This window comes from Mycobacterium sp. NGS50 (assembly GCF_059812545.1).
Genome location: NZ_JCALCW010000031.1, coordinates 1 through 54,457, shown reverse-complemented (window position 1 = coordinate 54,457; position 54,457 = coordinate 1). Strand labels below are relative to the sequence as shown.

62 protein-coding genes (2 of these 62 running past the window's edge) are annotated in these 54,457 nt (G+C 67.6%); 18 read left to right on the top strand and 44 right to left on the bottom strand.

Annotated elements, in window-relative coordinates:
* Nucleotides 1-11, bottom strand: partial view of an Rv1363c family protein gene (locus tag AC5Y36_RS19920; RefSeq protein ID WP_500042676.1) — the 5' portion only. It extends 649 nt beyond the left edge of the window; 11 of the gene's 660 nt are visible here — the first part of the coding sequence; the start codon lies at nt 9-11; its stop codon lies off the left edge, out of view.
* On the bottom strand, nt 1-1,603 hold the 5' portion of the coding sequence (locus tag AC5Y36_RS19915; protein WP_500042675.1) for an MCE family protein. Its footprint begins 20 nt before the window's first position; 1,603 of the gene's 1,623 nt are visible here — the first part of the coding sequence; the start codon lies at nt 1,601-1,603; the stop codon falls past the left edge of the window. The genes AC5Y36_RS19920 and AC5Y36_RS19915 overlap by 31 nt, the downstream gene beginning before the upstream one ends.
* Before the next feature lie 3 nt (nt 1,604-1,606).
* A complete protein-coding gene (locus AC5Y36_RS19910) occupies nt 1,607-2,764 on the bottom strand; it encodes an MCE family protein (RefSeq protein ID WP_500042674.1) in 1,158 nt (385 codons plus the stop codon).
* Nucleotides 2,761-4,362, bottom strand: coding sequence for a virulence factor Mce family protein (locus AC5Y36_RS19905; RefSeq protein WP_500042673.1), 1,602 nt, complete (start codon nt 4,360-4,362; stop codon nt 2,761-2,763). Before AC5Y36_RS19905 ends, AC5Y36_RS19910 begins: the two co-directional genes overlap by 4 nt.
* A gap of 3 nt (nt 4,363-4,365) precedes the next feature.
* Nucleotides 4,366-5,910 carry a virulence factor Mce family protein gene (locus AC5Y36_RS19900; RefSeq protein ID WP_500042672.1) on the bottom strand — a complete coding sequence of 515 codons (1,545 nt, stop codon included), beginning with the start codon at nt 5,908-5,910 and terminating at the stop codon, nt 4,366-4,368.
* Entirely contained in the window at nt 5,907-6,947 is a 1,041-nt protein-coding gene (locus tag AC5Y36_RS19895; protein WP_500042671.1) for a virulence factor Mce family protein, read from the bottom strand. The genes AC5Y36_RS19900 and AC5Y36_RS19895 overlap by 4 nt, the downstream gene beginning before the upstream one ends.
* A complete protein-coding gene (locus tag AC5Y36_RS19890; RefSeq protein WP_500042670.1) occupies nt 6,944-8,245 on the bottom strand; it encodes an MCE family protein in 1,302 nt (433 codons plus the stop codon). The genes AC5Y36_RS19895 and AC5Y36_RS19890 overlap by 4 nt, the downstream gene beginning before the upstream one ends.
* Before the next feature lie 4 nt (nt 8,246-8,249).
* On the bottom strand, nt 8,250-9,119 hold the full coding sequence (locus AC5Y36_RS19885) for an ABC transporter permease (RefSeq protein WP_500042669.1): 870 nt from the start codon (nt 9,117-9,119) through the stop codon (nt 8,250-8,252).
* A 1-nt stretch (nt 9,120) separates the two neighbouring features.
* Nucleotides 9,121-9,858 (bottom strand): MlaE family ABC transporter permease, encoded by a 738-nt coding sequence (locus AC5Y36_RS19880; protein ID WP_500042695.1) that lies wholly within the window; start codon nt 9,856-9,858, stop codon nt 9,121-9,123.
* Nucleotides 9,859-10,193: 335 nt separating this feature from the next.
* Nucleotides 10,194-11,801, bottom strand: a complete 1,608-nt coding sequence (gene fadD5, locus AC5Y36_RS19875) for a fatty-acid--CoA ligase FadD5 (protein WP_500042668.1) — start codon at nt 11,799-11,801, stop codon at nt 10,194-10,196.
* Between the two features lie 81 nt (nt 11,802-11,882).
* Here fadD5 and AC5Y36_RS19870 point away from each other — a divergent pair, with 81 nt between their 5' ends.
* A complete protein-coding gene (locus AC5Y36_RS19870; RefSeq protein WP_500042667.1) occupies nt 11,883-12,572 on the top strand; it encodes a GntR family transcriptional regulator in 690 nt (229 codons plus the stop codon).
* A 78-nt stretch (nt 12,573-12,650) separates the two neighbouring features.
* Here AC5Y36_RS19870 and AC5Y36_RS19865 read toward each other — a convergent pair whose 3' ends face one another.
* Complete coding sequence (locus AC5Y36_RS19865) at nt 12,651-13,088, bottom strand: SRPBCC family protein (protein WP_500042666.1); 438 nt, start codon at nt 13,086-13,088, stop codon at nt 12,651-12,653.
* A gap of 23 nt (nt 13,089-13,111) precedes the next feature.
* Nucleotides 13,112-13,555 (bottom strand): acyl-CoA thioesterase, encoded by a 444-nt coding sequence (locus tag AC5Y36_RS19860; RefSeq protein ID WP_500042665.1) that lies wholly within the window; start codon nt 13,553-13,555, stop codon nt 13,112-13,114.
* 14 nt (nt 13,556-13,569) lie between these two features.
* On the opposite strand from AC5Y36_RS19860, the gene AC5Y36_RS19855 reads away from it, so the two are divergent.
* A complete protein-coding gene (locus AC5Y36_RS19855) occupies nt 13,570-14,670 on the top strand; it encodes an alcohol dehydrogenase catalytic domain-containing protein (protein WP_500042664.1) in 1,101 nt (366 codons plus the stop codon).
* A gap of 63 nt (nt 14,671-14,733) precedes the next feature.
* Here AC5Y36_RS19855 and AC5Y36_RS19850 read toward each other — a convergent pair whose 3' ends face one another.
* From AC5Y36_RS19850 to AC5Y36_RS19815, 8 genes are all read right to left on the bottom strand, one after another.
* Nucleotides 14,734-15,648, bottom strand: a complete 915-nt coding sequence (locus AC5Y36_RS19850; RefSeq protein WP_500042663.1) for an alpha/beta hydrolase — start codon at nt 15,646-15,648, stop codon at nt 14,734-14,736.
* Nucleotides 15,645-16,364, bottom strand: a complete 720-nt coding sequence (locus tag AC5Y36_RS19845; protein WP_500042694.1) for an SDR family NAD(P)-dependent oxidoreductase — start codon at nt 16,362-16,364, stop codon at nt 15,645-15,647. Before AC5Y36_RS19845 ends, AC5Y36_RS19850 begins: the two co-directional genes overlap by 4 nt.
* A complete protein-coding gene (locus tag AC5Y36_RS19840) occupies nt 16,361-17,113 on the bottom strand; it encodes an HpcH/HpaI aldolase family protein (RefSeq protein WP_500042662.1) in 753 nt (250 codons plus the stop codon). Before AC5Y36_RS19840 ends, AC5Y36_RS19845 begins: the two co-directional genes overlap by 4 nt.
* Nucleotides 17,110-18,078 (bottom strand): zinc-binding dehydrogenase, encoded by a 969-nt coding sequence (locus tag AC5Y36_RS19835; protein ID WP_500042661.1) that lies wholly within the window; start codon nt 18,076-18,078, stop codon nt 17,110-17,112. Before AC5Y36_RS19835 ends, AC5Y36_RS19840 begins: the two co-directional genes overlap by 4 nt.
* Before the next feature lie 2 nt (nt 18,079-18,080).
* A complete protein-coding gene (locus AC5Y36_RS19830; protein ID WP_500042660.1) occupies nt 18,081-19,295 on the bottom strand; it encodes a cytochrome P450 in 1,215 nt (404 codons plus the stop codon).
* Nucleotides 19,292-19,996, bottom strand: a complete 705-nt coding sequence (locus AC5Y36_RS19825; protein WP_500042659.1) for an NIPSNAP family protein — start codon at nt 19,994-19,996, stop codon at nt 19,292-19,294. Before AC5Y36_RS19825 ends, AC5Y36_RS19830 begins: the two co-directional genes overlap by 4 nt.
* Nucleotides 19,997-20,004: 8 nt before the next feature.
* A complete protein-coding gene (locus AC5Y36_RS19820; RefSeq protein ID WP_500042658.1) occupies nt 20,005-20,544 on the bottom strand; it encodes a hypothetical protein in 540 nt (179 codons plus the stop codon).
* A 64-nt stretch (nt 20,545-20,608) separates the two neighbouring features.
* Entirely contained in the window at nt 20,609-21,778 is a 1,170-nt protein-coding gene (locus AC5Y36_RS19815) for a CaiB/BaiF CoA transferase family protein (RefSeq protein ID WP_500042657.1), read from the bottom strand.
* 118 nt (nt 21,779-21,896) lie between these two features.
* On the opposite strand from AC5Y36_RS19815, the gene AC5Y36_RS19810 reads away from it, so the two are divergent.
* Nucleotides 21,897-22,460 (top strand): TetR/AcrR family transcriptional regulator, encoded by a 564-nt coding sequence (locus AC5Y36_RS19810; RefSeq protein WP_500042656.1) that lies wholly within the window; start codon nt 21,897-21,899, stop codon nt 22,458-22,460.
* 139 nt (nt 22,461-22,599) lie between these two features.
* Here AC5Y36_RS19810 and AC5Y36_RS19805 read toward each other — a convergent pair whose 3' ends face one another.
* Nucleotides 22,600-23,739 carry an acyl-CoA dehydrogenase family protein gene (locus AC5Y36_RS19805; RefSeq protein WP_500042655.1) on the bottom strand — a complete coding sequence of 380 codons (1,140 nt, stop codon included), beginning with the start codon at nt 23,737-23,739 and terminating at the stop codon, nt 22,600-22,602.
* A 62-nt stretch (nt 23,740-23,801) separates the two neighbouring features.
* Between AC5Y36_RS19805 and AC5Y36_RS19800 the strand changes: the two genes are divergently transcribed.
* Nucleotides 23,802-24,482: a DUF427 domain-containing protein gene (locus AC5Y36_RS19800; RefSeq protein WP_500042654.1), complete on the top strand. Its 681-nt coding sequence runs from the start codon at nt 23,802-23,804 to the stop codon at nt 24,480-24,482.
* A gap of 67 nt (nt 24,483-24,549) precedes the next feature.
* Here AC5Y36_RS19800 and AC5Y36_RS19795 read toward each other — a convergent pair whose 3' ends face one another.
* Together AC5Y36_RS19795 and AC5Y36_RS19790 are read right to left on the bottom strand one after the other, a co-directional pair.
* Nucleotides 24,550-25,431, bottom strand: a complete 882-nt coding sequence (locus tag AC5Y36_RS19795) for an acyl-CoA thioesterase (protein ID WP_500042653.1) — start codon at nt 25,429-25,431, stop codon at nt 24,550-24,552.
* Between the two features lie 39 nt (nt 25,432-25,470).
* Nucleotides 25,471-26,385 carry an LLM class F420-dependent oxidoreductase gene (locus AC5Y36_RS19790; protein WP_500042652.1) on the bottom strand — a complete coding sequence of 305 codons (915 nt, stop codon included), beginning with the start codon at nt 26,383-26,385 and terminating at the stop codon, nt 25,471-25,473.
* A gap of 91 nt (nt 26,386-26,476) precedes the next feature.
* On the opposite strand from AC5Y36_RS19790, the gene AC5Y36_RS19785 reads away from it, so the two are divergent.
* Together AC5Y36_RS19785 and AC5Y36_RS19780 are read left to right on the top strand one after the other, a co-directional pair.
* On the top strand, nt 26,477-27,310 hold the full coding sequence (locus AC5Y36_RS19785) for an SMP-30/gluconolactonase/LRE family protein (protein ID WP_500042651.1): 834 nt from the start codon (nt 26,477-26,479) through the stop codon (nt 27,308-27,310).
* Complete coding sequence (locus AC5Y36_RS19780; protein WP_500042650.1) at nt 27,307-28,113, top strand: thioesterase family protein; 807 nt, start codon at nt 27,307-27,309, stop codon at nt 28,111-28,113. Before AC5Y36_RS19785 ends, AC5Y36_RS19780 begins: the two co-directional genes overlap by 4 nt.
* An 85-nt stretch (nt 28,114-28,198) precedes the next feature.
* On the opposite strand, the gene AC5Y36_RS19775 is transcribed toward AC5Y36_RS19780, so the two are convergent.
* The 3 genes from AC5Y36_RS19775 to AC5Y36_RS19765 are packed head-to-tail and all read right to left on the bottom strand — an operon-like array spanning nt 28,199 to nt 31,761.
* Nucleotides 28,199-28,786 carry an SDR family NAD(P)-dependent oxidoreductase gene (locus tag AC5Y36_RS19775; RefSeq protein ID WP_500042649.1) on the bottom strand — a complete coding sequence of 196 codons (588 nt, stop codon included), beginning with the start codon at nt 28,784-28,786 and terminating at the stop codon, nt 28,199-28,201.
* A 38-nt stretch (nt 28,787-28,824) separates the two neighbouring features.
* Nucleotides 28,825-30,621, bottom strand: a complete 1,797-nt coding sequence (locus AC5Y36_RS19770; RefSeq protein ID WP_500042648.1) for an acyl-CoA dehydrogenase — start codon at nt 30,619-30,621, stop codon at nt 28,825-28,827.
* Between the two features lie 6 nt (nt 30,622-30,627).
* Entirely contained in the window at nt 30,628-31,761 is a 1,134-nt protein-coding gene (locus AC5Y36_RS19765; protein WP_500042647.1) for a cellulase family glycosylhydrolase, read from the bottom strand.
* A gap of 106 nt (nt 31,762-31,867) precedes the next feature.
* Here AC5Y36_RS19765 and AC5Y36_RS19760 point away from each other — a divergent pair, with 106 nt between their 5' ends.
* Nucleotides 31,868-32,689 carry a class I SAM-dependent methyltransferase gene (locus AC5Y36_RS19760; RefSeq protein WP_500042646.1) on the top strand — a complete coding sequence of 274 codons (822 nt, stop codon included), beginning with the start codon at nt 31,868-31,870 and terminating at the stop codon, nt 32,687-32,689.
* On the opposite strand, the gene AC5Y36_RS19755 is transcribed toward AC5Y36_RS19760, so the two are convergent.
* Nucleotides 32,652-33,320, bottom strand: coding sequence for a TetR/AcrR family transcriptional regulator (locus AC5Y36_RS19755; protein ID WP_500042645.1), 669 nt, complete (start codon nt 33,318-33,320; stop codon nt 32,652-32,654). The genes AC5Y36_RS19760 and AC5Y36_RS19755 overlap by 38 nt on opposite strands.
* A 141-nt stretch (nt 33,321-33,461) precedes the next feature.
* Between AC5Y36_RS19755 and AC5Y36_RS19750 the strand changes: the two genes are divergently transcribed.
* On the top strand, nt 33,462-33,584 hold the full coding sequence (locus tag AC5Y36_RS19750; RefSeq protein WP_500042644.1) for a hypothetical protein: 123 nt from the start codon (nt 33,462-33,464) through the stop codon (nt 33,582-33,584).
* A gap of 51 nt (nt 33,585-33,635) precedes the next feature.
* Here AC5Y36_RS19750 and AC5Y36_RS19745 read toward each other — a convergent pair whose 3' ends face one another.
* A complete protein-coding gene (locus tag AC5Y36_RS19745) occupies nt 33,636-34,253 on the bottom strand; it encodes a TetR/AcrR family transcriptional regulator (RefSeq protein WP_500042643.1) in 618 nt (205 codons plus the stop codon).
* Between the two features lie 91 nt (nt 34,254-34,344).
* Here AC5Y36_RS19745 and AC5Y36_RS19740 point away from each other — a divergent pair, with 91 nt between their 5' ends.
* A complete protein-coding gene (locus tag AC5Y36_RS19740; protein WP_500042642.1) occupies nt 34,345-35,232 on the top strand; it encodes an alpha/beta fold hydrolase in 888 nt (295 codons plus the stop codon).
* Between the two features lie 7 nt (nt 35,233-35,239).
* On the opposite strand, the gene AC5Y36_RS19735 is transcribed toward AC5Y36_RS19740, so the two are convergent.
* Complete coding sequence (locus AC5Y36_RS19735; RefSeq protein ID WP_500042641.1) at nt 35,240-35,701, bottom strand: DUF1348 family protein; 462 nt, start codon at nt 35,699-35,701, stop codon at nt 35,240-35,242.
* Between the two features lie 250 nt (nt 35,702-35,951).
* Here AC5Y36_RS19735 and AC5Y36_RS19730 point away from each other — a divergent pair, with 250 nt between their 5' ends.
* A complete protein-coding gene (locus tag AC5Y36_RS19730; RefSeq protein ID WP_500042693.1) occupies nt 35,952-37,163 on the top strand; it encodes an acyl-CoA dehydrogenase family protein in 1,212 nt (403 codons plus the stop codon).
* A 2-nt stretch (nt 37,164-37,165) separates the two neighbouring features.
* On the top strand, nt 37,166-37,984 hold the full coding sequence (locus tag AC5Y36_RS19725) for a tyrosine-protein phosphatase (protein WP_500042640.1): 819 nt from the start codon (nt 37,166-37,168) through the stop codon (nt 37,982-37,984).
* Between the two features lie 48 nt (nt 37,985-38,032).
* On the opposite strand, the gene AC5Y36_RS19720 is transcribed toward AC5Y36_RS19725, so the two are convergent.
* Complete coding sequence (locus AC5Y36_RS19720) at nt 38,033-38,401, bottom strand: DUF4189 domain-containing protein (RefSeq protein ID WP_500042639.1); 369 nt, start codon at nt 38,399-38,401, stop codon at nt 38,033-38,035.
* 29 nt (nt 38,402-38,430) lie between these two features.
* Complete coding sequence (locus AC5Y36_RS19715) at nt 38,431-39,144, bottom strand: LppX_LprAFG lipoprotein (protein WP_500042638.1); 714 nt, start codon at nt 39,142-39,144, stop codon at nt 38,431-38,433.
* 358 nt (nt 39,145-39,502) lie between these two features.
* Between AC5Y36_RS19715 and AC5Y36_RS19710 the strand changes: the two genes are divergently transcribed.
* Complete coding sequence (locus AC5Y36_RS19710; RefSeq protein WP_500042637.1) at nt 39,503-39,694, top strand: hypothetical protein; 192 nt, start codon at nt 39,503-39,505, stop codon at nt 39,692-39,694.
* Nucleotides 39,695-39,780: 86 nt separating this feature from the next.
* Here AC5Y36_RS19710 and AC5Y36_RS19705 read toward each other — a convergent pair whose 3' ends face one another.
* From AC5Y36_RS19705 to AC5Y36_RS19680, 6 genes are all read right to left on the bottom strand, one after another.
* The gene (locus tag AC5Y36_RS19705) at nt 39,781-40,644 is read right to left on the bottom strand and encodes an SDR family oxidoreductase (RefSeq protein ID WP_500042636.1); all 864 of its coding nucleotides are present in this window, start codon (nt 40,642-40,644) and stop codon (nt 39,781-39,783) included.
* 39 nt (nt 40,645-40,683) lie between these two features.
* Nucleotides 40,684-42,060 carry an aldehyde dehydrogenase family protein gene (locus AC5Y36_RS19700; RefSeq protein ID WP_500042635.1) on the bottom strand — a complete coding sequence of 459 codons (1,377 nt, stop codon included), beginning with the start codon at nt 42,058-42,060 and terminating at the stop codon, nt 40,684-40,686.
* Nucleotides 42,061-42,133: 73 nt separating this feature from the next.
* A complete protein-coding gene (locus AC5Y36_RS19695; RefSeq protein ID WP_500042634.1) occupies nt 42,134-43,069 on the bottom strand; it encodes a class I SAM-dependent methyltransferase in 936 nt (311 codons plus the stop codon).
* A gap of 18 nt (nt 43,070-43,087) precedes the next feature.
* Nucleotides 43,088-44,026: an SAM-dependent methyltransferase gene (locus AC5Y36_RS19690; RefSeq protein ID WP_500042633.1), complete on the bottom strand. Its 939-nt coding sequence runs from the start codon at nt 44,024-44,026 to the stop codon at nt 43,088-43,090.
* Nucleotides 44,027-44,081: 55 nt separating this feature from the next.
* Nucleotides 44,082-44,726, bottom strand: a complete 645-nt coding sequence (locus AC5Y36_RS19685) for a TetR/AcrR family transcriptional regulator (protein ID WP_500042632.1) — start codon at nt 44,724-44,726, stop codon at nt 44,082-44,084.
* Between the two features lie 64 nt (nt 44,727-44,790).
* Nucleotides 44,791-45,048 (bottom strand): ferredoxin, encoded by a 258-nt coding sequence (locus tag AC5Y36_RS19680; RefSeq protein ID WP_500042631.1) that lies wholly within the window; start codon nt 45,046-45,048, stop codon nt 44,791-44,793.
* 30 nt (nt 45,049-45,078) lie between these two features.
* Here AC5Y36_RS19680 and AC5Y36_RS19675 point away from each other — a divergent pair, with 30 nt between their 5' ends.
* Nucleotides 45,079-45,642 carry a TetR/AcrR family transcriptional regulator gene (locus AC5Y36_RS19675; protein WP_500042630.1) on the top strand — a complete coding sequence of 188 codons (564 nt, stop codon included), beginning with the start codon at nt 45,079-45,081 and terminating at the stop codon, nt 45,640-45,642.
* On the opposite strand, the gene AC5Y36_RS19670 is transcribed toward AC5Y36_RS19675, so the two are convergent.
* Nucleotides 45,595-46,602: a pirin family protein gene (locus AC5Y36_RS19670; protein WP_500042629.1), complete on the bottom strand. Its 1,008-nt coding sequence runs from the start codon at nt 46,600-46,602 to the stop codon at nt 45,595-45,597. The genes AC5Y36_RS19675 and AC5Y36_RS19670 overlap by 48 nt on opposite strands.
* A gap of 86 nt (nt 46,603-46,688) precedes the next feature.
* The gene (locus AC5Y36_RS19665; protein ID WP_500042628.1) at nt 46,689-47,624 is read right to left on the bottom strand and encodes a DNA-3-methyladenine glycosylase family protein; all 936 of its coding nucleotides are present in this window, start codon (nt 47,622-47,624) and stop codon (nt 46,689-46,691) included.
* 54 nt (nt 47,625-47,678) lie between these two features.
* On the opposite strand from AC5Y36_RS19665, the gene AC5Y36_RS19660 reads away from it, so the two are divergent.
* Complete coding sequence (locus AC5Y36_RS19660) at nt 47,679-48,086, top strand: nuclear transport factor 2 family protein (RefSeq protein WP_500042627.1); 408 nt, start codon at nt 47,679-47,681, stop codon at nt 48,084-48,086.
* On the opposite strand, the gene AC5Y36_RS19655 is transcribed toward AC5Y36_RS19660, so the two are convergent.
* Nucleotides 48,067-48,447: a DUF427 domain-containing protein gene (locus AC5Y36_RS19655; protein ID WP_500042626.1), complete on the bottom strand. Its 381-nt coding sequence runs from the start codon at nt 48,445-48,447 to the stop codon at nt 48,067-48,069. The genes AC5Y36_RS19660 and AC5Y36_RS19655 overlap by 20 nt on opposite strands.
* A 270-nt stretch (nt 48,448-48,717) precedes the next feature.
* Here AC5Y36_RS19655 and AC5Y36_RS19650 point away from each other — a divergent pair, with 270 nt between their 5' ends.
* Nucleotides 48,718-49,401 (top strand): hypothetical protein, encoded by a 684-nt coding sequence (locus tag AC5Y36_RS19650; RefSeq protein WP_500042625.1) that lies wholly within the window; start codon nt 48,718-48,720, stop codon nt 49,399-49,401.
* A gap of 7 nt (nt 49,402-49,408) precedes the next feature.
* Here the strand turns inward: AC5Y36_RS19650 and AC5Y36_RS19645 are convergent, their stop codons facing one another.
* Both AC5Y36_RS19645 and AC5Y36_RS19640 read right to left on the bottom strand, forming a co-directional pair.
* Entirely contained in the window at nt 49,409-50,410 is a 1,002-nt protein-coding gene (locus tag AC5Y36_RS19645; protein WP_500042624.1) for an NAD-dependent epimerase/dehydratase family protein, read from the bottom strand.
* Entirely contained in the window at nt 50,407-50,907 is a 501-nt protein-coding gene (locus AC5Y36_RS19640; protein WP_500042623.1) for a nuclear transport factor 2 family protein, read from the bottom strand. The genes AC5Y36_RS19645 and AC5Y36_RS19640 overlap by 4 nt, the downstream gene beginning before the upstream one ends.
* A gap of 91 nt (nt 50,908-50,998) precedes the next feature.
* On the opposite strand from AC5Y36_RS19640, the gene msrA reads away from it, so the two are divergent.
* Nucleotides 50,999-51,502 (top strand): peptide-methionine (S)-S-oxide reductase MsrA, encoded by a 504-nt coding sequence (gene msrA / locus AC5Y36_RS19635; RefSeq protein WP_500042622.1) that lies wholly within the window; start codon nt 50,999-51,001, stop codon nt 51,500-51,502.
* A gap of 84 nt (nt 51,503-51,586) precedes the next feature.
* On the opposite strand, the gene AC5Y36_RS19630 is transcribed toward msrA, so the two are convergent.
* Together AC5Y36_RS19630 and AC5Y36_RS19625 are read right to left on the bottom strand one after the other, a co-directional pair.
* The gene (locus tag AC5Y36_RS19630) at nt 51,587-52,045 is read right to left on the bottom strand and encodes a PaaI family thioesterase (protein WP_500042621.1); all 459 of its coding nucleotides are present in this window, start codon (nt 52,043-52,045) and stop codon (nt 51,587-51,589) included.
* Nucleotides 52,046-52,055: 10 nt separating this feature from the next.
* A complete protein-coding gene (locus AC5Y36_RS19625) occupies nt 52,056-53,390 on the bottom strand; it encodes a cytochrome P450 (RefSeq protein ID WP_500042620.1) in 1,335 nt (444 codons plus the stop codon).
* Between the two features lie 184 nt (nt 53,391-53,574).
* On the opposite strand from AC5Y36_RS19625, the gene AC5Y36_RS19620 reads away from it, so the two are divergent.
* Nucleotides 53,575-54,180: a TetR/AcrR family transcriptional regulator gene (locus AC5Y36_RS19620; protein ID WP_500042619.1), complete on the top strand. Its 606-nt coding sequence runs from the start codon at nt 53,575-53,577 to the stop codon at nt 54,178-54,180.
* Nucleotides 54,181-54,203: 23 nt separating this feature from the next.
* Entirely contained in the window at nt 54,204-54,416 is a 213-nt protein-coding gene (locus tag AC5Y36_RS19615; protein ID WP_500042618.1) for a TOBE domain-containing protein, read from the top strand.
* Nucleotides 54,417-54,457 lie beyond the last annotated feature (41 nt).

Below are 54,457 nucleotides of genomic sequence, written 5' to 3'. Positions count from 1 at the left end.
TCTCCTTCCATCCGTCGTCTCCTGTGTTGCTCGAATTGTCGACGTTGTACTTGACCCCGTCCGGCCCCGTCAACTGGCCACTGGATGGGCTGTACACCGCCGTCGGTGCCGCACCAGGAGTGTAGACACACGGGTTGGGCTGCTGCCCGTTGCACTGCACCGAGCCCGAACCGGGCCGGGTCAGCGGGTCGTTGACCGGGGGCGCCGCACCGTTGGGTCCCGCGCCGCCGGGCGTGTTCAGCGCGGCCGGCGGGGGCAGCTTGTCGGCGGGCGCCGGGTTCACGCCATTCTCGATCGACGGTGCCGGGATCACCCGACCCGGGTCGACCGGCTGATCACACCGCGCCCCGGGAGCCGGGCAGTTGCGGATCTGGTTCGGGTCGCCGTACCAAGGGTTGGTACCCAGCGGGACGTACGGCTCGCTGCTGCGGCATTCCTTCGGCGTCGCCGCGGTCTTGCCGGGCACGTCGGCACAGGGGATGTTGCGCGCCCCGCGCACCACGTTGGCCGGGGTGTCTTTAGGGATCTTGCAGTACAGCCCCGACGGCACCGGTTGCGGGCTGATGTCGGCCGGCGGTCGCCACTCCGAGGCGGGCAGGAACCCGGTCATACAGGGCGCCGGCTGGTTGATGGACAGTCCCAGCGGCAGCAGCGCGCGGTGATCACTCTCGAACGGCACCGTCGCCGTCTGCGCGGCCGCCGCCTCCTGCGGCAACGCCACCAGAATGCCCTCGATGTAGCCCTTGTAGCGCTTGAACATGTCCAACAGGATCGACAGGTTGGCCAGCGTCTGGGGCAGCGAGTCGCGCATGCCGCCCAGCACCGCATTGACCTGGTCGGCCGACGCGGCCGCCTGCGGCAGGATGCGTTGCAACGCCTGATCTTGCGCGGCGCTCTGCGACGCCAACTTGTTCAGGTTCGCCGCCCAACGCTCGATCGCGCTCCCGGAGTTGGCCTGGCTGTCCAACAGCGGCCCGGAGTTGGCGATGATGTCGTTGATATCGGTGATGTTGGTGTTGGCGTCGCCGACGATCGCCTGGGTTGAGTCCACCAGGCGCTGCAGCGCCGGCCCCAACCCACCGACCGCCTGCGCCGTCTCATCCAGCAGGGTGGAGATCTTGTCCGCGGGCAGCGCCGCCAGCCCGCGGTTCGCGGTGTCCAGGGTCGGCCCGATCGGCGACGGCACCGTATTCCGCTCCGCCCCGTCGGCCTGATAGAGCGGAATGGTCTGCCCGGACGAGAAGTTCTGCGCCGGATTGCTCTTGGACACCAGGTCCAGGTATTGCTCACCGACCGCCGACACCGAGTGCACGTTCGCCGACGCATCGGCCGGAATCTTGTACTTGGTGTCGATGCTCATCGTGGCCCGCGCGCCGGTCACGGTGGGCTGGACGTCGGTGACCTTGCCGATGGTGATGCCGCGGTAGGTCACGTTGGAGGTGGGGTACAGGCCGCCCGACGAGGGCAGGTCCGCGTACAGCGTGTACTGGCCGATACCGACCACGCGATGGATGCGCAGGTAGTAGCCGCCCAGCGCGGTCATCGTGATCGCCGAGATCACCACGAACAGCACCAGCTGACGCTTGATCAACGGGGTTAGCACCGCTCACTCACCCCTTTCCACCAGCGGACCGCCCGGCGCATCGAGCGGGTTCGGCGTGAACCGAACATCCGGGATCATCGTGGCCGGATCGCGTCCCCATGACTGCTCGAGCGCACGCAGCGCCCCGGAGAAGCCGGTGCCGGTCAGGATTCCGTTGTCGATCGCGCTCAACGTGGTGTCCAGCAGCAGCGAGACGTTGATGTAGTCGCCGCGGATCGCGTACGGAATGCCGTTGAGTTCGAACGGTGTGGTCACCATCAGGTCGATCGCCCCGTTGAAGTACGGCGCGCCGCGGCCGAGCTGCTTGAGCGGACGCTGCAGGTACTCCAGGTTGCGATGCACATCGCCCTTGGCCTGCGACAGCGTGTCGTTGGCGACCGCGCTGAACTGGCCGACCGCGTCGATCGCGTTGGTCAGCAGTTCACGCTTCTCGGCGAAATGCTTGATCAGCGGCGGGAATTCGGTGAGCACCCGGTTCAGCGTGTCGTTGCTGTTGGCCGCGTACACCAGCAGCCGGTTGGTGGAGTCGATGGCGTGGGTGATGTCGTCGCGCTGCTCGTTGAGCCGCACCACGAACGTGTCCAACTTGCCCAGGAAGTCGTGGATCTGGTCCTTGCGCCCGCCCACGATGTTGGTGACCTCGTCGGCCAGCACTTCCAGGTTGGGCACCCCGCCGCCGCGCAGGATCAGTGCCACGCTGGCCAGCGTCCGCTCGATGGTGGGGAACGCCGACGAATTCGCGAGCGTGATGGTGTCGCCGTTCTTCAGCATCTCCGACGACGGATGCTCCGGTGCCCCCAGCTCCACGTGCTGGGAGCCCAGCAGGCTGGTCTGGCCGATCTTCGCGGTGGCGTTCTTCGGCAGTTTGACACTCTTGTCGATGCCCAGCGTCAACGTGGCGACCCAGTTCTTCATCTGGATCTTGCGGACCGTGCCGACCAGGACGTCGGCCACCAGCACTCGGCTGTTGCCGTTGAGTGCCAAGGTGTCCGGCATCTGCACGTAGATCTCGTATGAGCCGGGTCCGCTGCCCGCGCCGCCGGGTAGCGGCACATTGGCGATGCCGCGCCACGGCCCGCCGCACGACGTCAGCATCACGACGCCGACCGTCAGCGCCAGTCCCTGCAGGAGGCGACGACGCATGGCACGCAACGCGATCACTGGCCCGGTCCTTCCGCTGCGGGTGCCTCCGCGGCGAGCGGCGACTGCCCGGCCCCGGTGCCCGGGATGACCAGGTTCGGCGGCGGCGGTCCGGGAACGATCCCGGGGGCTACCGCCGGCGGCGGAACCGGTGGATACGGCGGCGGCGGCTCCGGACCGTTGTAGTGGTAGGCGTTCGGCGGCCCCGGCGGGGTCTCCCCGTCCGGTGGCGGCACGATGTTGGGTCCACCCATCAGCTCCGCCAGCGACTCCGGGGTCAGCATGGCCGCGGTAAGGCCACCCACCTGGGTGCCCTGCATGCCGGGTGCCACGATCCAGCCTTCGGAGTTGTGGTTGCCGTGCGAGGTCGGTACGTCCTTGGCCCAGATGCCGGGCACCGTGGTGTCCTTCCACCCGGGCGGCGGCCGCAGCCGCTCCTCGGTGTAGGCGACCTGCTTGGGCAGCACCGCTGCCGGGCTGAACGCGTTGAACCCGAACGGCAGATAGTTGAACTTGATCGCGTCCATGATCGGTCCCAGGTACTGCGCGCACAGTTCGGCGGATTCCTGGTAGCCCAGTCGGCTACCGGCCTGGATAGCGCTGCAGATGAACGACATCGGGTTGGCGAACATGTTCATCGCCGGCACCTGCACGACACCACCGTTGGCCGGGTGGTAGATCCCGTTGAGGTTGGACTGCAGCGCCGGCAGCACGTGCAAGACAGTCTCGACGCCGTCCAGGGCGTCGGGCTGAACCAGCGCGGTGGTCACCTCTTCGAGGTTGCTGACGTCGTGGGTCAGCACCGAACCGTTCTTGTCCAGGAAATTGCGCAGCGTCGGCAACAGCTGGTCGACCTGGCGGATGGCCTGCGCCAACTCCTGGTCGGTGTTGGACAGGTTGCCGGTCAGTTGAGCCAGATCACTGTTGAGCGCAACCAGCTGGCGGTCACTGCCATGCAACGCGTTGACGAACAGCGCGAGGCTGCGGACCACCGCGAACATGTCGCCGCGTCCCTCACCCAGCGCCGTCAACGAGGTCGCCAGGCTGTTCAGCGTGGTGTTGATCTGGGCGCCCTTGCCGGACAGGCCGTCGGCGAACGACTCGATGGCATCGCCGATCGGGCCCTTGGGCTGCTCTTTGGTCGGACCGAGATCGTGGATGACCTTGGTGAGGTCCTTACGCAGTTCGTCCCATTCCACCGGCACCTGGGTGCGCTCGAGCGGGATCACCGCGTTGTCTTCCAGCACCGCCCCGCCCTGATACGGCGGCTCCAGGGCAATGTTGCGCGACGCCACCAGGGTGGGGTTGATGATCACCGCATGCGCGTCCTTGGGGACCTTGTACTTGCTCTCGTAGTGGAAGGTCACCTTCATCTTGTCGCCGGCCGGCTCGATCTTGTCGATCGCTCCCACCGGCACACCCATGATCTCCACCCGGTCGCCCGGGTACAGCGCGTTGGCCTGCTCGAACATCGCGACCACCGTGTTGGTGGTCAGCTTGCGGTAGACCTGCCAGCCGATGATGCCGGCGGCCAGCGCCGCCACCACGGCCAGCGCCCCGACAACCGCCGCCGCTCGGGTCAGCCGCGGTAGCCGCAGGTTGTCAAAGATCGTGCTCACGGCCTAGCCTCCCTGTCCCTGGCAGAACAGGACATTCAGACACAAATCGCCACCGGAGACGTGTGGTCCCGGCCCCGCCGGTGCGGGCGGCCCCGGCGGCAGCGGCGGAGGCGGTGGTGCGGCAGCCGGGTTACCCGGACCGGGGCCGGTGCGGGCCCCCGGCGGAGCATCCGCGGGGATGGGCACCGCGACGCCCGGAACGGTGGGCGGCAGCTCACCGGGCAGGGCGGAGCTGTCGACACCCGGCCCCGGTGTCGCGTCCGGGTTGGGCGGCAGCGACAGCACGTCGGGCAGCCCGTATCCGCCCGACGGCGGCGCACCGAACGGAAGCTGCTCGGTCAGCGCGCAGGGCAGCGGAATACCCGGTGTCGGTAGGGCACCCGCCGCGGGCGTGTAGGAGCACGGCGATCCCGGTGCCACGGCCGGTCCCGGATGATCCGGGGTGCCTTCCAGTATCGGCGGGGCCGCCGGCGGCCCACCGTTGGCGTGTCGGGTGCCGTTGGGGTCCGGGAACCGGAACTCGGGCAGCCCGGCGCTGCGCCAGAATTCCTCCGGGTCGATGCCGCGCTTCTTGAACGCCGCATCCACCCAGGGCTGCAGAATCTGGTACGGCAGCAGGTTGACGATCATCACCTTGAAGTACGGACCCGAGGCGACGGCTTCGTTGAGCGCACCGACGAATTTCGCTCCGCGGATGAACGATTCGGCGATGTCGCCCTTGCGCTCGGCCAGCATGTCGCTCAATGTGCGCAACTGTTCGAGCACGTGGTTGAGGTTGGGATTGTCGTTGATGACGTTCTCGACCTGCGCGGCCACCGCCGACACGTTGGACAGCAGGTTGTCGATCGCCCGTCCGCGCTCATTGAACGCGGCCAACAGTGTCTGCGCGTTGACCAGCAGGGCGTTGATCTGTCCGCTGCGGTCCCCGAGCACGCTGGCCACCTGGTTGGCCTGGGCGAGCAGGTGCTTGATCTGATCGTCGCGTTTGCCGATGGTGTCGGAGAACTTGGCGACCCCGTCCAACGCCGCGCTCAGGTGCGGGTAGGTCTGGTTGACGGTCTCGGACAACACATTCAGCGATTGCTTGACGGTGTTGACATCCCATCCACCGGCGTCTTTGGCGAGATCGGCGAACTGGTCGTAGATCTGGTACGGGGTGGTGCTCTGGCCGCGCGGAATGGTTGCGCCCGCGCGCAGTCGCTGGGCGCCGCGCGGCTCGATCTCCAGTACCTTGCGGCCCAGAATGGTGTCCGTGCGGATCTTCAGCCGGCTCTCGGTGCCGATCGTGGTGTTGCCGACCGAGAACTTCGCCAGCACGTGGTCGCCGTCGATGGTGAAGCCCTCCACCTTGCCGACGTCCATGCCCGCGATCCGCACCTTGTCGCCCTCGTGCAGCCCGCCGGTGTTGGCGAACTCCCCGTAGTAGCTCGGCCGCGCGAACAGCATCGGCACGGTGGTGAGGCTTTGGCCGACGCCGACGGCCAGCAGGACGACGATGATGCCCATCAACCCGATTCGGCGCCGGTTGGGCGGTTCCAGTGTTCTCATTTCGGCGTGCACCTACCGGTCGGCTGCTGGGTGAGCAGGACGGTGCGCACCGGACCACCGGGCTGCAGACCGTTCAGCTTCAGCGAGATGTCGCACAGGTAGAAGTTGAAGAAGTCGCCGTAGAGTCCGCCGGAACGCCCGATCGCGCGCATGTCCTCCGGGAACTTGTGGATCTTGCGGTCCAGGTCGTCGCGTTGCTCGACCAGCGGCTGGTTGAAGATTTCCGTGCGGTCGATGGTGTCGTGCAGCAACTGCCGGTTTTCCGACAGCAGCGTCGCCAACGTCCCGGCCGCGTCGCTGATGTGCGCGGTGCCGGCGGCCAGCGGGTCGGCCTTGTTCTTCAGCCCGGTGATCAGCACCTCGAAGTTGTGCACGGTCTGGTCGAACTCCGCGCGATGCCGCACGGTGGTGTCCAGAACCGTGTTGAGGTTGCGGACCACCTCACCGATCGCCTGGTCGCGTTCGGCGAGGTGGGCGGTGAGCTGCGCGGTCTGGTCGAGGATGTCGTTGATGGTGCCGCCCTGCCCCTGGAAGACGGTGATGATCGACGAGGCGATGACGTTGACCTTGTCCGGGTCCAGTGCCTTGAGCACCGGCTTGAACCCGCCGATCAGCGCGTCGAGGTCCAGCGCGGGCTGGGTGTGCGAGGCCGGGATGGCGCCCCCGGGCGGCAGCACCTTGTCGGCACCCTCGCCCTCGCCGCGCTTGAGTTCGACGTAGCGGTTGCCGATCAGGTCGGTGTAGCGGATCTGCGCGGTGGTGGACTGGTAGAGCGGCAACGTGCGGTCGACGTCGAATTCGACCCGCACCCGGTTCCCGCCGTCGACCAGCGACAGCTTCTTGACCTTGCCGACCTCCACCCCGGAGGCCCGAACGAACTGTCCCTGCCGTAATCCGCTGACGCTGGTGAACTCCGCGGAGTAGCTGTTGGTCCGGTCGAAACGCATCTGACCGAAGACCACCACGATGAGCGCGGTGAACAGCAGCAGCACCAACGTGAGGATGCCGAGTCGAACGGCGGTACCGGTGATTTTCATGGGTTGATCGTGTTCTCCCCGACCTGACGGCCCCAGACGTACTCGATTGCCCAGGGCGAACCGACCTCGAGGTGGTTGTAGGGCGCGATGCTGGCGCCGTCATCGACGACCAGGGTGGGCGCGGGCCACAGATCCCGGGTGATCGGCTGCCAGCAGCCGGGTGCGCCGCCCGGTCCGCCGTGCGCGTTCACCCGGCCCAGGTTGTCGGGGTAGACGTAGGGGTTCTGCGCCCCGCCGACCAGACCGAACAGCGCACCGACCTGGGAGGCGATCAGCGGGATCACCATCGGGTTCAGCAGCAGGCCCGCCCCCGACAGCAAGGACGTCTGGGTCCGCAGCGAGTAGTGGTCGGCGCCACCGAACGCGGCGAAGACCTTGGGCGCCACGTCGTGGAAGTTGCGCAGCGTGCAGAAGAACTCCGGGCTGTACTCGTCGAGCAGTTTGGTGGTGGTCACCAGGTCCGACGCGCCGCGCACCAGGTACGGCCCGCCGCGGTTGAAGATGTCGGCGCCGGTGTTGCCGAATCCGACCGCCGACAGCAGCGCCGCGTCTAGGTCGTTTTCGTGCTGGTGCAGGGTCCGGGCCGTGGTGACGGCATTCTTCAACGCGTCCCACAGATCCGGGGAGGCCTCGGAGTACACGTCGCCCAGCGCCGACAGCTGCTGGACGTCGTGGCGGAACTGCCCCATCCGGGGGTTGACGTTGTCCAGGATGTTGTTGGCGTTGACCAGCGACGCGCCGAACTTGTCGCCCAGCCCGGTGAGTGCCTCTGCCGCCGCACTCAGCGTCAGGTTCAGCTTGACCGGATCGACCTTCTCGGAGATCTGGGTGATGGTCTGGAACAGCGTGTTGAACTCGGTGGTGACCGACCTGGCGTCGATCACGTCCGTAGACGCGATTCGCTTGGCGCTGGGCGCGGTGTCGGTCGGCGCCGTCAGAGCGACGTACTTGTTGCCGAACACGGTGGTGGCCTCGATGTTGGCCACCACATTCGCCGGAATCAGTTTGATGTACTTGGGCTGCACATTGAGCTTGAACTCAGCCTCCGGCTGGCCGTCGCGCCGCACCTCTTCGATGCTGGCGACCCGGCCGATCTCGACCCCGTTGTAGGTGACCGGCGCTCCCGGGTCCATCACCAGGCCGGCCCGGCCGGACCGCATCGTCAACTGCTTCTCCGAGGTGAAGCCGCCGCGGAACTGCACGTAGACCACGCCGACCAGGACCACCAGCAGCACCATCGACACCACCGCCGCGGTCTTGTACGGCGGCGCTGAGATCTTGTTCATCTTCGCTGTCATGGCGTCACATCGTCAGGTTGAAGTTGGGGTTGGTGCCGTACAGCGCCAACTCGGCGAGCAGAACCACGACCTGCACCGAGACCAGGGAGAACCGCATGGATCGGCCGACCGCCTCACCGACGCCGACCGGCCCGCCGCTGGCGTTGAAGCCGTAGTAGCAGTGCGTCACCATCACCACCACCGCGATGACGATGATCTCGGCGAACGACCAGAACACGTCGTCGGGCCGCAGGAAGGTCCGGAAGTAGTGGTCGTAGGTGCCCGACGCCTGCCCGTACAGCAGCGTGGTGACCAGCTGCGGGGACATGAACGACATCAGCATCGCGGTCGCATACAGCGGGACGATCACCACCAGCCCGGCGATCACCCGCGTCGAGGTCAGGTACGCGATCGACTTGATGCCCATCACTTCCAGCGCGTCGATCTCCTCGGAGATGCGCATGGCGCCCAGCTCCGCGGTGGCGCCGGCACCGACGGTCGCGGCCAGCGCGATGCCGGTCACGACCGGGGCGGCCAGGCGCACGTTGATCAGCGCGGCGAAGAATCCGGTGAAGACGTCGACCCCGATGTAGCCCAGTGACGCGAAGCCCTGAATGGCGACCAGCGACGCGCCGGACAGGGTGACGAACGCGACGATCGCGACGGTGCCGCCGACGACGGCCATCGCGCCGGCGCCCATCCCGATCTCGGCGACCAGCCGCAACGTTTCCTTGCGGTAGCGGCGCAGCGCCCACCCGGTCTGGCCGATGCTGACGACCGCGAACCAGGCCAGCTTCCCGATCCGCTCGAGCGCCCGGCCCACCATTCCGGGGTAGGCCTCGACGAAGGCGACCGCCCGCGGGAAGCGGGCGCGGACAACGGCACTCGTCGACATATCAGCGTCCCGTCCCGAACCGCACACCGATGGTGGTCAGCACCACGTTGACCGCGTACAGCGCGACGACGCACAGCACCACGGTCTCGTTGACGGCGGTGCCCAGGCCTTTGGATCCGCCGCGCACCGTCAGTCCGCGGTAGCAGCCCACCAGTCCGGCGATCAGGCCGAAGGCCGCGGCCTTGACGGTCGCGATGATGACCTCGGGGAGCCCGGTGATCAGGGTCAGCGAGCTGAGGTAGGCGCCACCGGACACGTTCTGCAGGTAGACACCGAAGATGAATCCGCCGACCAGCCCCACGATGATCACCAGCGCGTTGAGCAGGGTGGCAACCAGGGTTGCGGCCAGCACCCGCGGCACCACCAGGCGGTGGATCGGGTCGATGCCGAGCACTTCCATCGCGTCGATCTCTTCGCGGATGGTGCGCGCACCCAGGTCTGCGCAGATGGCGGTCGAGCCGGCGCCGGCGACCACCAGCACGGTGGTCAGCGGGCCCAGCTGGGTGACCGCGCCGATGGCCGCACCGGCCCCGGAGATGTCGGAGGCGCCGATCTGCCCCAACAGGATGTTGAGCGTGAAGATCAGCAGCACCGTCAGCGGGATCGACACCGCGATGGTCGGCATGATCGCCACCCGCATCACGAACCAGCACATCAAGATGAACTCGCGCCACTGGAATGGCGGACGGAACAGTGCCTTGCCGATCAGCACGCACATCCGGAAAAAACCGCCGACCATGGTCAGCGGCGGCCCCAGCTTGTCGCGGACGGCGTCAGCCAGGCTCGTTCCCGCCGGCGCCGTCACCGCTGTCCCCCAAGGACAACCCCCGCGGTGACGCCGGAGATCGTTCGGTGGTGTCGCACGCCTCCTCCTTGCCCATCCCCAGGTGTGTGACCGCCGTCTCGTTACTCGCGAGTTCGTAAGTGAGACCACAGGACTGTACCCGATGGTTTAGCGCGTGCGGGGAGCATCCACAAGATTGCAACCTTTATCCAGGTCAGCCCCAACTTATCTGTCTTTTTTCCAATCACTCCAGGTCAACTGTTATGTCAACTTGTAAATCTATTTGACACTCAACCGATTTCCGGAGCCGTCGACGACCCGGCAGCCCCATAACGAACGCGCAGTTCGGTCTTGAGCACCTTGCCCGCCGGGTTACGAGGGAGCGCGTCGACGATTTCCAGCCCCTTGGGGTGCTTGTAGCGGGCGAGGCGTTCGGTGAGGAACTCGTCGAGTCCGTCCAGGGTCAGCCCCTGATCGGTGACCGCGGCGACCGCGATCGGCACCTCACCCCATTTCTGGTGCGCTCTGCCGATCACCGCTACTTCCACGATTCCGGGATGGCTGGCGAGCACGTTCTCCACTTCGGCGCAGTAGATGTTCTCCCCGCCGGAGATGATCATGTCCTTCTTGCGGTCGACCACCCAGATGTAGCCGTCCTCATCCACCCGGACCAGGTCCCCGGAGTGAAACCAGCCCCCGGCGAACGCTTCCGCGGTGGCCTGCGGGTTGTTCCAGTAGCCGCTCATCAACGTCGGTGCGCGGTAGACGATCTCCCCCACCTCACCGACCGGCACGTCGTTCATGTCCTCATCGACAACGCGGGCGGCCACCGTCGGGATCACCTTGCCGACCGAACCGCGCTTCCTGATCGCGTCCTCGCCGAGCAGCATGCAGGTCACCGGGGACATCTCGGTCTGACCGAACGCCGCCAGGATCTGGGTGCCGGGGAACGTCTCCGACATCTGCCGCAGCAGGGTGTCCGATGCCGGGGCGGCACCCCACGACATGGTCCGCAGCCGGATGTCGCGCGGGTTGGCCTGCTGGGCGGCGCACACCGCCTGCCACTGGGCGGGCACCAGGAAGATGCCGGTGACCTTTTCGGCGGCCAGCACGTCGAGTAACTGGCCGGGGTCGAAGGCGCCCAGCGGATGGATGACGGTCGGAATACCCAGCAACAGCCCCGGGAACAGGTTGCCGACCCCGGCGATGTGGAAAAACGGCACCCCGATGAACGCGACGTCTCCGCTGCCCGTTCCGGCGGTGTAGATCGCCGTCATCGTCTGTCCGGTCAGGTTGGTGTGGGTGAGCACCGCACCCTTGGGGCGTCCGGTGGTACCCGAGGTGTACATGATCAGCGCCGGCGAATCATTGGGGACGTCGACCGGTTCGACCGGGTCGCCGGGTTCGGCGAGCAGGTCCTCATAGCCCAGCACACCGTCTTCGGTGGCCCCGCCGGCCACGACGATCTGGCTCAGCGGCGGGGCGATCTCGCGCACGGCGGCGGCCACCGGCGCCAGCACCGGCTCGGTGATCAGCAACCGCGCCTCACAATCGTCGACCAGGAAGCCGATCTCCGGCGGGGTCAGCCGGAAGTTCACCGGTACCGCGATGGCTCCGATCATGTTGGCGGCCAGCACCGATTCGACGAACTCGGTGCGGTTGAGCATCAGGATCATCACCCGGTCGCCGAAGCCCACCCCGCGGCGACCGAGCGCACCGGCCAGCGCCTCCACCCGGCGGTGCAGCTCCGCCCAGGTCACGGTGTTGCCCATGAACCTCAGGGCCGGCAGGTCCGGCTGCATCAGGGCGTGCCGCTCGAGTTGGTTGACCCAGTTCTGTCGTCGCGCCCGGTAGGGCTGCTCGGTGGCGGTGTGCGGGGCAATGGCGTCTGCGGTCAACGTGCGCCCTTTCCTAACTAGCTGAAGCCGTTACAGCAGAAGTTGATATTTGATCAAATTTGGTGTTGCCTGGGTCACGTTATGGTGCTGGCAGCCCGAATACAAGCCCAGCCGGCCGGCGTGCGCCGCGCCCAGCTGTCCGACGAGGTCGCCGGTCATCTGCGCGCCGCGATCATGTCGGGCACGCTGCGCCCGGGGACGTTCATCCGGCTCGATGAAACCGCCGCGCAACTGTCCGTCAGCGCTACCCCGGTGCGCGAAGCGCTGCTGAAGCTTCGCGGCGAGGGCATGGTGCGGCTGGAGCCGAACCGCGGCCACGTGGTGCTGCCGCTCACCCGCCAAGACATCGACGACATTTTCTGGCTGCAGTGCACCATCGCCCGAGAGTTGGCGACCGATGCCGCCGAGCGCATCGCCGACACCCAGATCGAGGAACTCGAGGGCATCACCGACGCGCTGGCGGCCGCCGTCGGCTCCACCGACACCGAGGCGATCGCGCGGATCGAGTTCGCCTTCCACCGGGTGTTCAACCTGGCCAGCGGCCGGATCAAGTTGGCGTGGTTCCTGTTGCACGCCGCCCGCTACATGCCGGCCCTGGTCTATGCCGGCGACCCGGACTGGGGTGCGGCCGCGGTGCACAATCACCGCGAGTTGATCGCGGCGCTGCGCCGCCGCGACACCGCCGCGGTGGTCGAACACACCTGCTGGCAGTTCAGCGACGGTGCCCGTCGGCTGACCGCGAAGTTGGAGCGCAGCGGCATCTGGCGTTAGCCCACCTTCCCGCCGAGCAGACACAAATGTGCCCATTTCCTGGGGAAATAGGGCACATTTGTGTCTGCTCGCGCGGGGTTACCGGGCCAGCTCCTCGGCGCGCTCCTTGAGCTTGCCCGCCAGATGGTCCAGCGCGTCGTTGACCATCTTCTTGACCATCGGCTTGGGGACCGGCATGTGGGTGTCGACGTCCATGTCGACGGTCAGCAGCGAGGTGGGCCCCATCTCCACGACCGAGAACAACTGCTCCTGCTTGCTGAACAGGTCACCCTGCTGCATGACGGTCTGGATCTGGGTGGGCGACGGGTAGTAGACCGCCTGGATGTAGCTGCCGTCGAAGCCGGACACCGACGCGTCCAGCCGCAGCTGGCTGGGCCGGCCGTCGTCGTAGCGGGCCAGCACCCACAGGCCTTTGATCTCCTCGTTCCACTGCGGGTACGCCTCGAAGTCGGCGACGATGGCCATGATCGAGGCCGCGTCGGCAGCGACCTCGACGGTCTTGCTCACGATCGGCATGGGCGAAGCATATCGACACTGGTTCAGACGCACGCGCCAGCAAGCAGCTCCCGGATGGCGTCGGGAATCGGGACCGGCCGCCGGCTTTCCCGGTCGACGTAGACGTGCACCCAGTGCCCGACCGCCGCGACCGGTTGGTCGCCGTCGCCGACCCGGAACACCGCGAGCCGGTAGGTCACGCTGCTGCGCCCCAACCGGGTAACGGCCAGCCCGACCGCCAGCGGATCGGGGAACGCCAGTTCGGCGAAGTAGCGGCAGCCCGATTCGGCGACGACACCCAACTCGGGGATGGCCAACGGGTCGACGCCGGTGCGGGTGTTGATCCAGCCGTTGATCGCGGTGTCGAAAAGCTGGTAGTACACGGCGTTGTTGAGATGGCCGAACATGTCATTGTCGGCCCAGCGGGTCCCGACCGGCCAGTGCACCGGAAAGTCGCGGCTGGTCAGCTTCTCCGGCGTGTCGGTCATGGTTGTATTCCAGCATGCGCATACGCGGAGCCGTGCTGGAGCGGATCGGATCACCCCGGCCCTACGCCGATTCCCGACCGCTGCAGGTGACCGACCTGGAGTTGGCGCCCCCCGGACCCGGCGAGGTGCTGGTCGGTATCGAGGCCGCCGGCGTGTGCCATTCGGATCTGTCGGTGGTCGACGGCAACCGGGTGCGGCCGGTGCCGATGCTGCTGGGTCATGAGGCCGCCGGGATCATCGAGCAGGTCGGCGACGGGGCCGGGTTGGCGCCCGGCCAGCGGGTGGTGATGGCGTTCCTGCCGCGGTGCGGTCAGTGCGCCGGATGCGCCACCGAGGGTTTGACGCCGTGTGAACCGGGCAGCCTCGCCAACGGCGCCGGGACCCTGCTGGGCGGCGGCATCCGGCTGTCGCGGGCCGGCGAGCCGGTCTATCACCATCTCGGCGTATCCGGCTTCGCCACCCACACCGTGGTCAATGCGGCCAGCGCGGTGCCGGTTGCTGACGATGTCCCGCCCGCGGTCGCGGCGCTGCTGGGCTGCGCGGTGCTGACCGGCGGCGGGGCGGTGCTCAACGTCGGCCGGCCGCAGCCGGGGCAGACGGTTGTGGTGGTGGGCCTGGGTGGAGTCGGGATGGCGGCGGCGCTGACCGCACTTGCCCACGACGACGTGCGAGTGATCGCGATCGACCGGATTCCCGAGAAGCTCGCGGCCGCAACCGGTCTCGGTGTGCATGAGGCCTACACGCCAGAGCAGGCGATCGAGGGCGGGATCAAGGCACCGGTGGTCATCGAGGCGGCCGGGCATCCGGCCGCGTTGCAGGCCGCCATCGAGTTGACCGCTCCGGGAGGACGCACCGTCACGGTCGGTCTACCGCCGCCGGACGCACGGATCAGTGTGTCGCCGTTGGGTTTTGTCGCCGAAGGGCGGTCGTTGATCGGCAGCTATCTCGGATCGGCGGTGCCCGCCCGCGATATTCCGCGGTTCGTCGCGCTGTGGCGTTCGGGCCGGCTTCCGGTGGAATCGCTGGTGTCGTCGACGATCGGTTTGGACGACATCAATGTGGCGATGGACCGGCTGGCCGACGGCGCCGTGGTGCGCCAGCTGATCATCCCGTAGCGGCTCATCCCATAGCGGTCGCCGAGACGGAATTTCCCGACGCGACATGCCGGCTCAACGTCGTCAGGTTCCGGCTCGGCGAGGGGCACTGAACGCGCGGAGCACCGCCTCGCCCTGCAGCGCGAACAACTGCTGGGACACCTCCCAATCGGGCAGCAGCAGATCGAATCCGTGGCAGGTGCCGGCGAACAGGTGCAACTCGGTGGGAACACCCGCATCCAGCAGTCGGCGGGCATAGGCCAGCGCCTCATCCCGCAGCGGGTCGATCTGCGCGCAGCTGATGAATGCGGCGGGCGCACCGGCCAACGTCTCCCGCCGTCCGGGGACGGCCTGCGCGCACGGCGCGGTCGCCCCGAGGTAATAGCCCCACATCAATTCCGCTGCCACACCGTCGAATCCGACGCTGTCGGAAAAGTGTTCTTTCGATTCGGAGCCGCGGTCATCGAGGACCGGCTGGTGCAGCAGCTGCAGCACGACCGGCGGCGCCTCCCCCTCGCCAGCCCGGTGCGCCAGACCGGCGGCCAGCGCGCCGCCCGCGCTGCTGCCGGCGACCGCCAGCCGGGTTGCGTCGATATCGAGGCCGGCGGCGTTGTCCGCCACCCATCTCAGCGCGGTCGAGGCGTCGTCGAAGGCGGCCGGGTACGGGTGCTCGGGGGCCAGCCGGTAGTCGACGGACACCACCGTGCATCGGCCGCGGCGGGCCAGCTCGACACACTGCCGATGGTCGGTGTCGAGGTTGCCCAGCACGAACGCCCCGGCGTGGCAGTAGATCACCGCCGGTGCCGCGGATCCGCCGCCGCGATAGATGCGCACCGGCACCCCGGCCGCGTCGGCCGGGGTGATGGCCACCCCGCTGGTATCGGTGTGCTCGGCCGCGATGCGTCGCCGCTGGTTCAGCGACTCACGCGTCGGGCCGATCAGTTCGGCGGCCAGGTCGGTCCGCACCGCTTCCGACAATGCCGGGTGCAGTGCGTTCATCGGATCTGCAGACATTGCCCGCCGTCGACGACCAGTTCTGATCCGGTGATGAACGACGCCTGATCGGAGACCAGGAACGCGACGGCGTCGGCGACTTCGGAGGGTTCACCCAGCCGGCCCGAAACCAGGGTCGCCGCCAGCCGTTGCTGGGTGGGGGTGTCGAGCATCGGGGTGGCGATCGGTCCCGGGAACACGGCGTTGACCCGAATGCCGGAGCCGGCGAGTTCGGCGGCGACGGTCTGGGTCAGGCCGCGCAGCGCCCACTTGGATGATCCGTAGGCGCTGTGTTGCGGGAAGGGCCGGATCGCGCCGGTGCTGCAGGTGTTCACGATCGCGGCGCCGTCGGCGGACCGCAGCCGCGGCAGACACGCGCGGATTCCCAGGAATGCACCGAAACAGTTGACCCGCCATGCTGTTTCGAATCCGGCGGCGCTCTCCTCGGCAACCGACGCCCGGTGCAGGACGCCGGCGTTGTTGACCAGCGTGGTCAACCCGCCGAACCGGGCGACCACCTGGTTGACCGCCTGGTCCCAGCCCGGCTCCGACGTCACGTCCAGCCCGATGCCGATCACCGCGTCGTCGTCGAGTTCACCGACGGCGGCGTCGACGTCGCAGGCCGCTACCGCGAACCCGTCGGCACGCAGCCGTTGCACGATGGCCCGGCCCTGGCCGCCGGCCGCTCCGGTGACCAGGGCGACGCGGCGCGGCGCGTTCAGTTGGGGCCCCTCGCCGCGTTCAGGTGCGCGGCGGCGCCGGTGCGCAGGGCCAGGGATTCGGCGGCCAGCGTGATCATCTGGTAGCCGAGCCCGGCCAGCGCGCGGCCGACCTCGCCGTCGCCGGCGTGAATGCCGGTGATCAGGCCGGCCGCGGCGGCGGCGCGGTGAATCGTGGTCATCGCGTCACGCATCGCCGGGTGGCGGGTGCACTGGGCAATGTCGATGCCGAGCGAGATGGCCAGATCGACGGGGCCGACGTAGACACCCGCCAGCCCGGGCACCGCGCAGATCCGCTCGACGTCGGCCAGCGCGGCAGCGGTTTCGATCATCGCGAACACGTCGGCCCGGGATTCCAGGCCGGCGAGGTCGCGGCCCATGCCGGCGCGCAGCGGACCGAAGCTGCGGATGCCGTTCGGCGGGTAGCGGCTGGCGGCGACGGCAGCCGCGGCCTGGTCGGCCGAGTCCACCATCGCGATGATCACCGCGTCGGCTCCGGCGTCGAGCACCCGGCCGATCGCGGCGGGATCGGCCGACGGTAGCCGCACCGCCGTCGCGATCGGCAGCGACTCGATCCGACGCAGCAGGCTCGCAACGTCGGCGTCGTCCAAATAGCCGTGCTGGGTGTCGAATCCGAGGTAGTCGTAGCCGGCGCGGGCGAACTCATCGGGCCCCAGCAGGGTGGGCCCGGTGATCCAGCCGCCCCACACCGGGGCGCCACGACCCAGCGCCGACGTCAACGCCGACGTCATGCCAGGATCGCGATCTTGACGCGCCGGGGGTCCGGGCGGCTGGCGAGCTCGAAGGCGTCCTGGGCGTCGTCGACACCGAACACGTGGGTGACGTAGTTGCCCAGTAGCTGCGGATGGTCCGCGACGAAGGCGTTCGCCCGCTCGAGCACGCGCCGGCGATCCAGCGTCACACCTGATTTCAGGGTGAGATTGTTGCGCAGCATGGTTCGCATGCTAATCGGATAGCTGTCGTCATCGGCGACACCGAAGTAGAAGACGGTGCCGCAAGGTGCCACCGCCTCGATCGCATGCGCCAGTGTCGCGACCTGGTGCCCCACCGCTTCGATGACGATGTCGGGGCGCCGCGACGGATCCAGGTGCTGCAGCCACCGGTCGCTGGTCGCGTGCACACTGTCATCGACGCCGAACAGCGGCCCGATGCCGCCGCGGCCCACCGGGTCGACACCGATGACGTGGGCTGCGCCGGCCGCCTTGGCCGCATAGCCGAACAGCAGGCCGATGGACCCTTGTCCGATGATCGCCACCCGGCGCCCGGCCAGGTCGGGCAGCTGTTCGAGCGCATACAGCACGCAGGCCAGCGGCTGCAGCGCCACCGCGTGCTGCGGCGGCAGCGCCGGCGCGAACGGCGCCAGCCCGTCACCGTCGCTGATGACCTGCGCCATCAGGCCGTCGAACCCGGACGCCCAGCCGACGACACGGTCACCGATGCGGTGCTGTGGATGCCTGCTGGCGAGCACCTCTCCGACGATCTCGTGGATGGGGAATCCGAGCTTTTCCGCGGCGCTGGCCCCGGTGTCGCCGGGCAGCCTGCCCTGGGCGCCCCGAAACGGCGGCAGGTCGCTGCCGCACACGCCGGCCGCCAGGAAGCGCAGCAGCACCTGGCCGTCACGCAGCCCATCCCCGCAGGGCGCCGGCACCTCGGTGCGTTCGAATTGGTACGGCGCGACGAGTCGGTACGCCCACACGCTCAGACCTCCACCGGAATGTTGTTCCAGCCCCACTGGAAGCTCGACGGCAGCCGGGTGGCGGACTCTTCGACGATCCGGTAGTCGCTCACCCGGCGCAGCCATTCCTGTACCAGGACAGTGACTTCGAGGCGGGCCAGGTGATACCCGATGCAGAAGTGCTGGCCGCGACCGAAGGCCAGCGACCGCTTGACCGGCCGGTCCCAGCGGAACTCGTCGGGTTCGGGGTATTCCCGTTCGTCACGGCTCGCCGAGGCCAGCAGGGTCAGGATGCGCTGACCGGGCTCGATAGTGGTGTCGTGCATGGTGAACGGTTTGCGCACGGTTCGGGCGAACCATTGCGCGGGTGCGCAGTAGCGGATCATCTCCTCGCGCACGACGCCGGCGGCGGTGTCGATCTGCGCGCGGACCGCAGCCAGTTGGTCTGGCCGCCGGGACAGTTCCCACAACCCGTGAGCGACGATCTTGGGCACGGTTTCGGTGCCGCCGATGAAGATGCACAGCAGTTGGGTTGCCGCTTCGACATCGTCGAGGGGGCTGTCGTCGGGGAGCCGGAACTCGATCATGCCGTCGACGATGGTCAGCTCACCGTTGCTGCGGCCGGTGCGGCGGCGCTGCACGGACGGAATGAGGTATTCCAGATAGTTCGGCCGCGCCGCCGCGGTGTCGACGCCGCTACCGGGTTCGGCCAGACTGCCGGCGTTCACCGCCGCGAGTACCTCGGAGGCGAATTCGGCTGGGATACCCAGTAATTCGCATACCACAGTGGCGACCACGATGCCGCCGTAGTCCTGGGTCAGGTCGAAGCCGCCCTGCGGCAACAGCAGGTCGAGGCGTTCGTTGGCCAGCTCGCGGACCCGGGTTTCCCAGTCGGCGACGGTCCGCGGCCGAAACGCCGGCGACTGCAGCCGGCGGACGTCGTCGTAGATCGGCGAGTCGAAGACGGCGTGGAACGGCATCGGATGCCAGGGCGGATCGGGCACCGGGCCGCGGTTGTGCTGCGCCAGCACGCTGGCCGCCGGCAGGGTGCCCTCGGTCGCGACGAACGTTCCGTCGTTGACCGCCAGCACATCCCAGATGTCGTTGAACCGGGAGACGGCGAAGGTGTCCCACTGCGGCATGTAGTACAGCGGGTGTTGATCGCGCAGGATCCGGTAGTACGGCAGCGGGTCGGCCATCACCGCGGCGTCGAACGGGTCGTACGAGAAGCCGGTCATTGCAGGGGCGAGGGTGGCAGGGCCTGCAGAATCGAGTCCTCCCAACCGTCGCGTAGCGCCGGCGCCACGCTCATCCAGGTGACGATCTCGGCGGGCGGGCTGTCCTTCCAGGACGGGTAGTGCTCGGCGAAGCAGTCCCAGCCGCCGTCCAGCGCCCAGTAGTGAATGACCTCGTTGAATCGGAAGGTGGTGATGAACGAGCCCAGCCATCGCTTGCCGGTGCGCTCGGACCAGGGGACGTAGAGTCGCTCCAGCTCGCGGATGTAGTCGTCCTGGCGGCCCGGCTTGGTCTCCATGATCTCTTGAATCACCACCGACGCGTCGAAGCCGGCTTCCCGCAGCTCGGCCAGCGGCTTGTTGTGCCGGCCGGCGTACATGATCCGCCCCTCCCCCGTTGCCCCGATCCCGGTGAGGAAGGCCGCCCAGTCGGCGGCAACCGCCTGGTGGCTGCCGCCGGCGGCTTGCGCGGCGCCGATACGGGCGTAATCGGCGAACGCGTCGATCTCCCAGATGATCGTGGCCTGCGGCCAGTGCCCGTTGTAGCGGCTGGTCTCCCAGAGGGCGAACAACCGGGCGCCGAGCTGCTCCATCATCGGCTGATACAACTCGGTGAACGCTTGGGTGAACTGCGCGCCGGAGCCGCGGCCCAGCTCGATCGTTTCGTGCAAGTACAGCAGGGCGTGGCTGTAGTACTTCTTCATCGCCTGCCCTACCGCGCGACCGGCACGAGATCGGAATCGGTCGACGCGTGCAGCCGCAGGTCGGTCAGAAACGACTCACGGGAATCAGGCATGCCCGGTGCGGATCCGGCAGCCAGCAACGCCTGCTTCTTGAACACCACCGCGGCGGCGCTGAGCGGATGCTGGACTCCGTGGACGGCGCGCGCGACGGGCATCGGCCAGTTGTCGCCCCACAGCGTGGCGCCGACCAGCGGATTGTTCAGCGCAGCGGACACCACCTCGCGGATCACCCCGTCGTGGGCGAATGCTGTTGCGCTGGCTGCTAATTCGTGCCCGCCGACCTGCCGGGCCAGCTCCTGCGGGTCCAGCCGCCGGGCCGCCACACCCAGGATGTTCAGGGGTCGCGCGTCGCGCAGGTCCGGTACGAACACGTTGACCCGCCAACCGGCCGTCGCACGGTCGTAGAGCCACCCTCCGGCGTAGGCCACCACGTCGACGATGCTGGCCGCCACGACATCGAGTCGGTAGCCGACGTCGGTGGACCCGTCCCGCACATCCTCGTCGCTCATCGCAGCACCCTCAACACGCTCCCAGCGTGACATTTTTAGTTGATTCTGTAAAGCCTGTGTTGGATCACGCGGAGGGCTCACGACGCGATCTCAGTTCGGTGAGGACTTCCTCGGTGTGTTCCCCGAGGTTCGGGGCGCGCCAGCGCGGTGCGGCGGGGGTGCCGTGGAAGTCGGCCGGTGAGGCGATCATCGGGAGCGTCGATTCACCGTCGGGCACATAGACGATGCCGCCCGCGGCGTGGAACTGTTCGTCGGCGAGGACGTCCTCCAGGGTGTTGATCGGCGACCAGAAGAAGTCGGTTTCGCCGGCAAAGACTTCCGCCCACTCGGCCAGGGGCTTGCCCGCGAAGATCTCGTCGAGTTCGGCGATCAGGGCGACGGCGTTGTTCGCGCGTTCGCGCGGATCGGCATAACGCGTCAGCCAGTCCGGGCGCTCCACCGCCCGGCACAACGCCGGCCAATGCCGGCTGGGGTCCAGCCCGACGATCCAGAACCGCCGTCCGTCGGCCGCGGTGTAGTTGTTCATGCAGGGGTTGCCCATCGATTCACGCTGGCCGATCGCGATGGGATTGCCGGTGAGGACAAAGGTGTTCAGGTCGAAGCTGACCGTGTAGGCACCCTGCCGGTACAGCGAGGTGGTGACCAGTTGTCCCGCGCCGGTGCGGGTGCGGGCGAGCAGCGCCGCACAGATGCCGGCCACCAGGGTCATGCCGGCCGAATGGTCACCCATGCCCCCGCGCTGAAACGGCGGCGAGTCCCCCGGCCGGCTGAGCAGATGCGCCAGGCCGGCCCGCGCCCAGAAGGCGGCCACGTCGTAGGCGGCGCGGTCGGCATCCGGGCCGGTCTCGCCGTAGCCGGTGATCAGCCCGTAGACCAGGCCGGGGTTGCCGGCCGCCAACGCGTCGTAGTCCAACCCGAGGCGACGCAGGGCGCCCGGCCGGATATTGGTGAGGAACACGTCCGCGGCGGCGATCAGTTCGAACGCGGCAGCGCGCCCGTCGTCGGTGGCCAGGTCGAGCACAACGCTGCGCTTGGACCGGTTGTCCATCTCGAAAGGCGGGTTGATGTCGGGGCCGGTGCCGATCATCCGGCCGAACATGCGGGCCGGATCGCCGGTGGGCGGCTCGATCTTGATGACGTCAGCGCCCCAGTCGGCGAGAATTCCGCCGGCCGCCGGGGCAGCGACCCACACCCCCAACTCGACGACCCTGATGCCCGCTACCGGTCCCACCATGCTGGCACCCAATCACGGGCCGCCGATCCGGCGGAAGAGTGTTTACAACATCGAATTGATCTGTAACGTGTGGGGACGACATCAAGACATATCGACCGTGATCTGTAAGGCTTGAGCAGTGGACCAGCACCTTGCCCCGGGGCAACACTCCTCGACCGTCGACGACGACGGGTCGACCAAGCACCGCATCCTGGTTGCCACCGCCGAAGCGTTGAGCCGAAGTGGCCAGACCAAACTCAGCCTTTCCGAAGTCGCGCTGCAGGCCGGTGTTTCGCGCCCGACGCTGTACCGCTGGTTCGCCTCCAAGGAAGAATTGCTCGAGGCGTTCGGCGCCTTCGAGCGAAACAGTTTCGACAACGGCATCGGCAGGGCCACCGCCGGGCTGCGCGGCACCGCCAAGCTCGACGCGGCGCTGCGGTTCATCGTGGAGTACCAGCATTCCTACTCGGGGGTGCGGCTGGTCGACATCGAACCCGAGGTGGTGATCGCGCAGCTGTCGCACATCATCCCGGTGATGCGCGCACGGCTGCAACGGCTGCTGCCCGGCCCGAACGGCGCAGTCAAGGCGGCTACCGCGATCCGGGTGGCCGTGTCGCACTACATCGTGCGCAGCGACGACGACGACCAGTTCCTGGCGCAGCTGCGGCACGCGGTGGGGCTCAGGGCATCCGACGCCGACTGAGCAGACCTGGCTTGGGGCCGGCGGCGCGGGGGCGCGCCAGCTATCTGCGCCGAGATTGACGTAAGCGTGGTCGCCACTCGACTTTTAACCCGCCGGCGTCGATCTCGGCGATGAGCCGTGGCAGTTGGCCACAGAACCCTCAGCCGCGACCCAGCCCCAGGGCATGCCGGGCGATCATGTTGCGGAACACGTCCACGGTGCCACCGTAAATGCCGGTCGGCAGCGCCAGCCGGTACACGTACTCCGCACGGCCGTCGTCGGCCGCACCGGCGGCGTCGGTCGGCAAGCTCGACGCCGTGCCGAGGATGTCCATCAGTTCCGGCGCCATCTCGCGCATCGTCTGGGCGATCGCGACCCGGCCGAACATCTCCGGTGTGCTCAGCGCCGCCTCCGTCCGGGCGACACCGCGTCCCAACCGCCACAAGGCGGCGCCGTCGTTGCCGACGCGTCCGGCGGCCGTGTCCACCGCTTCGGCCAGCAACAACGCATGTTCGGTCATCACCGAGATCTTCTGCAGGCCTGCGGTATCGCGCTGCACCGTGCCGTGCTCGACGTCCAGCGCCGCCCGCAGGATGGTCCAGCCCCCGTTGACCGGGCCGATCCGGTATCGGTCGTCGACCCGCACATCGCTGTAGTACACGATGTTGGTGCGGTCGCCGTCGACGGTGCGGATGCCCTGGATTTCGATGCCCGGCGTGTTCAGCGGCACCAGGAACATCGTCAGGCTCTGATGCTTGGGCGCATCCGGGTCGGTGTTGGTCAGCAGGAAGACATACCGGCTGTGCTGGGCGTTCGAGGTGAACATCTTCGAGCCGCTGATAATCCAGCTAGATCCATCCGCATCCCGCACCGCGCGCGTCTTGCAGGTCGCCACATCCGAACCGCCTTCGGGTTCGGTGTAGCCCAGACACAGCCGAACCTCGCCGGACAGCACACCGGGCAGCACCTCGTCCGCCAGCTCCGGCGATCCGAACTGGGTCACCGTGCGCGCGACCATCGCCGTCGTTCCCCAGTGGAACCACGGCGTGTGCGCCCGACCCACCTCCAGCTCGAAGATCCGCCGCCGCACCGCGGAGAAGCCGCCTTCGGCTTCGGTACGCCAGTCGTCGGCCAGGTAGCCGTGCGCCCCCAACGCCAGATGCACGCCCTCATCGAAGTTGTCGCCGGTCTCCCGGTCGCGCCGGATGACTTCCGGTGTCACCTCGGCGTGCAGGAAGTCCCGCAGTTCGTCGAGGAAGACCTGGTCGGCGTCGCGTAGCTCGACCCGGGCGAAGTCCATTCCACGAGCTTTACAGATCACGATATCCATGTAAAGGCGCGAGCGGCGCTAGACTGGCCGCCATGACGCTGGTCGCCGGCCGCGGCCCCCTCAGTTCAGATCCGGCGGGGTGGTATTCCTCCCCGTTGCCCGCCGACCTGGTGTACACCGAGCCGCACCCACGGCGAGTCCAAGCCATCCGCGACGGCCACACGGTCATCGACACCGATCAGGTGCTGCTGGTGCACCGCCGCGACCGACCGTTGAGCTATGCCTTCCCGGCCCGCGAAGTGCGCGGGCTGCCCAGCCAACCCGAGCCGACCGCGCCCGGCTACGTCGTCGTGCCCTGGGATGCGGTCGACAGCTGGTTCGAGGAGGGACGCCGGCTGGTGCACTACCCACCCAATCCCTATCACCGCGTCGACTGCCGGCCAACCGGTCGCCGGCTGCGGGTCAGCGTCGGCGACGTCGCTCTGGTGGACACCGAGACCACCACCATTGTGTTCGAGACCGGTTTGCCGCCACGGCTTTACGTCGATCCGGCCCTGGCGCGAACCGACCTGCTACACCGCACCGACACCTCGACCTACTGCAATTACAAGGGCGCCGCGACCTACTGGGCGGCGACCATCGGCGACACCGTCACCGACGACGTGGCCTGGAGCTACGACGATCCGCTGCCGGAAAGCCTGCCGATCAAGGGTTTTCTGAGCTTCGACCCGGCGAAGGTCACCGTCGACGCCGACCTGCCGCCGCGAGTGTGAACACACGGCGAGAAGACGCGCGAAAGCGCGCCGTGGCTTCACACTCGGCGAAACAACGCGAATCCGTTCAGAACCGTGAATGCGCGGCGATCGCGGCGTCGCTGGTGCGCAGCGGCCGGATCAGCGCGTCCTGGGCGAACGAGGCGATCAGCTCTCCCGCCTCGGTGTGCACCGTCCCCCGCACGTAGGACATGCCGGCCCCCACCTGGGTGCTGTCGTGGGAGTACAGCAGCCAGCCGTCCCAGGACACCGGTTCGTGGAAGCTGACGGTGATCGTCATCGGTGCGGTGGACACCGTCAGATGCGCCTGGCTGGTGCCGATCCCGGCATGTGCCCGCATCGTCGTCGAAATCCCCAGGTGCCCGGTGAAATACGCGACCAGGGCCTTGGCCAGATCGTCGCGCGCCGGGATGGGGTCGTAGTGCAGCCAGGCGTACAGTTCCGGCGGTCCCAGCTCGTCGGGGCTGTTGACGTCGACGACGTCGACCAGCCGCACCTGCCGGCCGGCCATCGGCATCTCGCAGACGTTGGCCGCCGCCGGCGCCGCGACGTCGGGCCGCGGCAGTTGGTGGCGGATGACGTCGGCGGTAGGCACGTCGGCCAGCACCGTCATGCTGATGCAGCGCCGGCCATTCTGCAGCGCCGCGACCACCGCGGTCGCGGTGGATCGCCCTTCGCTGACCACATCGATGACCAGTTCGACCGGCGGTCCGACGACGACCGCACGGGCGAACACCGCATGAACCGAGCGCACCGACTTGCCCGGAAAGCGGGCAGCCACCGCGACAATGGCCTGTGCGAGCACCTGGGTGCCTTCGACCACTTGCCGTTCGTCGTCGCCGGCGAGGCCGGTCGCCGCGGAGAACCGCTCCGGCCCGTCGGGGGCGACCTCGAAGAGATCAAGCAGGCCGGCCACCGACCACTGCGTCTGCGCGGATTCCGTCGTCACGCTAGCGAGCGTGACACTTTCGTGCAGACTTGTAAAGTCCTAGCGGATCACCTCGGCGCCGAACAGCTCGATCGTCTCCAGCGCGTGAGCCAGGCTGTCCCCGGGCAGCCCGACCTGCAGCCAGGTCACGCCCCGCGCGGCCAGTTCGGCCACGCCGGCCAGATAGGCGTCGGCGTCGAAGTCGTCGCTCCCGGCGCTGCCTCCGCGGAAGTTCGTGAAAACCACGTCGACGGTTCCCGGGTCGCGGCCGGCGGCCTCGCAGCGCCGGCGCAGGTCGTCGATTCCGTCGCCGAGGCGTTCGATCGAATCCAGCGGCGCGGTGCCGGCCGTCTGCGCCAGCCCGGGAGGTGCGGGGAACGGACACCAGCCGTTGCCGTGGACGGCGACGCGTTGGCGGGCGGTGCCGGTGTTGCCGCCGATCCAGATCGGCGGATGCGGGCGGCTGATCGGCCGCGGGTGAGCGGTGATGCCGCGCGCGTTGAAGTGGCGGCCCTGCACGCTGACGTCGTCGCCGGTCCAGACGGTTCGGATAGCGTCGAGGGCTTCGTCGAAGAGTGCGACGCGTTCGTCGTAGTCCACGCCGAGCGCGGCGAACTCGCGCTTGAGATAACCCACCCCGACCGCCAGGGTGAACCGACCCTGCGACAAGAGGTCCAGCGTCGCACCGGATTTGGCCACAATGAAGGGGTTTCGGTAGGGCAGCACCACGATGTTGGGGATCAGCCGCAGGGTGCTGGTGTGCGCTGCGGCGAAACCCATCGCCACGAACGGGTCCAGGGTGTCATGACCACCCGCCTCCAGCCAGCGTTGGCTGGGCGCCGGATGATCGGTGAACCCGAACCCGTGGAACCCCGCAGCCTCGGCGGCCTGTGCCACCGCGGCCACTCCGGGCCCACCCGCCAGCTCGGGATGGCTGGGATGGCTGTGCATCGGATAGGTGATCGCGAAACGCATCTGCGGCACACTACCGCGTCGCCGACGTTGACACGAGAGTTCTCATACATGACACTTTGGTGATGTTTTGTAACGTTACGGCGGCAGCGCCATGACCAGTGCGCTGCTCAGCCCCACCCCGCTGGCCAGCGGCTTCTGCTTCGGCGAGGGCCCGCGCTGGTTCGAGGGACTGCTGTGGTTCTCCGACATGCTGGGTGAGGCCGTCCACACCGTCACGCTGCACGGCGCGACCACCACGCTGCCGTTACCCGGGCATGCACCCTCTGGCCTGGGTTTTCGCCCGGATGGGTCGTTGCTGATCGCCTCCACCACCGCCCGGCAGGTGCTGCGCTACGACGGTGAGACGGTGACGTCCCTGGTCGACCTGACCGACGTCGTCCCCGCCGATCTGGGCGACATGGTGATCGACCGTCGGGGCCGCGCCTACATCGGCTCCCAGGCCTACAGCGGTGGTGTGATCGTGCGACTGGACCCCGACAACGCGGTGACCGTCGTCGCCGAGGACCTGGACTTCCCCAACGGAATGGTGATCACCGGGGACGGTGAGACGCTGATCGTGGCCGAGTCGATCGGCCGCCGCCTGACCGCGTTCGACATCGGCGCGGGCGGCGCGCTGCACGGCCGGCGGGTGTACGCCGACGGACTCGACGGTCCGCCCGACGGCATCACCCTGGACGCCGACGGCGGGGTATGGACATCGATGACGCTGGCGAACCAGTTCCAGCGGATCGTCGCCGGCGGTGCGGTCACCCACCGGATCGACCTCGTCGACCGGGCCGCGATCGCCTGCACCCTGGGCGGGCCCGAACGGCGCACACTGTTCATGTTGTCCAGTACCGATGCATATCCCAAGCGGCTCATCGGAACCCGGCTGTCCCGCCTGGACATGGTGACCGTGGACACCACCGGTGCGGGCCTGCCTTGACCGACGCCTACTACGACCTGCTCGGCGCTGACAGCACGGGCGAGCGTTTCGTCGCAACGGATCTGGTGCGTAGTACCTGGTCCGCCCAGATTCAGCATGCGGCACCGGTTTCGGCGCTTCTGGTCCGGGCCCTGGAGCACTGCGAGCGGCGCGACGATACCCGGTTGAGCCGGGTCGCTGTCGATCTGTTGGGCCCGGTACCGGTGGAGGGCGACCTGTGGGTGCGGGCCGAAATCGTCCGGCCGGGCAAGCAGATCGAGTTGGTGACCGCCGACATGCTGGCCCCGGGCCCCGACGGGGTTCCCCGCCCGGTCGCCCGCGCCAGCGGCTGGCGGCTGGCGCACCAGGACACCGCCGGCGTGATGCACGCCGGCGCCGCGCCGCTGGCGCCGATCGCCAACGGCCGCAGCCGCGATCTGGCCAAGGACTGGGACCGAAATTATGTGCACAGTCTGGACTGGCGGTGGCTGACCGAGCCGCTCAACGACGGCCCGGGCGAATCGTGGATCACCGCGACCGTCGATCTGGTTCAGGGCGAGACGATGACGCCCGTACAGCGACTGTTCGCGGTCGCGGACTGCGCGAACGGCGTCGGTGCGAAGCTGGACATCCGGCGCTGGACGTTCCTCAACACCGATCTGGTCGTGCACCTGCACCGGGTTCCGAACGGCGCGTGGACCGGTATCCGTGCCGAAACCCATTACGGCCCCGATGGTGTCGGCATGACCGGGGGCACCCTGTTCGACGAGAGTGGGGCGGTCGGCGCCATTCAACAGTCGGTCCTGGTGCGCCGCCGCGGTTAGGCCCGGCCCCACCCGCGAGCAGACACAAATATGCCCCATGCCGGCGTGAAAAGGGCATATTTGCGTCTGCTCGCCCGCCGAACGGCTAGGCGATGTCCAACAGTGTCGCGATGAAGCGGCCCAGCTCGGCGGCCGCGCCGTCTGACCAGACGGTTGACGCCCGCAACCCGGTGCCGATGAACTCGGCCTCCAAGGCCGACAACCAGGCGCGCAGCGCGAGTTGCACCCGCGCACCCGGCGGCCCCGAGCTGACCAGCACCACGTCACCGCGTCCGGCCTTGAGCATTGTCGGAATCAGGTGCGTCGCCAGGTGCTGGATGCCCACCAGGTCCGGCTCGGCGATCCCGGCCTGCTGGGTGATCAGTACGTCGATATCGCCGATCAGATAGTGCGCGGACTCGACGAACCGCTCGATGGAGTTGGGGTCGGCCAGATCCAGCGGCGCCGCGAACGCCGCGCCGCCACCGGCCCGGAGCCCGGCGGCGACCGCTTCGCAGGTGTCGACGTCGCTGCTGCCCATCAGGACCAGGTCACCGAGCCCGGCCAGCGCGGCCGCGGTGGCCAGACCGATCGGCGACGCCGCTCCGGTTACCACCACGGTGCGCGCCGCCTGGCCGACAGCGGTTCTGGCACCGTCAGGTGCCGACGCAATCGGCCAGTACGTCGATGTCACCGATTCAGCGTGACATTTCGGTTTTATTTTGTAAAGGTCTAGAACCAGTCCGACCGCATCTCCAGCGTGGTCCGGTCCAGGCTTTCCAACAGGTCGAGTTGCGGTGCGGTTTTCGGCAATTCGTAGCGGAAGAAGTAGCGGGCCGCCTGCCGTTTGCCGTCGTAGAAGTCACCGCTCTTGCCGTGGGTTGCCATCAGTTGTTCCAGCCAAATCCACGCGATGACGATGTGGCCGAACGCCTCCAGATAGACCACGCTGTTGGCCAGTGCGGCTTCGACGTCCCCCGCGGCGAACATGCCGGATGTCACCGTCACCAGCCGCTGCCAGCCGGCATCGAGTCGCACCGCCAGCTCGGCCTCGTCGCCTCCGGCCGCCCGAGCGGCCGACACCGTCGCGCCGATGACCTTGCCCAGCGCCAGCAGACCCGCGCCGCCGTTCTGAACGACCTTACGGCCCAGCAGGTCCAGGCTTTGGATTCCGTGAGTCCCCTCATGGATCGGGTTGAGCCGGTTGTCCCGGTAGTGCTGTTCGACGTCGTATTCGCGGGTGTAGCCGTAGCCGCCGTGCACCTGGATCGCCAGATCGTTGGCGGCCAGGCACCATTGCGCGGGCCAGCTTTTGGCGACCGGTGTCAGCATGTCCAGCAGCACCGTCGCCGCGTCCAGTTCGGTATCCGACTCCGCGCTGTGCTGCAGATCCACCAGCCGCGCGCAATACAGCAGCAGGGCAAGCGCACCCTCGACATACGCCTTTTGCGCCAACAGCATTCGCTTCACATCGGCGTGGTCGATGATGGGCACCTGCGCCGTCGAGGCATCCTTGGTGGCGACGGGGCGGCCCTGCGGGCGCTCCCGCGCATAGTCCAGCGACTTGAGGTAGCCGGTGTAGCCGAGCGCCGCCGCACCCATGCCGACACCCAGCCGGGCCTCGTTCATCATGTGGAACATGTATTGCAGGCCGCGATGCGGTTCACCGACCAGGTAACCGACCGCCCCGGGCTCGCCGCCGGGCTTGCTGACGCCTTCGCCGAAGTTCAGCACGGTGTTGGTGATGCCGCGGTAGCCCATCTTGTGGTTGAGCCCGGCCAGCACCACGTCGTTGCGTTGCCCGGGGGTGCCGTCGGCTGCGGTCAGGAATTTGGGCACGATGAACAGCGAGATGCCCCTGGTGCCGGCCGGCCCGCCGGGAATCTTGGCCAACACGAGATGCACGATGTTGTCGGTGAGTTCGTGCTCGCCGGCGGAGATCCACATCTTGGAACCGAACAACCGGTAGCTGCCGTCGGGTCGCGGTTCGGCACGGGTGGTGATGTCGGCCAGCGACGAGCCGGCCTGGGTTTCCGACAGGCACATCGTGCCGGCGAACCGCCCGGCCAGCATCGGCTTGACGAACGCCTCGATGTGCTCGGGGGCGGCGAACCGCGCCAGCAGATTCGCGTTCGCCGACGTGAGCATCAGATAGCCGGCAGTACTGATATTGGCCGCGAACAGCCAGGCCGTGCCGGCCTGGCCGACGGCCATCGGAAGTTGGTCGCCGCCGACCCGCTGGTCCATCGTCATGCCGATGACGCCCGAAGCCGTCGCCGCGTCCCAGGCCTGTTTGACCTCCGGGATCAGGGTGACCGTGGTGCCGTCGAAGGTGGGTTCGCATGCGTCGTTCTTCTTGTTATGCGGGGCGAAGTAGCGGGTCGCCAGTTGCTCGAAGAGGTCCAGGACATCGACGAAGGTCTCCCGGGAATGCTCAGCGAACCGCGGCCGCTGGGTCAGCTCGTCGATCCGCAGCCACTCGAACAGCAGGAAATCGAGATCGCGTCGCGACAGCAGGGTGGACTTCATCGTCGGCTAGGCCGGCCGTTCGCGGGTCAACGCCTGGATCGCCTGAATTTCGCTGTCCTGGAACGGCCGTCCGTCCGGGCGCAGCAGGTCGTGGAACCACACCTTCGGAACCGTCCGGTAGGGGCGGTCCCAGGAGTCCCAGGGGAAGTAGGTCTGGGTCCGGCCGGCCACCAGACCCCAGTTGAACGCGCCGACGTTGTGGCGCCGGGCGACCGGCAGCACACCTTCGATGGTGCTTCCCTGGGTTCGGGCCATGTACTCAGTGCACATGATCGGCCGGCCCAGCGGGGCCAATTCGGCGATACGGTCCTCGAAGCCCGACGGCTCGGCGTACGAGTGGAAGGTGATCACGTCGGAGTTGTTGAGCTGGATGTCGGCGATGGGGCTACGGCTCCTGGGATCCGCCCAGTTACCTTGCCACACACCGCTGGTCAGCGGCTGGCGAGGGTCGACCGCGCGCGCCCAGCCGAACACCTGTGGGAGCAGTTCGGCGACCCGATCCAGTTTGTCGGACCGCTCGACGCTGCGGTACACCTTCGCCGGGTTGTCCGGTTCATTCCACAAATCCCACCCCAGCACCCGATCGTCGTTGCGGAACTGGGTCATCACCGAGGTGACGTAGCTCCGCAGGGTCCGGATGTAGCCGGCGTCGCCGAGGCGTTCGGCACCGGGGCTTTGCACCCACCCGGAGTTGTGCACCCCGGGCTGGGGCGCGTGCTGGGCGCCCAGCCTCGGCCGCGGATCCCAGCAGGAATCGAAGAAGACGAACAACGGTTTGATGCGGTGACTGGCCGCGATACCGACGAACTGTGCGAGGCGCTGTTGGAACCCGCGCGCGTCCTGGGCCCAGAGCTGGTCATGCAGAAAGACCCGCATGGTGTTCAGCCCGTACCGTTGCGCCCAACCCAGCTCGTTGTCGATGCGCCGCGGGTCATAACTGCCGGGCTGAAACATCTCGAATTGATTGATGGCGTTGGCGGGAATGTAGTTGGCCCCGACCGGCCAACCCTGTGCCTGATACCAGGTGTGGGCACGGTCGGGTGACCACTGACCCGGTGCCGCGGCGGCGCGCGGCGCATGGGCCAGCACGGCGCCCGCTGCCAGGATCAGCGGGACTTTCAGCACCGTTCGGCGGTTCACGAACCGACGATAAGTTGTCCCGGCTCCCGGACCCGGTATCTGCGCACCGCGTCGCGCCGTTTCGCCCAGAGTGTTATCTCACCGTGATCTGCGTACATTGGCGGGCGTGGTCCCCGAGCCGTCCAAGGTCGACTTCAGCAGTGTGCGCTGGGGTTCGGTCGAGTGGACGAACCTTGCCACCCTGTATCTTCGGGCCTACGAAAACCGGTTGCCGGAGCCGATTCTCGGTGACAGCGCCGCCGCGGACGCCGTCGACCGGATCGACTACGACTTCACCCGGCTGCACCGGGCGGTCCAGCCGTGGAGCAACCAGTTCCTGGTGGCGCTGCGCGCCAGCCGGATCGACACGTGGGCGGCGGATTTCTTGCACCGCCATCCCGACGCCGTCGTGCTGCACCTGGGGTGCGGTCTGGACAGCCGCGCGTTTCGGCTCGAGGCGACGCCGGGCGCCGGGTGGTTCGATGTCGACGTTCCGGCGGTCATCGATCTGCGGCGCAGGCTGTACAACGACCGCGACGGCTACACCATGATCGGATCGTCAGTGACCGATCCACAATGGCTGGAACGGATCCCGGCGCAGTACCCGGCGCTGATCATCGCCGAGGGTTTGTTGATGTATCTGACCGCCGACGAGGCGCACACTCTGGTGCGGCGGCTGACCGATCGATTTCTCAGCGGCGAGCTGCTGGCCGACCTGCTCTCGCCGTGGGGTCCGCGATTGTCGCGGATGACCACGTTTGGCATCGTCAGGTGGGGAACCCGCAACGGCGCTGACCTGGGCGCCGGTGAGCGCCTGCAGCTGGTGGAGACGTCGACGTTCCTGGACCCGGCAGGCATCCCGCTGCGCCCGCAGCGGGTGCTCTACCGGCTGTTGTGTGCCATACCGGCGATCAGGAACTACGACCGGCTGTTTCGCTTTCGGTTTTGACGCCCAGGGGTGACTCCTGGCGGATCTGCTCGTCGCGGATCAGTCCACGCAGCAGGGCGGTGCTGAACTCGGCGGCGATCTCCTCGGCGCTGCGTCGACCGCTGGGCCGCAGCCAGCGATAGCTGCTCAGGGTCATGCCGATGTAGCCGAGCGCCAGCACGTGCGAGTCGCAGGGATAGAACTCGCCGCTGGCGATGCCGCGGTCGATCAGCCCGTGCACATGCTCATAGACCTGGGTTTCCTTCTCGCGGATCTCGGCGACCTGCTCGGCGGTGAACCATTCGGTGATGTAGGGCTGTTCCTGGAAGTAGACCGCGGCGCCCTCCAGGTTCGAGGCGCTCTGCTTGAGCAACCGCACGGTGTACTGATACAGCGCTTCGCGGGCCGTCCAGGACGGGTCGTCGTGCACGGCGGCCAGGGTGCGCTGGGCGGCCTGCTGGTAGATGTCGTAGAGGATCAACGACTTGCTGGCGTAGTAGTGGTAGACCGTCGCCTTGTTCAGACCGACCACGTCGGCGATATCGTCCATCCGGGTGCCGTGGTAGCCGCGGGCGGCGAACAACTTGGTGGCGACCAGCAACAACTCCTCACGGCGGGACAGCCCATTGGGGGTGCTGTTGTCGGCGGGCATGGCTACTCACTATCGGCCGGGCCGGGTCGGGGCCCGGGATTTATCAATCAACTGGTTGGATAGTTTAAGCAATGCCGAGTACCGGTGTCCGAAGGATGACGACGGCGTTAGACTGCGGACGGGGCACAGGGAGGTCAGCTGATGAATCCAAACGACTACGACGCGTCGGACGAGATCGAATACTTCATGAACTACTTCTTCTGGGGCTTCCGCGGCGTCACCGACGGGCAGGGTTACCCGCCGCCGGCCTACCCGCCGGTGTAGTCGCCCGACCTAGTTCTTCTTGGCATCTTTCTCATCGACCACTGAGCACCCTCACCGACTCGGACTCGGCCGGCGGTTGAACAGTCCGCCGATCAGCGCGCGGGCCACTTCGCCGGCCTCTTCACGCGCGGCGCGCGGGTCCTCCGCCGACGCGATCAGCAGGGCGGCCTCGTCGAGGGCACCGATGATCATCGCCGCCAGCGCGTCGACGGGGAGTTGCCGCATCTCCCCCGCGTCGCATGCGCTGCGCACACTTTCCCGGAGGACGTCGAGGTAGTTGCGGTTGTCGATCTCGCGCATCTGCGCGAAGCCCAACGCCGCCGGCGCCTCCACGATGCTCACCCTGGCGACGGCGGGATCGAGACAACCGTCCAGGAAGGTCTCGACGCCGGTTTCGAGTTTCCCGCGCGCGCTGGTTTCGGCCGCGGCCGCCGACAGCACCCGCTCGGCCATCTCACGCTCAACGTCCTCGTAGACGGCCCGAAACAGCGCCTCCTTGGTCGGGAAGTGGTAATAGAGCGCGTTTCGTGTCAGCCCGGCCGCACGCGCGATTCCGGTGGTCGACACCGCCGCGTAGCCGTCCCGCACGAAGAGTTCCCGGGCGGCGGCGACCAGGGCGGCGCGGGTCCGCTCGGCGCGCTGCGCCCTTCCGTCCGATGTCTCAGCCACGCACAGAATTTTAACAGTCTGTATGTCTTGTTAGCTTGCGCACGCCATGTTTCAATACAGGTTGTATTGTTTTATCGCCTGGAGGTGACACATGGACCCGACCTCCGTTTCGGGGACACCGCTGACGCAGCGCGAGACCGTACGCATCCCGGCCGGCGTGCTCGGCTACCGGCAGGCCGGGACCGGTCAACCGGTGGTGTTGCTGCACGGGCTGGTGGCCAACGGCCTGGTCTGGCGTCAGGTGGCCGCGCACCTCCCCAGCGACCTGCGTTGCATCGCCCCCGACGTGCCGCTCGGCAGCCACCATCCAGCCCTGCCCGGCGCGGACCTCACGCTGCGCGGGCAGGCGCGCATCGTCATCGACCTGCTGGACGCGCTGCAGTTGCAGCAGGTAGTCCTGGTAGGCAACGGCTACGGCGGCGACATCGCGCAGGTCGTCGCCGCCGAGCATCCCGAGCGCGTGGCGGCGCTCGTCCTCGTCGCGACCAATGCCTTCGACTCCGACCCGTGGCCCACCAAGGCGCTCGGCCTGCTGGCGTCGCTGCCGGGCGCCGCGGCGGTTCAGCGGATCGCCCTTCGCAGTCGGATCGTTCAACGCCTGCCGATCACCTACGGTTGGGCGACCAAGCGACCGATCCCCGCCGACATCATGACGGCATATCTTGCCCCGCTACAGCACGACCCTGCCGTCGTGCGCGACTTCCGGCGCTTCCTGCGGGGCCTGTCGCCGGGGTATCTGTCCGAGGCCTCACCGAAACTCGCCAACTATGACCGTCCCGCGCCGATTGTCTGGCCCGTGCAGGACCGGGTGTTTCCCGCCGACGGCGCGCGACGGCTCGCCGCGCTGATGCCCCAGGCGCGGTTGGTGACGGTCGAGGATTCCTACAGCTGGGTCCCCGAGGACCAGCCACGGGTGCTGGCCGAGCTGATCCTGGGCTTCCTGCGTGAGCATGGCCTGACCGAGTCCCCGGCGGGCTAGCCGGTGCTCACCACAACGGGATGCCGAGGCCGTGCTCAGATTCCGGGCGAGCACCGAAGTAGCGCCGCTGGGATTCGTCGATCCGCACGTCGTTGATGCTGGCTTCCCGTCGGGCCATCAGCCCGGTGTCGGCGAACTCCCACAACTCGTTGCCGTAGCTGCGATACCACTGCCCGGCCGCGTCGCGGGACTCGTACTGGAAGCGCACCGCGATCCGGTTGCCGGTGAAGCCCCACAGACTCTTACGCAGCGCGTAATCGCGCTCGCGCTGCCACTTGCGGGTCAAGAACGCGATGATCTCGGCGCGCCCGACAACGTGCTCGTCACGGTTACGCCACCGCGAGTCGACGGTGTAGGCGGCCGCCACCTTCTCGGGGTCGCAGGTGTTCCAGGCGTCCTCGGCGGCCTGCACCTTGTGCGCCGCGGTTTCGGCGGTGAACGGCGGAAACGGTGGGCGAGACTCGGTCATGACCTCTATATCTACCGCGAGCAGACAGCGAATCGCACGAATCGGTACCGCACCATGCGATTCTGCGTCTCGCTCGAAAACGGGCCCAACACCCGGCGAGCGTGCGGTTTGGTACGCATTGAGCGGCGAGTTGGGTACCAATCCGCACACTCGGTGAGATTTTCATCCTCCACCACGGTGCGAAGCCCCCTGGATAGCTGCTCGCGCCGCTGGTCAGTACGTGCCATATCGTGGCGGAATGGACTTCGCCATGTCGACCAGAGCGACCGACTACCACCAGCGGCTGTCAGCGTTCATGGTCGAGCACGTGTTTCCCGCCGAGGCCGACTATGAGCGATACCGCCACGAAGCCGGCCCGCATGATCACACCGTGCCGCCCGTCGTCGAGGACCTCAAGATCAAGGCCCGCCAGCTCGGCCTGTGGAACCTGTTCCTGCCGGCCGAGTCGGGTCTGACCAATCTGGAATACGCACCGCTGGCGGAGCTGAGCGGCTGGAGTGTGGAGATCGCCCCCGAAGCGCTGAACTGCGCCGCGCCCGACACCGGCAACATGGAGACGCTGCGCCTGTTCGCCACCGAACAGCAGCGTGCCCAGTGGCTGCGACCGCTGCTGGACGGCGAGATCCGCAGTGCGTTCTCGATGACCGAGCCCGCGGTGGCCTCCAGCGACGCCCGCAACATCGAGACCACCATCACCCGCGACGGCGCCGACTATCTGATCAACGGACGCAAGTGGTGGACGTCGGGCGCCGCCGACCCGCGCTGCAAGATCCTGATCGTGATGGGCCGCACCAACCCCGAGGCCGCCTCCCACCAACAGCAGTCGATGATCCTGGTGCCGATGGACACCCCGGGTGTGACGGTCGTGCGCTCCACCCCGGTGTTCGGCTGGCAGGACCAGCACGGCCACTGCGAGGTGATCTACGACAACGTGCGGGTGCCGGCCACCAACCTGCTGGGCGAGGAGGGTGCCGGGTTCGCGATCGCCCAGGCCCGCCTGGGCCCGGGCCGCATCCACCACTGCATGCGCGCACTCGGGGCGGCCGAACGGGCGCTGGCGCTCATGGTGGACCGGGCCCGCACCCGGATCGCGTTCGGCCGGCCCTTGGCTGAGCAGGGTGTGGTACAGCAGTCGATCGCCAAGTCCCGCAACGAGATCGATCAAGCCAGGCTGCTGTGCGAGAAGGCCGCCTGGACCATCGACCAGCACGGCAACAAGGAGGCCCGCCACCTGGTGGCGATGATCAAGGCGGTAGCCCCACAGGTCGCCTGCGACGTCCTCGACCGCGCCATCCAGGTGCACGGCGCCGCCGGGGTCAGCGATGACACGCCGCTGGCCCGGCTCTACGGCTGGCACCGCGCCATGCGCATCTTCGACGGACCCGACGAAGTGCACATGCGCTCCATCGCCCGCGCCGAGATCGGCCGGGAGAAGAGCGCTTTCGCGGCGGCAGTGACCTAGCCATGGCCACCGAGTTGTACGAGATAGACGGCACCTGGAACTTCCGTGATGTGGCCGACATCGTGCCGGGCATCGCGCCGGGCCGGTTGTTCCGGTCCGGTGAACTGTCCGGCCTGACCGACAGCGGCCGGGGCGAACTGCACCGGCTGGGTGTCTCCGACGTCGCCGATCTGCGCTCCCGCCGCGAAGTCGAACGCCATGGTCCGGGCCTGGTTCCCGACGGTGTGCACATCCATCTGCTGCCGTTCTTCGACCCGCCCGCCAATGAGCCGGCCGAGGGCGGTGACGCTCCCCACGAGCACGCGTTTGCGCGGTTGATGACCGATCGCCCCGACGCGGAGTCGGTCAACGATGCCGCCACCCGATACATGGTCGAGGAGTATCGCCGCTTCCCCACCCTGCCCGGTGCACACCGCGCGGTACACCGCGTGATCACCCTGCTGGGCGGCGGCGGCCGGGTGCTGGCCCATTGCCTGGCCGGCAAGGATCGCACCGGTCTGACGGTCGCAGTGGCGCTGGAGGCGGCCGGCGCCGACCCGGACGCCATCCTGGCCGATTACCTGCGCAGCAACGACGCGGTGCCGCAGTTGCGGACCAAGATTCTGGAGTTGATCGGCCAGGTTGCCGGTGCGGAGCGACCCGAGGCGGTGGCGTTCAGCGAAGCCCGGCTGACCGAGGAGGTGCTCGGTGTGCGCGCGGAGTACCTGGACGCCGCACGCAGCAGCATCAACGAGACGTACGGGTCGCTGGACGGCTTCCTGAGCACCGCCGGGGTCACCGCCACCGATCTGGATCGGCTGCGGGCCGCGCTCGCCGGCTGAATCTGAGCCGAAGAAGGCCGGCGCCCGCTGTCGCGGACGCCGGCCTGCTCAGTTGCAGCCCCAGGTGGCGATCCAGCTGCCGGGCAGCCGGCCCATCGCATCGTTCATCGCCGCAGACAGGGTGGATCCGTATCCGCCCTGATAGGAGGTGCTGTTCTCGGCGACCGCACCGCATTCACGGAAGGTGGTCAGCGGCTTGCAGTCGCGGTAGCCGCAGTAGTTGACCGCGACCTGCTCCGCTCGGGAGCTGCTCGATGAGTTCACCACTCGCCCCCAGGCGCCGTTGGAGGAGTAGGCGATCGCCCCCCAGTAGTTGGCGGCCTCGGCCGCCGGGGCTACCGCGACGCTCAGCGCCGCCGCCGCTGCGGCGCTGAGCGCACCAGCCGCAAGTTTTCGTCGAAGAACTCCGGCGCTCATCGTGATCCTTTCGTCGGTGAGCACGTGCATCACATCTGGGGCTTGGTAGCGCTGACCTGCTTGCCCCACTCCGACAGAGTCAGGGTCACGCTGGCGTCGTTGGCCGGGGAGACCTGAGCCTGGACCAGATGGTTGGGCGCATCGGTGGCGATCCACACCGTGGTGGGCACGGTCTGCTCCTGCTCCGGGGACAACCGCGATCCGGCCAGCTTGGCGATGTCACTCGAGGACGAGGTCCCGGTCACCTTGGTGGTGGAGACGCCGTTGATCTCTTCGGTTCCGGCTTCCTTGGGGTCCTTCAGGTTGGTGAGCACATTGGCCAGCCCGGCCTTGTCGTCCAGCAGCGTCGAGACGTCGTAGATCGACGCGCCGTCACCGAAGTCGGTGTATTTGCCACCCGGGTCAGCGATGTCGGAGTACAGCCGGCCGTCGACGTAGACGAACTTGGCGTCCACCGTCGTTTGTCCGAGCTTCATCGTCGCGGTGCCATTGGCGGCCGACTGCGGCTTGTTGGTCACGTCACCCTCGAGCTTGTCCACCGCCATATTGGGCACGTCGCCCTGGGTGACCAGGTTCAGGTGCACACCGGTGACGCTGCGCATGTCGTCGGCGGCTTGCTTGACCAGATTCGCGGCGGCGGTGTCCACCCCGCCTTCGGAGCCGCCCTTGTCGCAGCCGGAGAGCCCGAGTACGGCGACCATCAGGGCCGCGGCAGCGACACCGGTACGAGACCGGAACTTCATACACAATCTCCTTCGTTGGGCCGCGGCACGATGACCGCGGGCAACCTCATCTGAGGGTGAGCAACGAAATCCTAACCTGGCCGGAGCGGGTCCATTTTCACTTTGTCGACCGCCCCGGCCCAGCCCCACCGGCGCGGGGACCGAACGACGCCGACGGACCGGATCCAGCACACAACGCAGCAATGCTTCGGTTTTAATCAAGCCAGGTGGTTCGGGCATTTTCCCAGTTCGTCGACAGTACACCCCGCTTGCCGGAAGGATTGTTCAAAAATGTAGCGTTTAAACTGTTGCATTGCAGCGACTGCTGCGTTAGAGTCCTACACATACCAGGTTGGCCCCGCACCCAAGGAGAACCCCGATGAACCAGAAGACCTCCGCCACCGTTTTCGCCGGACTGGGCGCCCTCGTCGCCGGTGCCGCAGCAAAGCTCTTCACCGGGAAGCTCGACGACATGGCCCTGGCCTTCGAGGACGTTCTCGACGACGACTGGGGCGCCTCGGCCATCGCCGACCTGGACGCGGAACTCGCCCGGGAGCTGATCGCCGCCTAACCCCGCCGAGCAGACATAAAAGTGCCCCATTTCATCCGAAATGGGGCACTTTTATGTCTGCTCGGCGGGGACTAGCGCACGGGGAACTAGCCGACCGAGAAGGACGCCGGCTTGGCCGCCGACAGGTCGGTGACGGTCGACCACTGCGCGGCGACATCGTCGACCGACGGCGGGTTGTCGAAGTTGGCGCCGGCGTTCTCGAACAGCGCGGTCCGTTGCACCCGGCCGCCTCCGACGATGAACACCGAACCGGTCTCCGCGATCTCCTCGGTGCACAGGTAGCCCACCACCGGTGCCACGTACTCGGGCTTGAGCTTGGCCAACACCTCGGGCGGCAGGATGTCCTCGGTCATCCGGGTGGCCGCGATCGGGGCCAGCGCGTTGGCCTTGATGTTGTACTTGGCACCCTCGATGGCCAGCGTGTTGATCATCCCGACCAGGCCGAGTTTGGCCGCGCCGTAGTTGGCCTGCCCGAAGTTGCCGAACAGCCCACTGGTGGAGGTGGCCACCACCACCCGCCCGAAGCTCTGCTCACGGAAGTGCGGCCAGGCCGCCCGGACCACGTTGTATCCGCCGTAGAGGTGCACCTGCAGCACCGAGTTCCAGTTGTCGAACGTCATCTTGTGGAAGGTGCCGTCACGTAGGATGCCGGCGTTGCTGACCACGCCGTCGACCTTGCCGAACTCGTCGATCGCGGTCTTGATGATGTTGGCCGCACCGTCGGGGTCGGCGACGCTGTCGTAGTTGGCGACGGCGCGACCGCCCGCCTCCTTGATTTCGGAGACCACCTGGTCGGCCATGTTGTGTCCGGCTCCGGTGCCGTCGCGGGCGCCACCCAGGTCATTGACGACGACGCTGGCACCTTCCCGGGCCAGGGTCAGGGCGTATTCGCGGCCCAGCCCCCCACCGGCTCCGGTGACGACGATGACTCGGTCCTGCACTCCGGGCATGAGCTTCCTCTCTAGGGTTCTAGGTTCGTCGGGGCGCCGCTAGAACAGCCGGCGCGCCAATTTCCATGCCTTCTCTGTATACGGCGGGTAGATCATCTGGGATAAGTCGGGTCGGGTCGGCTTGGTCAACACGGACTTGCGATGGCTGAACTCCTCGAACCCCCACCGGCCGTGATAGGCGCCCATGCCGGATGGTCCGACGCCACCGAAGGGCAGCTTGGCAGTCGACACCTGGAACACCAGGTGGTTGACCAGCATGCCGCCCGAGGGCACCCGGCTGATCACCTTCTCCCGCACCGCGCGGGTCTTGGTGAACAGGTATGCCGCCAGCGGCTTGGGCCGCGCGTTGACGAAACTGATTGCATCGTCGACGGATCCGACGGAGATCACCGGCAGGATGGGGCCGAAGATCTCGTTGGTCATCAGCGCCTCAGCCGGGTCCGGGTCGACGACCACGGTCGGCTCGATCCGCAGCGTCGCGGCATCCGAACCGCCGCCGACCGCGACGGTACCGCTGGTGTTCGCCAAATAGCCGGTCAGCCGGTCGAATTGGCGCTGGTTGACGATGCGCATGCCGTGCGATTCATCGGACCTGAAGCCGGCGATCGCCTCGCTGATCTTGGTGACCAGCTGATCGCGGATGGTGGCATCGGCCAGGACGTAGTCGGGGGCGACGCAGGTCTGGCCCGAGTTCAGCAGCTTGGTCCAGGCGATGCGTTTGGCCGCGATGTCCAGGTCCGCGTCGGCGGCCACGATGCACGGACTCTTACCGCCCAGCTCCAGGGTCACCGGGGTCAGGTGTTCGGCGGCGCTGGCCATGATCTTGCGGCCGATCTCGGTACCGCCGGTGAACATCACCCGGTCGAAGCCCTGCGCGATCAGGTCCTGGCTGACCATGCCGTCGCCTTCGACCACCACGATCGCATCGGTGTCCAGGTAACGCGGCACCAGTTCTGCCATCAGTTGTGACGAGGCGGGCGCGATCTCAGATGGCTTGAGCACGACGGTGTTTCCGGCGGCGATCGCGCCGACCAGCGGTCCGAGGGTGAGGTAGAACGGGAAGTTCCAGGCCCCGATGATCAGCACCGTGCCGTAGGGCTCGTACTCCACCCAGCCGCGGCCGGGCAGCTGCGCCAGCTCGAGCAGCCGGTGCTTGCGCCGCATCCACTTCTTGACGTGCTTCGCCGCGTAGCGGGCCTCGGCGGCGGTGCCTGCGCTGTCGGCCAGCCACGCCTCGAACGGTTTGCGGTCGAGGTCGGCCTCGAGCGCTTCGGCGATCCTCGCCTCGTTCTCGTTCATCATCTGCTCGAGGCGGTTGAGCTGGGTGCGCCGCCACTGCACATCACGGGTCCGGCCCGTGGCAAATGTTTCGCGGAGCTTGGCGACGGTATTCGCGACGCCGGTAGTTGTGGTCATGAGTCCCATTCCTACCGTCGAACGGGACGAAATTCCATGCGATCCGGCAAATAGCGTGCGCTCGGCGGCGCGGCTACCGGCGCTCGGCGGTCACAAAATCAGCGAACGCGTCCCGGTCGTCGCCCATCGGCACCTCGGTCCAGCGGCCGAGTCGATGCATCTCGTCGAGTGAGTGCTGCGCGGTGGCCTGCCAGCCGTGGCCGTTGAGCCAGTCGACCACCACCGCCCGGTCCTCGTCGTGGTAGATCAGGTCCTGCACGTCGATGTTGCGCTCAATGCCCAGGTCGGCGGCCACCTTTTCGAACCGCTCCCGCATCGCCTGGCGCCGTTCATCGGCGTGGCTGGCCGCGGTTTCCGCGGCAATCCGGCTGCCTGGCGCACTCACGGCAGTGATCTGCTCGAACAGCCGGTCCTGGGCGTCACCAGGCAGGTACATCAGCAGTCCCTCGGCCAGCCAGGCCGTCGGGACGCCGGGGTCGAAGCCGGCACCACGCAGGGCGGCCGGCCAATCCTGCCGCAGATCGATCGGCACCGCGTGGCGCTGCGCGGACGGGCTCACCCCGTGCGCGGCCAACGTGTCGGACTTGTAGGCGAGGACCTTGGGCTGATCGATCTCGTACACCGTCGTCCCGGCCGGCCAGTCCAGCCGGTAGGCGCGCGAATCCAGCCCGGACGCCAGGATCACCACCTGGCGGATACCGGAGGCCACCGCGTCGGCGAAGAACGCGTCGAAGAAATGCGTACGTACCGCCTGATAGCCGCGCATGTGGTGGAAAACCGCGGCAACCTCTGGGTCGGCGGTCTCCACCTTGGCGACCATCGCGTCGTCCAGCATGGTTTCCCAGACGCCGGTGCCGGCGTCGGCCACCAGCAGCCGTGCGTACGGATCGTTGATCAACGGGTCGGCGCTGTCGGTTTCGCTGGCCCGGGCCACGGCCACCATCACCGCGGTCGTGCCCACGCTGCTGGCGATGTCCCAGGTGTCGTCGTGGGTGCGCTTCGAGCTCATCGGTTCACGTCCTTCTGATCAGCGCTCGCCGGTGAGCAGCGTGGGGGCACTGGTCTGATCGGAGAGGTCCTCGGGCACCGGCCGGCCCAGCCGGGCGGCTTCCTGGTGGCTGTCCACCTCCTGCACCCGCCATCCGTGGCGACCCAGTTGGTCCGCGGCCTCGGCCCGGTTGTCTTCGCGGTACACCAGCGCCTCGAGGTTGACGTCCAGGCCCAGGTGTTGCCGGAGCCTGGCCTGGCGCTCGCGAGACGCCCGGCGCCGCCGCCCGTCGGGGTTGAACGTCGCAGCGCCGAACGCTTCCACCGCGACCCGGCTGCCCGCCGCGCTCAACGCGCTGACCGTCTCGAACAACCGATCCTGGGCGTCGGCGGGAAGGTAGGGCAGCAACCCTTCGGCCAACCAGGCGGTGCGGTGCGCGGGATCGAAGCCTGCCTCGAGCAACGCGGCCGGCCAATCGCCGCGCAGGTCAACGGGAACCGGGCGCCGGGTCGCGGCCGGCGCCGCCGCGTCCAGCGTCTCCGCCTTGTAGGCCAACACCTCCGGCTGATCGATCTCATAGACCGTGCAACCCGACGGCCAGTCCAAGCGGTAAGCGCGTGAATCCAGGCCGGCGGCCAGAATCACCATCTGGCGGATACCCGCGGCCGCGGCATCAGCGAAGTAGGCGTCGAAGAAATGGGTCCGCACCGCTTGGTAGTTGCGCGCCAAATCGTTTACCCGACGGCCGTATTCGTCGTCGGCATCAAGCCAGTCGAGGCTGCCGGAAGCCAGTCGTGCCCAGGCCGGCCCGGCGGGCGAAACCAATTGCGCGGCAAACTCGTCGCGGATCAACGGGTCGGGCTGCGCGGTCTCCGCGGAGCGGCAGGCCGCCACCCACAGCGCCGTTGCCCCGACGCTCTCGGTGATTGCCCAGCTGTCGCCTTCGGTTCGGACCGAGGCCACGTCGTGATTACTCATCTCGGCGCCATGCTACCGAATAACTTAGCTGGTCTATGCGGTGCTGTGGCCTACATCACGCGCTGTTCTCGTTCAGCGTCCACAGGTCGTTGGCCAGCAGCCGCCGCAGATTGTCGGCGAGAGATTCCATCTCCTCATGGGTGCCGAGGAAGCCGGCGAAGAAGCCGACCCCCCACAGCACCGAGATCAGCATCTGCACCAACGAGGTTACGTCGGCGTCGGTAGTGAGCTCGCCGCTCTCGATGGCTTCGGTGACAACCGCGGTCAAGTACGCGCGGGAATTCAGCAACGATTCTTCCTCGACGAGCTGCAACTCGGGGTGCCTTTGCGCATCGAGTATCGCGGTAATCAGAAATGTCGCCGCCGATCGATCTTCATAATCGGCGTCGACCGCGGTGGAGATCATCGCGGAAATTCGACCGATAAACGTGCTTTCCCGCTGGCCCCGTTCCATTCCGGCCCGGATGGTCAGCTCAACGGTCTGGTCCACGACTTCCCGGAACAGCGCCCGCTTGCTGGGGAAATAGTGATTGATGGCGGGCCTGGTCAGGTCGGCGCGCGCGGCGATCGCCTGGAAGGTGGCCGCCTCATATCCGAGTTCGCCGAACACTTCACGGGCGGCCAGGACGATGCGTTTGCGGGTCTGGGCAGCCTTCGCCGCGGGGGGTCGCCCCGGGCCCCGACTCGCGATGTGCCGCATCAGAAAAGTGTGGCACACATCGGGCGGGCGCCCGTACGGCTTAGCAAACTAGACGGACGTCAACTCAGTCGTAGATTGTCAACGATTCGGTGGGGCAGTTCGCGACCGCCTGACGCACCCCTTCCACATCGGCTTCGGCGATCTCGTCGACGAGCACATGCGCCTGGCCGTCATCGCCGACTTCGAAGACGTCGGGAGCCGACACCTCACACATCCCGATACCGACACACTTGTCGCGGTTCACGGTGACCTTCATGTGATCACCGTAGATCAGCGGCGGGTCATCGCGGGTCAGGCACGGTGTCGAGGCGATCTCGGGCACCCGCAAGCCCGGGGGAACTACAGTTCGGCTATGGCGGCCCTCATCTCCCGCGAGGCGTACTTCGAGATCGGCGTCGAAGTGCTGTCCGACCTGGGCTATGGCGGACTGAAGCTGGCCGAAGTCTGCGGCCGGCTGGGCGTCACCACCGGATCCTTCTACCACTATTTCTCCAGCTGGTCGGCCTACACCGGGGCGTTGGTCAAGCATTGGCAGGAGGCGCTTACGTCCCGGATCGTCGAGGAGGTGCGGGCCGACCCCGACCCCCGCCGCCGGATCGACACCTTGATCCAGACCGGACTGGCACTGCCGCACGGCGCGGAGGCCGCGATCCGGGCGTGGAGTTCCGCCGACGCCAGGGTTCGTGGAATTCAGGCCGATGTCGACCGGCAGCGCTTCGACACCATGTACGAGGCAGCCTTCGAGATTCTGCAGAATGGGCGCGGGGCCCAGCTGTTCGCCGCCTGGGCGATCTATCTATTGGTCGGCTACGAACAGGTCGCCCTGCCCCGCGACAACGACGCACTGGCGTGGATCGCCGGGCAACTCCTAGAGGCCCTCGACTCCGGTCGCTTCGCCACGGCGCCTCCGGGGTAGATGCGGCATCAGCGCGTCAGGCGGGATGGTGCCGAAGGCCCCGGCCTGGTAATCCTCCAGCGCCTGGATCACCTCGGATTTGCTGTTCATCACGAACGGCCCGTAGTGGAAGACCGGCTCCCGGATCGGCCGCCCACCCAGCAGCAACACTTCCAGTGCCGGGCGGTGCGAGTCCTGCGTCGTGTCCGCCGCGACGGTGATCCGGTCGCCGGGTCCGAGCACGGCCAGCTGACCCTGATGGATCGGGTGCCCGATCGGCCCGACCGAACCCGCGCCCGACAACACGTACACCAACGCGTTGAAGTCCCGGTTCCACGGCAGATCCAGCCGTGCACCGGGCTGAATCGTTGTGTGCACCAGCGTGATCGGCGTGTGGGTGACACCGCGGCCGCGGTGCCCGTCGAGCTCTCCGGCGATGATGCGGACCAGCGCCCCGCCGTCGTCGGAGGTCAGCAACGTGACATCCTCGCCTTCGATGGACTGATACCGCGGCGCCGCGAACTTGTCGGACTTGGGCAGGTTCACCCACAGTTGGATGCCGTGGAAGACGCCACCGGTGTCGACCAGTTCGGCCGGCGGGGTCTCGATGTGCAGGATGCCCGAACCGGCCGTCATCCACTGCGTGGCGCCGTCGGTGATCAGACCACCACCACCATGGGAATCCTGGTGGGCGAATTGGCCGTCGATCATGTAGGTCACCGTTTCGAACCCACGGTGGGGATGCCAGTCCGTGCCCCGGGGCTGTCCGGGCGGGTAGTCCACCTCGCCCATCTGGTCCATGTGCACGAACGGATCCAGGTCCGCGGCGCGGACACCGGCGAACGCCCGCACCACCGGAAAGCCGAGTCCTTCGAATCCGCGCGGTCCGGTAGTGACCGATCGGACCGGTCGCTGGGTGTCGGCGGCAGCAGCCGGGCCCAGTCGGGGCAGGGTCAGGGTGTCTGCGGTTACCGCTGGCATAGGTACCTCCTCGTGTCGGAACTACCCGATATAACCGGACTGCGGTCCGATTATTCCGGAGGTCTGTCTGCACCGGGCCGGCCCGCTCACCGGGCCCGGATGTCCTGCACCTCCAGCCGGGGGCCCCGCCGCGGCCGCTTCGCCAACCCGCTGACCTCCAACAGGCGGGTAGCCCGGTGCCGGTGCGGTCGCAGCGGTTCAAGCAGTTCGAGCATGGTCGCGTCGTCGATCGGATGCCCCACCAGCGCTTGTCCGACCATGCCGGCCAGGTGATAGTCGCCGACCGATACGGCGTCGGGGTCCCCGAAGGCGCGCTGTGCGGTTTCGGCTGCCGTCCAGATCCCGACGCCGGGCAGCGACGTCAGCGCGTCGCGGGCCCGGGCCGACGGCCGGGTCGTCAGCCGCTCCAGCGCCGACGCCCGCTGCGCGCACCCCACGATGGTGCGGGCCCGGCCGGGGTCGACGTTGGCACGCTGGAATTCCCAGGACGGAATCCGCCACCACACCTCGGCGGCGGGCGGCACCCGCATCCGGGGCGGCGCCGGGCCCGGCGCCGGGCTGCCGTAGGCGGTGACCAGCGTGCGCCAGGACCGGAACGCGTCGGCGCCGGGCACCCGCTGCTCGATCACCGCCGGGATGAGGGCTTCCAGCACCCGCCCGGTGCGGCCCAGGCGCAGGTGCGGCAGCCGGCGGTAGGCGGCGGCGACCGTCGGTTCGCACGGCGCGAAGTCGGCGACGTCATCGTCGGCGCCCAGCAGCGCGGGCAGCGCGTCGAGGAACTCCTCGGCGCCGTCGCCCCAGGCCGCACAGTCGACGACGGTGGGTGCCGAACGCCGGATCCGCGCCGCTACCGGGCCGGAAACGAGCAGGCTGGTCCGCCAGATGGTGCCGTCGCTGAGCAGCTGAAAGCACGGGTCCAGCGGCCCTCGCCGCAGGGGCGCGAGAGTGAGCTCGGGGCTGGCCGGATGCGCGAACGTGAGCGTGCGCTCGCGCCTGGTCTGATCATCGATATCGGTGATCATAGGGATCGCGCGTTCGATTGACCGCGGTGTAGGTTCCGCGACAGGATGGCGCTGATGACGACGCCCTTCGACGACCCGCAGGCCGAGCTGGCCTGGATGTTCCTGCAGAACCTGTGCGATGGCGGGGATGTCGACGAAGCCTTCGCACTGCTCAGCGACGACTTCACCTACTGGAGCATCACCACCCGCGCCACCGTCGACAAACCGACGCTGCGCCGGATGGTCGAGCGCGGCAAAGAGACCGTCGAGATCACCTTGGACCTGATCCGCTGCGTCAACGAGGGCGAGAACGTCGTCGTCGAGGCCGAGGCCGACGGCGTCACCAACACCGGGATCCGTTACGACAGCCCGTTCGTGTTCATTTTCGACACCCGCGACGGCATGATCGTGTCGCTGCGCGAGTACAGCGACACCCGCCTGGCCGAGCAGGTGTTCGGGGTGGTCAGTCGGCCGTCACGCTGATTTCGGCCTTGTCCGGATAGAAGGCGAGGTGGTCGGCGATCGTCCCGACCGCCGGATACGGCTGCTCGTAGGTCCAGATGGCGTCCTCGACGGTGTGACCGGACGCGGTGGTCACTTGAAAGTAGCTGGCGTGCCCTTTGAACGGGCAATAGCTGGTGGTGTCGGTGCGGGCCAGCGCGGACTGGACGACGTCGCCGCGGGGAATGTATTGCACCGCGGGATACGTCGACTCCTGCAGGGTCAGTGCGGCATGCGTATCGGCGATGACCTCGCCACGCACCCGCACTTGGACCCGCCCGACCGTCGGCTCGATCGTGATCGGATGTTCAGCGGTTGGCTCTAGGACCGGTAGATCACTCATGGCAGCTCCTCACGCTCAGCAGATGCAACAGTGGATCGCGGTGAACATTCCCGGCGGGTCCCGGAACCCGGGCACCTTCGCAACTGCTGCCGAACGCTGGCCATCAGTGGACGCTAGTCGTATTCTCAGGTGTTATCCATGTTGACGATAAGTCAATTTGTCTGAGGACCTGGAGCGGGGGGGACCGCGGTGGAATCTACGGGGGGATTTCGTCGGATCGCTGTAGTGGCGCTGGCACTGGGACTCGGGGTGCTGACCCCGGCACCGTGGATGGCCAACGCCGCCGGCACCGGCCCAACGCCGCAGGACATCGACGTATGGCTGGCGAGCGCGGACATCGATATTTCGATCTGGGGCATGGACGTCTGGCACCAGGGCAACGCGACAGCCACGTCGGGTTTCGGAGACATGGCGATCGCCATCGGCGACGGCAGCAATGCCGCAGCGGGCGCCTCCTACCCCAATTTCCCTGGGTTGGGCGGTTGGGGCAATTTCGCATTCGCCAACGGCGATGGCAGCAGCGCCGAAGTCGTACCGGGCAGCACCCTCGGTTATGCCAGCGCCAGCGGTGACGGTAGCTCAGCCGAAGCCGGAGCCGGGTCCGGCGTCCTCGACTCCGCCAGTGCGTCCGGCACCGGCAGCAGTGCTGTGGCCAACTTCGGAAGCTTCAACCATGCCGTGGTCATTGGCGACCACAGCCAAGCATTCGCCGGCAGCCTCCCGCAAACCCACTTTTTCAACAACGACTTCGCCGGCGCGTTCGGCGACCATCTCACCGCGGACGCCACCGGCGCCAACAACCTGTTCGTGTGGGAGCCGTCCGCGGCGACGGACACAGCCACGGCCGCTCTTACCGCAGCCACACCCGACGACTTCGGCCTTTCTGATCTCCTGAACGACCTGGGACTGGGCGGCCTGACGCCGTGGCTGGACGGCCTGCTGAGCCTGTTCTGATTCCGGGTCAGCCCGGTCGTCTCGCGCCGCGCAGCGTCATCCAGAACCGCGCCGCCTCCCGGATGGACTCCTCGACCGGCCTGGGCTGCCAACCTAATTCGCGAACAGCTTTGCTGTGGTCGACGGGGGCCTCGGCCCGCATCATCCGCACCGAGGCCAGTGAGAGTTCGGCGTCCTTGCCGGTCACCCGGGCACGCAGGCTGCCGATCGCGGCCAGCCCATAGAGCATCGGCACCGAGATGGAGCGAGCGGGCGGCGCTACCCCGGCTTCGTCGGCGGCGACCTGCACCACCTCGCGCAGCGGAATCAGCTTCTCCGAGATCAGGTAGCGCTCACCGTTGCGTCCGCGGTCGGCGGCCAGGATCATGGCGCGGGCCGCGTCGTCGACCCCGACGACTTCCAGCTCGATGCCGTTCATGAAGAACGGCAGCCTGCCGTACACCGCGCCGGCGATGAACGCGCCGTGCGGGGTGCGGCCCCAGTCCCCGTCGCCATAGGTCGTCGACACGCACATCGCGACCGCCGGCAGTCCGGCCTCGGCGGCGTACCGCAGCACCATGTCCTCGGCCTGCACCCGGGATTTCACGTACGGCGTCAGTCCGCGCGGGTCGATGATGTCTTCCTCGGTGGCGACCCGACCGCGTCGCCGGCCCACCGTCGCGTAGCTGCTGGTGAAGACGAAGCGGCGCAGATCGGCGTCCGTCGCAACCTCGAGCACATTGCGCAGCCCGTCGACGTTGGTGCGGAACAGCGGCGACGGGTCACGCAGCCAGGCCCGGGTGTCGACGACGCAGTAGTACACGTCCGCGCAGCCGTCCATCGCCTCGCGCACGGTGGCGGTGTCGAAGACGTCGCCCTCGAACCGGGTGACCGCCAGGTCGTCGATGCTGCGGGTATTGGCGCCCGCGCGCACCATGACCCGGACCTCGGCGCCGGTGGCGACGAGTTCGCGGGTGACGTGGGAGCCCAGGAAGCCGTTGGCGCCGATCACCAGCACCGGCCGGCTCACGTCAGGCCACCGTACTGCTGCATCCAGCGGGCCGCCTCGTCGTCGAGGGTGCCCAGTTCGGCGGCTTTGCGGCACCACTTCATCGTGGCGGTCACGAACCGCAGCGGGTTGTAGATGTCTTCCTGGCGGCTCCACAACCCGTTACCGGCGTAGGTGATGATCGAGATGTTGGTGGCGCTGATGATGGTGCCGTCGCCGGGATCGACCATCGGGTTGTCCAGCTCGCAGATGATCCGGCCGGTGGACTCGTCGATCACCGACCATAGCGCCGGGAACTCGGTCATGTGGCTGCCCGGGAAGGTCGACATCGTCTTGCGGATCCAGGTGCGCACCTCGTCGCGGCCGTGCATCGTGCCCGCCGCGTGCTCGATGTACTCGACGTCGGGGGTGTAGTGCTGCACCCAGGCGTCCCAGTCTTTGGTTTCGGCGGCTCGTGCCACGGTCTGCTCGAATGTCTCGAATGCTGCGGCCAGCTCATCACGGGTGAATGCCTGCACGTCAAGAACTAGAACACGTTCTACCCGGGTTTGTCGAGGGTCGCCCGCGGCATAATCGAAGCAGGCGACCACTTCGGCAGCGAGGAGAACCATGACGAGCTACCGCACCGCGATCCTGGCCGGCGGCTGCTTCTGGGGCATGCAGGACCTAATCCGCAAGCAGCCCGGCGTCGTCTCCACCCGGGTCGGTTACTCCGGCGGAGATGTCGCAGGCGCCACCTACCGCAACCACGGCAGCCACGCCGAGGCCGTCGAGATCCGCTACGACCCGACCGTCACCGACTACCGGGCGCTGCTGGAGTTCTTCTTCCAGGTGCACGATCCGACCACGAAGAACCGGCAGGGCAACGACATCGGCACCAGCTACCGCTCGGCGATCTTCTACGTCGACGACGAGCAGAAGCGGATTGCGGAGGAGACCATCGCCGCGGTCGAGGCGTCCGGGCTGTGGCCGGGAACAGTGGTCACCGAGGTCAGCCCGGCCGGCGACTTCTGGGAGGCCGAGCCCGAGCATCAGGACTACCTGCAGCGCTTTCCGGGCGGCTACACCTGCCACTTCATCCGGCCGGACTGGAAACTGCCGGCATCGAGCTGAGCCCGCCGAGATTGCAGCCAGGTACGCATCCTCTTGCACTTCGCCTACCACGACGCAATCTCGCGGGTGCAACCGGTGGCGCGGCTACTTCCCGTGTGCGCGTAGCTGATAGAGCCCGCGGGTGGTGGCCACGGTGCGCCCCTCGGCGTCGGTCACCACGGCCTCCAGATTGAAGTCGGCCTTGCCCCGCTCGGCGGCTTCGGCTTCGACGCGGGCAATGGTGTCCTCGTCGAGCCGGGCTTCGGCGCGCAGTTGCGATCTGGCCATGCCGACGAACGCGATGTCGACGTTCTTCACCAGCGGGAAGTACTTGGCGCGGTCGAATGTGCTGAGCGCGATGACGCCGCCGAGAATCTCGGCGACGGTGAACTGCACCCCGGCGTACACCACACCGAAGTGGTTGCCGTTGCCCTCGGCCGGCACGGTGGCGGCGGCGAAGCCCCGGTCGGCCTCCACGACGCGAATACCCATCTGGTGCGCGGTCGGGATGGTGTGTTGCATCCCGGCGTTCATCATGTCGAGAACTTCGCCGTGGTTGGTCATGGCCCCGATCCTAACGGCGACGCACGACGATCCGGCCGCCGTCCTTCGGGGTGAACGCGATACCGCGCGAATGCCACTTCTCACCGGGCGCCAGCGTCGTCTGGATGGTGAAGTGCCGCAGTACCGTTCGCAGCACCACATCCATCTCGACATTCGCGAACGCCGCACCCGGGCACCGCCGGGTTCCGCCGCCGAACGGAATCCACGCGAACGGCACCTTGGCCCCCATGAACCGCTTCGGGTCGAACTGGCCGGGATCGGGGAATGCGTCGGCATTGGCATGGATTTGGGAAATGCTGACGATGATCGAGTAGTCGCGCGGGACCGCCCAGTCGCCCAGCTCGTAGACCGGCGCGTTGACATGCCGTCCGGCGAAGTCGATGACGGTCCGGTTGCGCTGCACCTCCAGAATCGTCGCCTGGCGCAAGTCGTTCCCATCGGTTGCGGCCTCGGCGACCAGCGCCGAAAGCAGCTCGGGATGGCGGCTGATCCGTTCGAACACCCAGCCCAGGGTGGACGCGGTGGTTTCGTGTCCCGCGGCCAGGAAGGTCAGCAGTTCGTCCCCGATATCGCTGCGGGACATCGCCGAACCGTCTTCGTAGCTGCTGCGCAGCAGGATGGTGAGCACGTCGGAGCGCTGCTCGAAATCGGGGTCCGCCCGCACTACTTCGATCAGTCGGTCCAGCACGACTTCGTAGCGGCGCCGCCACTCGGCCACCCGTCCCCACGGGGTGTAACGGCCGTAGGTGCGCGGCGGCTTGGGCATGGTCGCCAATCGCGACCCCAGGGTCACCCAAGGCGGGATGATCTCCCGTAGGTCGTCCAGGTCCGCGCCTTCGGCGCCGAACACCGCACGCAGGATGACGTTGAGCGTCACCCGCATCATCGGTTCCAGGGTGGCGAACTCCTTGCCCTCGGGCCAGCTGGCGGCCTCGCGCAGGGTTTCCTCTTCGATGATCTGCTCGTAGTTCTTGACGCTCTTGCCGTGAAACGGCGGCGCCAGCAGGCGGCGGCGACGACGATGCTCCTCGCCGTCGAGGGCGAACACCGAGCCCGGCCCCAGCAGTCGGCTCAGGTTGGGCTGGATGTTGCCCAGCACCTCCGGGCTGGTGGTGAAGATCTGCTTGGCCAACTGAGGGTCGGTGACCATCACCAGGCGACCGAACATCGGCAGCTTCAGCGTGAACGCACTGCCGTATCGGCGGGTCAGCCATTGCACGGTTTGCCGGCGGAACAGCACGAAGACCGCGCCCAGCAGCGGCGTGGGAATCCGCGGTGCCGGCGGTAGCCGAACCTCGGGCGGTGCTGTCACGTTATGCGTATCGAGACTGACCACTTCGCTCATGACGCTCCCAACAGACGTGTGGTACTGCTCTGTACCACCGGGTTACCCGGTACGGTACTCTTGAGTACCAGAGCTGGCAAGGGTGAAGTGGTGCGACGATGCAGTGGCATGCGATGAGAGGAGCGGCGCCCATGACCCGCGCCGGCGACGATGCAGAGCGCAGCGATGAGGAGGAGCGGCGCCCATGACGGCAGTGGCTGATCCCGCGGCACCGGCCGGCGTCGACCCGTTTCGCCAGCGGCTGCTCGACGGCCTGACCGAGTCGATCGGCGAGCGCGGCTACCGCGCCACCACAGTGGCCGATATCGTCCGCGCGGCGCGCACCTCAAAACGCACTTTCTACGATCAGTTCACCAGCAAGGAGGAATGTTTCCTCGAGTTGCTGCGGGCCAACAACGAGCAGCTCCGCGAAGAGTTGCGGGCGGCCATCGATCCCGAGGCCGACTGGCATGACCAGATTCGTCAGGCGGTTCACGCCTACGTCGCCAGCATCGCCGCCCACCCGGGGATCACGCTGAGCTGGATCCGCGAGCTGCCCTCGCTGGGCGCCGTCGCGCGCCCGGTCCAACGCCAGGGACTGCAGCTGTTGACCGATCTGCTGGTCGACCTCAGCGGCAGCCCGGGTTTCCAGCGCGCCGGCCTGCCCCGGCTGACGCCGGCACTGGCGGTCATTCTGTTGGGCGGCCTGCGGGAGCTGACCGCACTTGCGGTCGAGGACGGACGCGATATCCGCGAAATCGTCGATCCGGCGACCGATGCCTCGATTGCGCTGTTGGGCCCACGGCGCTGACCACCGATTATTAGGCTCAGCGTATGCGGCTATCCACTCGAAACCAGCTCAAAGGAACCATTTCCGAGGTCGACGTCGGCGCGGTCATGGCGATCGTGAAGGTTCGGCTCGACGGTGGTGATCAGGTGATCACCTCCTCGGTCACCAAGGACGCGGCGGAAAACCTCGGCCTGACGGTCGGCCAGCCCGCGACGGTGTTCATCAAGTCCACCGAGGTGACCATCGGCGTCGAGTGACCCCTCCCGCCGAGCAGACGCAAAAGTGCCATTCCCGGTGG

Bases quoted from the DNA above. Each gene is read 5' to 3' on its own strand.
- AC5Y36_RS19615 (WP_500042618.1), top strand. From the start codon at position 54,204: ATGCGGCTATCCACTCGAAACCAGCTCAAAGGAACCATTTCCGAGGTC.
- AC5Y36_RS19855 (WP_500042664.1), top strand. From the start codon at position 13,570: ATGCGCATACGCGGAGCCGTGCTGGAGCGGATCGGATCACCCCGGCCC.
- AC5Y36_RS19670 (WP_500042629.1), bottom strand. From the start codon at position 46,602: ATGCCAGCGGTAACCGCAGACACCCTGACCCTGCCCCGACTGGGCCCG.
- AC5Y36_RS19880 (WP_500042695.1), bottom strand. From the start codon at position 9,858: ATGGTCGGCGGTTTTTTCCGGATGTGCGTGCTGATCGGCAAGGCACTG.
- AC5Y36_RS19725 (WP_500042640.1), top strand. From the start codon at position 37,166: ATGGCCACCGAGTTGTACGAGATAGACGGCACCTGGAACTTCCGTGAT.
- AC5Y36_RS19720 (WP_500042639.1), bottom strand. From the start codon at position 38,401: ATGAGCGCCGGAGTTCTTCGACGAAAACTTGCGGCTGGTGCGCTCAGC.
- AC5Y36_RS19840 (WP_500042662.1), bottom strand. From the start codon at position 17,113: ATGACGTCGGCGTTGACGTCGGCGCTGGGTCGTGGCGCCCCGGTGTGG.
- AC5Y36_RS19885 (WP_500042669.1), bottom strand. From the start codon at position 9,119: ATGTCGACGAGTGCCGTTGTCCGCGCCCGCTTCCCGCGGGCGGTCGCC.
- AC5Y36_RS19685 (WP_500042632.1), bottom strand. From the start codon at position 44,726: ATGCGGCACATCGCGAGTCGGGGCCCGGGGCGACCCCCCGCGGCGAAG.
- AC5Y36_RS19815 (WP_500042657.1), bottom strand. From the start codon at position 21,778: ATGGTGGGACCGGTAGCGGGCATCAGGGTCGTCGAGTTGGGGGTGTGG.
- AC5Y36_RS19690 (WP_500042633.1), bottom strand. From the start codon at position 44,026: ATGAGTAATCACGACGTGGCCTCGGTCCGAACCGAAGGCGACAGCTGG.
- AC5Y36_RS19740 (WP_500042642.1), top strand. From the start codon at position 34,345: ATGGACCCGACCTCCGTTTCGGGGACACCGCTGACGCAGCGCGAGACC.
- AC5Y36_RS19660 (WP_500042627.1), top strand. From the start codon at position 47,679: ATGACGACGCCCTTCGACGACCCGCAGGCCGAGCTGGCCTGGATGTTC.
- AC5Y36_RS19790 (WP_500042652.1), bottom strand. From the start codon at position 26,385: ATGCGTTTCGCGATCACCTATCCGATGCACAGCCATCCCAGCCATCCC.
- AC5Y36_RS19900 (WP_500042672.1), bottom strand. From the start codon at position 5,910: ATGAGAACACTGGAACCGCCCAACCGGCGCCGAATCGGGTTGATGGGC.
- AC5Y36_RS19735 (WP_500042641.1), bottom strand. From the start codon at position 35,701: ATGACCGAGTCTCGCCCACCGTTTCCGCCGTTCACCGCCGAAACCGCG.
- AC5Y36_RS19710 (WP_500042637.1), top strand. From the start codon at position 39,503: ATGAACCAGAAGACCTCCGCCACCGTTTTCGCCGGACTGGGCGCCCTC.
- AC5Y36_RS19860 (WP_500042665.1), bottom strand. From the start codon at position 13,555: ATGACCGACACGCCGGAGAAGCTGACCAGCCGCGACTTTCCGGTGCAC.
- AC5Y36_RS19750 (WP_500042644.1), top strand. From the start codon at position 33,462: ATGAATCCAAACGACTACGACGCGTCGGACGAGATCGAATACTTCATG.
- AC5Y36_RS19730 (WP_500042693.1), top strand. From the start codon at position 35,952: ATGTCGACCAGAGCGACCGACTACCACCAGCGGCTGTCAGCGTTCATG.
- AC5Y36_RS19650 (WP_500042625.1), top strand. From the start codon at position 48,718: ATGGCCAACGCCGCCGGCACCGGCCCAACGCCGCAGGACATCGACGTA.
- AC5Y36_RS19820 (WP_500042658.1), bottom strand. From the start codon at position 20,544: ATGAGCGACGAGGATGTGCGGGACGGGTCCACCGACGTCGGCTACCGA.
- AC5Y36_RS19625 (WP_500042620.1), bottom strand. From the start codon at position 53,390: ATGAGCGAAGTGGTCAGTCTCGATACGCATAACGTGACAGCACCGCCC.
- AC5Y36_RS19770 (WP_500042648.1), bottom strand. From the start codon at position 30,621: ATGAAGTCCACCCTGCTGTCGCGACGCGATCTCGATTTCCTGCTGTTC.
- msrA (WP_500042622.1), top strand. From the start codon at position 50,999: ATGACGAGCTACCGCACCGCGATCCTGGCCGGCGGCTGCTTCTGGGGC.
- AC5Y36_RS19830 (WP_500042660.1), bottom strand. From the start codon at position 19,295: ATGACCGGCTTCTCGTACGACCCGTTCGACGCCGCGGTGATGGCCGAC.
- AC5Y36_RS19805 (WP_500042655.1), bottom strand. From the start codon at position 23,739: ATGGACTTCGCCCGGGTCGAGCTACGCGACGCCGACCAGGTCTTCCTC.
- AC5Y36_RS19800 (WP_500042654.1), top strand. From the start codon at position 23,802: ATGACGCTGGTCGCCGGCCGCGGCCCCCTCAGTTCAGATCCGGCGGGG.
- AC5Y36_RS19825 (WP_500042659.1), bottom strand. From the start codon at position 19,996: ATGAAGAAGTACTACAGCCACGCCCTGCTGTACTTGCACGAAACGATC.
- AC5Y36_RS19785 (WP_500042651.1), top strand. From the start codon at position 26,477: ATGACCAGTGCGCTGCTCAGCCCCACCCCGCTGGCCAGCGGCTTCTGC.
- AC5Y36_RS19890 (WP_500042670.1), bottom strand. From the start codon at position 8,245: ATGACAGCGAAGATGAACAAGATCTCAGCGCCGCCGTACAAGACCGCG.
- AC5Y36_RS19665 (WP_500042628.1), bottom strand. From the start codon at position 47,624: ATGATCACCGATATCGATGATCAGACCAGGCGCGAGCGCACGCTCACG.
- AC5Y36_RS19895 (WP_500042671.1), bottom strand. From the start codon at position 6,947: ATGAAAATCACCGGTACCGCCGTTCGACTCGGCATCCTCACGTTGGTG.
- AC5Y36_RS19705 (WP_500042636.1), bottom strand. From the start codon at position 40,644: ATGCCCGGAGTGCAGGACCGAGTCATCGTCGTCACCGGAGCCGGTGGG.
- AC5Y36_RS19620 (WP_500042619.1), top strand. From the start codon at position 53,575: ATGACGGCAGTGGCTGATCCCGCGGCACCGGCCGGCGTCGACCCGTTT.
- AC5Y36_RS19655 (WP_500042626.1), bottom strand. From the start codon at position 48,447: ATGAGTGATCTACCGGTCCTAGAGCCAACCGCTGAACATCCGATCACG.
- AC5Y36_RS19865 (WP_500042666.1), bottom strand. From the start codon at position 13,088: ATGCCGATCGTGAGCAAGACCGTCGAGGTCGCTGCCGACGCGGCCTCG.
- AC5Y36_RS19715 (WP_500042638.1), bottom strand. From the start codon at position 39,144: ATGAAGTTCCGGTCTCGTACCGGTGTCGCTGCCGCGGCCCTGATGGTC.
- AC5Y36_RS19755 (WP_500042645.1), bottom strand. From the start codon at position 33,320: ATGCCCGCCGACAACAGCACCCCCAATGGGCTGTCCCGCCGTGAGGAG.
- AC5Y36_RS19870 (WP_500042667.1), top strand. From the start codon at position 11,883: ATGGTGCTGGCAGCCCGAATACAAGCCCAGCCGGCCGGCGTGCGCCGC.
- AC5Y36_RS19675 (WP_500042630.1), top strand. From the start codon at position 45,079: ATGGCGGCCCTCATCTCCCGCGAGGCGTACTTCGAGATCGGCGTCGAA.
- AC5Y36_RS19630 (WP_500042621.1), bottom strand. From the start codon at position 52,045: ATGACCAACCACGGCGAAGTTCTCGACATGATGAACGCCGGGATGCAA.
- AC5Y36_RS19695 (WP_500042634.1), bottom strand. From the start codon at position 43,069: ATGAGCTCGAAGCGCACCCACGACGACACCTGGGACATCGCCAGCAGC.
- AC5Y36_RS19700 (WP_500042635.1), bottom strand. From the start codon at position 42,060: ATGACCACAACTACCGGCGTCGCGAATACCGTCGCCAAGCTCCGCGAA.
- AC5Y36_RS19850 (WP_500042663.1), bottom strand. From the start codon at position 15,648: ATGAACGCACTGCACCCGGCATTGTCGGAAGCGGTGCGGACCGACCTG.